51 protein-coding genes and 3 pseudogenes (2 of these 54 running past the window's edge) are annotated in these 56,701 nt (G+C 60.9%); 27 read left to right on the forward strand and 27 right to left on the reverse strand.

Annotated features, from left to right (window positions below; translation table 11 throughout):
• Positions 1-3,042 carry the 3' portion of a CheR family methyltransferase gene (locus ACIQUI_RS05125; protein WP_403195523.1) on the forward strand. It extends 1,068 nt beyond the left edge of the window, so the window shows 3,042 of its 4,110 coding nt (coding positions 1,069-4,110); its start codon lies off the left edge, out of view; the stop codon is at positions 3,040-3,042.
• A gap of 40 nt (positions 3,043-3,082) precedes the next feature.
• Here ACIQUI_RS05125 and ACIQUI_RS05130 read toward each other — a convergent pair whose 3' ends face one another.
• Positions 3,083-3,598, reverse strand: a complete 516-nt coding sequence (locus ACIQUI_RS05130) for an MgtC/SapB family protein (protein WP_403195526.1) — start codon at positions 3,596-3,598, stop codon at positions 3,083-3,085.
• A 188-nt stretch (positions 3,599-3,786) separates the two neighbouring features.
• Entirely contained in the window at positions 3,787-4,701 is a 915-nt protein-coding gene (locus tag ACIQUI_RS05135) for a LysR family transcriptional regulator (RefSeq protein WP_403195529.1), read from the reverse strand.
• 100 nt (positions 4,702-4,801) lie between these two features.
• Between ACIQUI_RS05135 and ACIQUI_RS05140 the strand changes: the two genes are divergently transcribed.
• The 10 genes and pseudogenes from ACIQUI_RS05140 (at position 4,802) to ACIQUI_RS05185 (ending at position 13,382) form a co-directional block, all read left to right on the forward strand.
• Entirely contained in the window at positions 4,802-5,767 is a 966-nt protein-coding gene (locus ACIQUI_RS05140; RefSeq protein ID WP_403195531.1) for an ABC transporter substrate-binding protein, read from the forward strand.
• Between the two features lie 75 nt (positions 5,768-5,842).
• Positions 5,843-6,694: a proline/glycine betaine ABC transporter permease gene (locus ACIQUI_RS05145; RefSeq protein WP_016714243.1), complete on the forward strand. Its 852-nt coding sequence runs from the start codon at positions 5,843-5,845 to the stop codon at positions 6,692-6,694.
• Entirely contained in the window at positions 6,691-7,524 is an 834-nt protein-coding gene (locus ACIQUI_RS05150; RefSeq protein WP_403195534.1) for a glycine betaine/L-proline ABC transporter ATP-binding protein, read from the forward strand. The genes ACIQUI_RS05145 and ACIQUI_RS05150 overlap by 4 nt, the downstream gene beginning before the upstream one ends.
• A 12-nt stretch (positions 7,525-7,536) precedes the next feature.
• Positions 7,537-9,060 (forward strand): histidine ammonia-lyase, encoded by a 1,524-nt coding sequence (hutH, locus tag ACIQUI_RS05155; protein ID WP_403195535.1) that lies wholly within the window; start codon positions 7,537-7,539, stop codon positions 9,058-9,060.
• 80 nt (positions 9,061-9,140) lie between these two features.
• Positions 9,141-9,632 (forward strand): DUF1543 domain-containing protein, encoded by a 492-nt coding sequence (locus ACIQUI_RS05160; RefSeq protein ID WP_403195538.1) that lies wholly within the window; start codon positions 9,141-9,143, stop codon positions 9,630-9,632.
• 87 nt (positions 9,633-9,719) lie between these two features.
• Positions 9,720-9,860: a DUF2256 domain-containing protein gene (locus ACIQUI_RS05165; protein ID WP_403195540.1), complete on the forward strand. Its 141-nt coding sequence runs from the start codon at positions 9,720-9,722 to the stop codon at positions 9,858-9,860.
• Positions 9,861-10,031: 171 nt separating this feature from the next.
• Complete coding sequence (nhaA, locus tag ACIQUI_RS05170) at positions 10,032-11,390, forward strand: Na+/H+ antiporter NhaA (RefSeq protein WP_403195543.1); 1,359 nt, start codon at positions 10,032-10,034, stop codon at positions 11,388-11,390.
• A gap of 233 nt (positions 11,391-11,623) precedes the next feature.
• A complete protein-coding gene (locus ACIQUI_RS05175) occupies positions 11,624-11,887 on the forward strand; it encodes a stress-induced protein (RefSeq protein ID WP_403195546.1) in 264 nt (87 codons plus the stop codon).
• A 79-nt stretch (positions 11,888-11,966) separates the two neighbouring features.
• Positions 11,967-12,243, forward strand: a pseudogene (locus ACIQUI_RS05180) (SDR family oxidoreductase); the annotation flags it as partial.
• A 131-nt stretch (positions 12,244-12,374) separates the two neighbouring features.
• On the forward strand, positions 12,375-13,382 hold the full coding sequence (locus tag ACIQUI_RS05185; RefSeq protein ID WP_403195549.1) for a zinc-binding alcohol dehydrogenase family protein: 1,008 nt from the start codon (positions 12,375-12,377) through the stop codon (positions 13,380-13,382).
• A 43-nt stretch (positions 13,383-13,425) separates the two neighbouring features.
• Here the strand turns inward: ACIQUI_RS05185 and ACIQUI_RS05190 are convergent, their stop codons facing one another.
• The gene (locus ACIQUI_RS05190; protein WP_403195550.1) at positions 13,426-14,295 is read right to left on the reverse strand and encodes a DMT family transporter; all 870 of its coding nucleotides are present in this window, start codon (positions 14,293-14,295) and stop codon (positions 13,426-13,428) included.
• Positions 14,296-14,417: 122 nt separating this feature from the next.
• On the opposite strand from ACIQUI_RS05190, the gene ACIQUI_RS05195 reads away from it, so the two are divergent.
• Complete coding sequence (locus tag ACIQUI_RS05195; protein WP_403195553.1) at positions 14,418-15,800, forward strand: PLP-dependent aminotransferase family protein; 1,383 nt, start codon at positions 14,418-14,420, stop codon at positions 15,798-15,800.
• A gap of 318 nt (positions 15,801-16,118) precedes the next feature.
• On the opposite strand, the gene ACIQUI_RS05200 is transcribed toward ACIQUI_RS05195, so the two are convergent.
• Positions 16,119-16,589: a GNAT family N-acetyltransferase gene (locus tag ACIQUI_RS05200; RefSeq protein ID WP_403195554.1), complete on the reverse strand. Its 471-nt coding sequence runs from the start codon at positions 16,587-16,589 to the stop codon at positions 16,119-16,121.
• Positions 16,590-16,918: 329 nt separating this feature from the next.
• Here ACIQUI_RS05200 and ACIQUI_RS05205 point away from each other — a divergent pair, with 329 nt between their 5' ends.
• Complete coding sequence (locus ACIQUI_RS05205; protein WP_226343021.1) at positions 16,919-17,227, forward strand: transposase; 309 nt, start codon at positions 16,919-16,921, stop codon at positions 17,225-17,227.
• Between the two features lie 8 nt (positions 17,228-17,235).
• Entirely contained in the window at positions 17,236-18,066 is an 831-nt protein-coding gene (locus ACIQUI_RS05210; protein ID WP_403195716.1) for an IS3 family transposase, read from the forward strand.
• A 653-nt stretch (positions 18,067-18,719) separates the two neighbouring features.
• On the opposite strand, the gene ACIQUI_RS05215 is transcribed toward ACIQUI_RS05210, so the two are convergent.
• The 3 genes from ACIQUI_RS05215 to ACIQUI_RS05225 all read right to left on the reverse strand — a co-directional run bounded on the left by ACIQUI_RS05215 (position 18,720) and on the right by ACIQUI_RS05225 (position 22,761).
• Entirely contained in the window at positions 18,720-21,209 is a 2,490-nt protein-coding gene (locus ACIQUI_RS05215) for a TonB-dependent siderophore receptor (protein WP_403195556.1), read from the reverse strand.
• A 95-nt stretch (positions 21,210-21,304) separates the two neighbouring features.
• Positions 21,305-22,237 (reverse strand): FecR domain-containing protein, encoded by a 933-nt coding sequence (locus ACIQUI_RS05220; RefSeq protein WP_403195559.1) that lies wholly within the window; start codon positions 22,235-22,237, stop codon positions 21,305-21,307.
• Positions 22,234-22,761 carry a sigma-70 family RNA polymerase sigma factor gene (locus tag ACIQUI_RS05225; protein ID WP_403195561.1) on the reverse strand — a complete coding sequence of 176 codons (528 nt, stop codon included), beginning with the start codon at positions 22,759-22,761 and terminating at the stop codon, positions 22,234-22,236. Before ACIQUI_RS05225 ends, ACIQUI_RS05220 begins: the two co-directional genes overlap by 4 nt.
• A 244-nt stretch (positions 22,762-23,005) precedes the next feature.
• Between ACIQUI_RS05225 and ACIQUI_RS05230 the strand changes: the two genes are divergently transcribed.
• The 3 genes from ACIQUI_RS05230 (at position 23,006) to ACIQUI_RS05240 (ending at position 25,828) form a co-directional block, all read left to right on the forward strand.
• Entirely contained in the window at positions 23,006-23,614 is a 609-nt protein-coding gene (locus tag ACIQUI_RS05230; protein ID WP_403195718.1) for a GNAT family N-acetyltransferase, read from the forward strand.
• On the forward strand, positions 23,611-23,970 hold the full coding sequence (locus tag ACIQUI_RS05235) for a cupin domain-containing protein (protein ID WP_403195563.1): 360 nt from the start codon (positions 23,611-23,613) through the stop codon (positions 23,968-23,970). Before ACIQUI_RS05230 ends, ACIQUI_RS05235 begins: the two co-directional genes overlap by 4 nt.
• A gap of 349 nt (positions 23,971-24,319) precedes the next feature.
• Complete coding sequence (locus ACIQUI_RS05240) at positions 24,320-25,828, forward strand: ABC transporter substrate-binding protein (protein WP_403195565.1); 1,509 nt, start codon at positions 24,320-24,322, stop codon at positions 25,826-25,828.
• A gap of 379 nt (positions 25,829-26,207) precedes the next feature.
• Here the strand turns inward: ACIQUI_RS05240 and ACIQUI_RS05245 are convergent.
• Both ACIQUI_RS05245 and ACIQUI_RS05250 read right to left on the reverse strand, forming a co-directional pair.
• A pseudogene (locus ACIQUI_RS05245) lies at positions 26,208-26,441 on the reverse strand (NIPSNAP family protein); the annotation flags it as partial.
• An 88-nt stretch (positions 26,442-26,529) separates the two neighbouring features.
• Positions 26,530-27,090 carry a hydrolase gene (locus tag ACIQUI_RS05250; RefSeq protein WP_403195568.1) on the reverse strand — a complete coding sequence of 187 codons (561 nt, stop codon included), beginning with the start codon at positions 27,088-27,090 and terminating at the stop codon, positions 26,530-26,532.
• 200 nt (positions 27,091-27,290) lie between these two features.
• On the opposite strand from ACIQUI_RS05250, the gene ACIQUI_RS05255 reads away from it, so the two are divergent.
• The 3 genes from ACIQUI_RS05255 to ACIQUI_RS05265 all read left to right on the forward strand — a co-directional run bounded on the left by ACIQUI_RS05255 (position 27,291) and on the right by ACIQUI_RS05265 (position 29,879).
• Complete coding sequence (locus ACIQUI_RS05255; protein ID WP_403195570.1) at positions 27,291-28,268, forward strand: threonine/serine dehydratase; 978 nt, start codon at positions 27,291-27,293, stop codon at positions 28,266-28,268.
• Positions 28,265-29,212 (forward strand): ornithine cyclodeaminase family protein, encoded by a 948-nt coding sequence (locus ACIQUI_RS05260; protein WP_403195573.1) that lies wholly within the window; start codon positions 28,265-28,267, stop codon positions 29,210-29,212. The genes ACIQUI_RS05255 and ACIQUI_RS05260 overlap by 4 nt, the downstream gene beginning before the upstream one ends.
• Positions 29,213-29,369: 157 nt before the next feature.
• On the forward strand, positions 29,370-29,879 hold the full coding sequence (locus ACIQUI_RS05265; protein WP_403195720.1) for a ProQ/FinO family protein: 510 nt from the start codon (positions 29,370-29,372) through the stop codon (positions 29,877-29,879).
• A gap of 104 nt (positions 29,880-29,983) precedes the next feature.
• Here the strand turns inward: ACIQUI_RS05265 and ACIQUI_RS05270 are convergent, their stop codons facing one another.
• Both ACIQUI_RS05270 and ACIQUI_RS05275 read right to left on the reverse strand, forming a co-directional pair.
• Positions 29,984-31,168 carry a M20 aminoacylase family protein gene (locus ACIQUI_RS05270; RefSeq protein ID WP_403195577.1) on the reverse strand — a complete coding sequence of 395 codons (1,185 nt, stop codon included), beginning with the start codon at positions 31,166-31,168 and terminating at the stop codon, positions 29,984-29,986.
• Position 31,169: 1 nt separating this feature from the next.
• A complete protein-coding gene (locus ACIQUI_RS05275) occupies positions 31,170-32,471 on the reverse strand; it encodes an MFS transporter (RefSeq protein WP_403195580.1) in 1,302 nt (433 codons plus the stop codon).
• Between the two features lie 374 nt (positions 32,472-32,845).
• Between ACIQUI_RS05275 and ACIQUI_RS05280 the strand changes: the two genes are divergently transcribed.
• Positions 32,846-33,976 carry a porin gene (locus ACIQUI_RS05280; RefSeq protein WP_403195582.1) on the forward strand — a complete coding sequence of 377 codons (1,131 nt, stop codon included), beginning with the start codon at positions 32,846-32,848 and terminating at the stop codon, positions 33,974-33,976.
• Here ACIQUI_RS05280 and ACIQUI_RS05285 read toward each other — a convergent pair.
• From ACIQUI_RS05285 to ACIQUI_RS05295, 3 genes are all read right to left on the reverse strand, one after another.
• Positions 33,953-34,891 (reverse strand): LysR family transcriptional regulator, encoded by a 939-nt coding sequence (locus ACIQUI_RS05285; protein WP_403195585.1) that lies wholly within the window; start codon positions 34,889-34,891, stop codon positions 33,953-33,955. The two genes, ACIQUI_RS05280 and ACIQUI_RS05285, sit on opposite strands and share 24 nt — an antisense overlap.
• A gap of 57 nt (positions 34,892-34,948) precedes the next feature.
• Entirely contained in the window at positions 34,949-35,449 is a 501-nt protein-coding gene (locus ACIQUI_RS05290) for a peroxiredoxin (protein WP_403195588.1), read from the reverse strand.
• 103 nt (positions 35,450-35,552) lie between these two features.
• Entirely contained in the window at positions 35,553-35,693 is a 141-nt protein-coding gene (locus ACIQUI_RS05295) for a hypothetical protein (protein WP_403195590.1), read from the reverse strand.
• Between the two features lie 417 nt (positions 35,694-36,110).
• Here ACIQUI_RS05295 and ACIQUI_RS05300 point away from each other — a divergent pair, with 417 nt between their 5' ends.
• Positions 36,111-37,040 carry a LysR family transcriptional regulator gene (locus ACIQUI_RS05300; protein ID WP_403195593.1) on the forward strand — a complete coding sequence of 310 codons (930 nt, stop codon included), beginning with the start codon at positions 36,111-36,113 and terminating at the stop codon, positions 37,038-37,040.
• A 426-nt stretch (positions 37,041-37,466) separates the two neighbouring features.
• Positions 37,467-37,946, forward strand: coding sequence for a hypothetical protein (locus ACIQUI_RS05305; RefSeq protein ID WP_403195596.1), 480 nt, complete (start codon positions 37,467-37,469; stop codon positions 37,944-37,946).
• Between the two features lie 145 nt (positions 37,947-38,091).
• Here ACIQUI_RS05305 and ACIQUI_RS05310 read toward each other — a convergent pair whose 3' ends face one another.
• The 8 genes from ACIQUI_RS05310 to pedF form a co-directional block, all read right to left on the reverse strand.
• Positions 38,092-38,499 (reverse strand): OsmC family protein, encoded by a 408-nt coding sequence (locus ACIQUI_RS05310; RefSeq protein ID WP_403195599.1) that lies wholly within the window; start codon positions 38,497-38,499, stop codon positions 38,092-38,094.
• Positions 38,500-38,861: 362 nt separating this feature from the next.
• Positions 38,862-40,538 carry a NahK/ErcS family hybrid sensor histidine kinase/response regulator gene (locus ACIQUI_RS05315; RefSeq protein WP_403195600.1) on the reverse strand — a complete coding sequence of 559 codons (1,677 nt, stop codon included), beginning with the start codon at positions 40,536-40,538 and terminating at the stop codon, positions 38,862-38,864.
• Positions 40,522-41,685 (reverse strand): alcohol dehydrogenase-like regulatory protein ErcA, encoded by a 1,164-nt coding sequence (gene ercA / locus ACIQUI_RS05320; protein ID WP_403195603.1) that lies wholly within the window; start codon positions 41,683-41,685, stop codon positions 40,522-40,524. The genes ACIQUI_RS05315 and ercA overlap by 17 nt, the downstream gene beginning before the upstream one ends.
• A gap of 143 nt (positions 41,686-41,828) precedes the next feature.
• Positions 41,829-41,900 (reverse strand): pyrroloquinoline quinone precursor peptide PqqA, encoded by a 72-nt coding sequence (pqqA, locus tag ACIQUI_RS05325; protein WP_010455123.1) that lies wholly within the window; start codon positions 41,898-41,900, stop codon positions 41,829-41,831.
• Positions 41,901-42,129: 229 nt separating this feature from the next.
• Complete coding sequence (locus ACIQUI_RS05330) at positions 42,130-43,650, reverse strand: aldehyde dehydrogenase family protein (protein ID WP_403195606.1); 1,521 nt, start codon at positions 43,648-43,650, stop codon at positions 42,130-42,132.
• Positions 43,651-43,752: 102 nt separating this feature from the next.
• Positions 43,753-44,718 (reverse strand): quinoprotein relay system zinc metallohydrolase 1, encoded by a 966-nt coding sequence (locus ACIQUI_RS05335; protein ID WP_403195609.1) that lies wholly within the window; start codon positions 44,716-44,718, stop codon positions 43,753-43,755.
• Between the two features lie 38 nt (positions 44,719-44,756).
• A complete protein-coding gene (locus tag ACIQUI_RS05340; RefSeq protein WP_403195611.1) occupies positions 44,757-45,518 on the reverse strand; it encodes a quinoprotein dehydrogenase-associated SoxYZ-like carrier in 762 nt (253 codons plus the stop codon).
• Positions 45,519-45,855: 337 nt separating this feature from the next.
• Complete coding sequence (gene pedF / locus ACIQUI_RS05345; protein ID WP_403195614.1) at positions 45,856-46,317, reverse strand: cytochrome c-550 PedF; 462 nt, start codon at positions 46,315-46,317, stop codon at positions 45,856-45,858.
• Between the two features lie 332 nt (positions 46,318-46,649).
• On the opposite strand from pedF, the gene exaA reads away from it, so the two are divergent.
• Together exaA and ACIQUI_RS05355 are read left to right on the forward strand one after the other, a co-directional pair.
• Positions 46,650-48,467, forward strand: coding sequence for a quinoprotein ethanol dehydrogenase (gene exaA, locus ACIQUI_RS05350; protein ID WP_403195722.1), 1,818 nt, complete (start codon positions 46,650-46,652; stop codon positions 48,465-48,467).
• A gap of 178 nt (positions 48,468-48,645) precedes the next feature.
• Entirely contained in the window at positions 48,646-49,305 is a 660-nt protein-coding gene (locus ACIQUI_RS05355) for a pentapeptide repeat-containing protein (protein ID WP_403195616.1), read from the forward strand.
• A gap of 145 nt (positions 49,306-49,450) precedes the next feature.
• Here the strand turns inward: ACIQUI_RS05355 and ACIQUI_RS05360 are convergent, their stop codons facing one another.
• Positions 49,451-50,089 carry a response regulator gene (locus ACIQUI_RS05360; protein WP_403195619.1) on the reverse strand — a complete coding sequence of 213 codons (639 nt, stop codon included), beginning with the start codon at positions 50,087-50,089 and terminating at the stop codon, positions 49,451-49,453.
• A pseudogene (locus ACIQUI_RS05365) lies at positions 50,089-50,790 on the reverse strand (sensor histidine kinase); the annotation flags it as partial. The gene ACIQUI_RS05360 and the pseudogene ACIQUI_RS05365, both read right to left, overlap by 1 nt.
• 285 nt (positions 50,791-51,075) lie before the next feature.
• On the opposite strand from ACIQUI_RS05365, the gene ACIQUI_RS05370 reads away from it, so the two are divergent.
• Complete coding sequence (locus tag ACIQUI_RS05370) at positions 51,076-51,636, forward strand: PQQ-dependent catabolism-associated CXXCW motif protein (RefSeq protein WP_403195621.1); 561 nt, start codon at positions 51,076-51,078, stop codon at positions 51,634-51,636.
• Positions 51,637-51,694: 58 nt separating this feature from the next.
• Positions 51,695-52,360 (forward strand): response regulator, encoded by a 666-nt coding sequence (locus ACIQUI_RS05375; RefSeq protein WP_403195623.1) that lies wholly within the window; start codon positions 51,695-51,697, stop codon positions 52,358-52,360.
• A gap of 106 nt (positions 52,361-52,466) precedes the next feature.
• On the opposite strand, the gene ACIQUI_RS05380 is transcribed toward ACIQUI_RS05375, so the two are convergent.
• The 3 genes from ACIQUI_RS05380 to ACIQUI_RS05390 form a co-directional block, all read right to left on the reverse strand.
• Entirely contained in the window at positions 52,467-54,404 is a 1,938-nt protein-coding gene (locus tag ACIQUI_RS05380) for a NahK/ErcS family hybrid sensor histidine kinase/response regulator (RefSeq protein ID WP_403195625.1), read from the reverse strand.
• The gene (gene nosP / locus ACIQUI_RS05385) at positions 54,334-55,497 is read right to left on the reverse strand and encodes a nitric oxide-sensing protein NosP (protein ID WP_403195627.1); all 1,164 of its coding nucleotides are present in this window, start codon (positions 55,495-55,497) and stop codon (positions 54,334-54,336) included. The genes ACIQUI_RS05380 and nosP overlap by 71 nt, the downstream gene beginning before the upstream one ends.
• A 254-nt stretch (positions 55,498-55,751) precedes the next feature.
• Positions 55,752-56,701, reverse strand: the 3' portion of a protein-coding gene (locus tag ACIQUI_RS05390) for a porin (RefSeq protein ID WP_403195630.1). Its footprint extends 238 nt past the window's final position; 950 of the gene's 1,188 nt are visible here — the last part of the coding sequence; the start codon falls outside the window, past its right edge; the stop codon is at positions 55,752-55,754.

The raw sequence follows: 56,701 nt of genomic DNA on the forward strand, positions 1-56,701 counted from the left end.
GCGACTGAACAATTGGCACTGGAGCAGCGCAGTGCCAAAGTCCAGGTGTTCGCTACCGATCTTGACGAGCGCGCGATCAATACCGGCCGGCTTGGCGTTTATCCCGATGCCATCGCCACCGATGTACCCACGGCCAGGTTGCGTCAGTTTTTCATCAAGGAGGACCAGCACTACCGGGTACGCAAGGACATCCGCGAAAAAGTCCTGTTCGCCCGGCACAACCTGCTGTCCGATCCACCGTTCTCTCAGCTGGACCTGGTGGTATGCCGTAACCTGCTCATCTACCTGGACCGGGAAGTACAACGGGAAATATTGCGCCTGTTCCACTTTGCCCTGCGCAAAGGGGGCTACTTGTTCCTGGGCAGTTCGGAATCGGCGGACGTGGCTACCGACCTGTTTATTGCCGTGGACAAGCGCCATCGCATCTTCCGCGCCAGGGAGGTGGAGCCGGCGCGCCGCCCGGGGCGGCTTCAGACGCCCGACACGCAAGCAGTACGCGCCAAAGCCAAGCCCCTGCGCAAGCTGTCCTATGCTGAAATCCATCACCGTGCTTTGTCCAGGCGCACACCGCCCAGCCTGATCGTCGATGCCGATGGCAACATCTTGCACATGAGCGATGGCGTCGGCCGCTTCCTGCGCCACGCCGGTGGCGAAGTCAGCCCCAGCCTGCTGAACCTGGTACTCGCGCCGCTGCGCCCTGCCCTGCGCAGTACCTTGTTGCAGGCCCAGAACACCGGCCAGCCGGTCAGCTCGGGCGCCGTGATCACCACGGTCGACGACCAGCGCGTTGAAGTGCAGGTGCAGGTGCAGCCCCACCAGGACGAACCCAGTGGCAGCGAATGCCTGCTGGTGGTTTTCCTGGTTCGCGAAGCTGATCCCCAAAGCCCGCCTGCTATCGAGCAAACCGAAGGCATGGTCTTGACTACCTTGGAGCGCGAACTGCAGCGTACCCGCCAGCAGTTGCAGGAAACCATCGAGCAGTCGGATATCTCCAGCCAGGAGCTGATGGCCTCGAACGAAGAAATGCAGGCGATCAACGAGGAGTTGCGCCTGGCCAGCGAAGAGCTGGAAACCAGCAAGGAAGAGCTGCAGTCCATCAACGAAGAATTGCTTACGGTCAACTACGAGCTCAAGACCAAGGTCGATGAAACCGACAAGATCAACGACTACCTGAGCAACCTGATCGCCTCCACCCAGATCGCCACCGTTTTCGTCGACCGCCAGTTGCACATTCGCTGGTTCACCCCCGGGGCCACCGCCATTTTCAGCATACTGCCGGTCGACACCGGCCGCTCGCTGCTCGACATCACCCATCGCCTGGAATATCCAGGGCTGGCGGACGATGCACGGGCGGTGATCGAGCGCGAAACCACGCTCGAGCGCGAAGTCATCGGCCAGGACCAGCATTGGTACCTGGCGCGCCTGCTACCTTATCGGGCCAGCGAGCAGAATGTCGACGGCACCGTGCTGACGTTCATCGACATCACCAAAAGCCGCGCAGCCGAAGAGCGCCTGCGCCAGGGTGAGGAGCGCATGCGCCTGGTCGCGGAGAGCACCCATGACTTCGCCATCATCCTGCTTGACGAACAAGGCCTGATCATCGACTGGAACACTGGCGCTGCGCTGATATTCGGCTACGCCAAGGATGAAGTGCTGGGCCAGCACTATGGGCTGATTTTCACCGAGCAGGACCGCGAGGAAGGCGAACCGGAACGGGAACTGCGCGTCGCTCGCCTGAATGGCCGCGGCCAGGACGAACGCTGGCATGTGCGCAAGGACGGCAGCCGGTTCTATTGCAGTGGCGAAGTCTCGCGCCTCAAGGGCAGCAGTTTGCGCGGTTACGTGAAGATCGCCCGTGACCTGACCGGCCACAAGCGCCTGCAGGACGAACAAAGCAAGCGCCTGGCCGAGTCGCAAAGCTCCAGCCATATGAAGGACGAGTTCTTCGCGGTGATGTCCCACGAGCTCAAGCACCCGCTGAACCTGATCCAGCTCAATGCCGATATCTTGCGGCGCATTCCGTCGGTCACCAGCACCGGCATGGCGAGCAAGGCAGTCAACGTCATTCGCGAAGCGGTCACCAGCCAGGCGCGGATCATCGACGACTTGCTAGATGTGGCGCGCATCCGCACGGGCAAGCTCAAGCTCAAGACCCAGCCTGTCGACTTGTCTGGCGTGCTGCAAGGTATCTGCTCTGTAGCCAGCAATGAGCAGCGCGGCCGCAGTGTTCGACTGACGCTGCCGGCCGATGGGCTGCCGGTCTATGTTGAGGCCGACAGCACACGTGTCGAGCAGATCATCTGGAACCTGTTGAACAACGCACTGAAGTTCAGCCCTGCCGATGGCGAAATCCAGTTGAAACTTGCTCGGCAGGATGAGCAGGCACGAGTTGAAGTCATCGACCAGGGCATAGGCCTCGCCGAAAGCTCCCTGGAAGATATTTTTGAGCTGTTCAACCAGGCTGCCCCAACCGGGCATGGCCGTGAGGGGCTGGGTATTGGCCTTTCCCTGGTCCGCCAACTGGTAGAAGCCCATGGCGGAACGGTCAGCGTAGAGTCTCCCGGAATAGGCCTGGGTTGTACGTTCATCATCACATTGCCGTTGTGCGTGTACACCCAGCAACCCCAGGTTCAGGGCGAAGCGCAGCCATCAGAAGGCCGGCTGAAAGGGGTTCGCATACTGTTGGTGGATGACTCACTGGATGTGCTGGAAGTGATGGAGCAGTTGCTGTTGATGGAGGATGCCGAAGTCGACGCCTACAGTGACCCTAAACTGGCGCTGCAATCGGCGGCAGATGCGCGTTACGACGTGATCATCTCCGACATCGGCATGCCTGGCATGGATGGCCATGCACTGATCCGGGCGCTGCGTGGCCTGGAGCATCTGCGCTACATCCCTGCCATCGCCTTGACTGGCTACGGGGCAAGCGCTGACCAATACAAGTCTCGCCAGTCCGGTTTTGACCGCCACTTGAACAAGCCCGTGGGTTATGACGACCTGATTGACGCGATCGAGCGCCTGAATGGCTCGACGTCGGTCTGACCAGGAGCCGACAGGCTGACCGGGGGGCGAGCCACGCCCCTCAGTGCTTCCTGCCCTCCTCTTTCTGCTTCTCTTCATCCTGCCCTTCGACCTTGTCCACCAGCAAGGGCATGGTACCCAGTACCAACAGCGCCAGCACCGTGCTGACCAGCGCCGTGGCTTCGCGCCCCATCCCCGCCGCCGTACCGATAGCCGCCGTCATCCATAGCCCAGCGGCGGTGGTGAGGCCTTTGACATGGCTGGTGTCCTGGCCATTGCCTTTGAGTATGGTGCCCGCACCCAGAAAGCCGATACCGGCAACGATGCCCTGAATCACCCGGCTGAGCGCCTGCGCATCGGCGCCTGCCATGCTCGGTGCCAGCACGAACAGCGCCGCCCCCAGCGAAACCAGCATGTGCGTGCGCACCCCGGCGGATTTGCCCTTGTGCTCGCGCTCGAAACCCAGCACCGCGCCCAGTACGGCCGCCATCACCAGGCGTACCAGTATTCGCACGATCTCGCGCTCATCGCCGATATCGGCGAATTCGGCCTGGATGGTTTGCCAGATCATGTCCATTGGCAGGTTCCGGCCTGATCACGTTCCCTGCCTGTGCGGCGCGCGTCACAGGCTCGCGTTTGTTCGATCTCGATGGGCATGGCAGCGTTTTCCGTGGGCGGTTAAAACCTAGGACTGCAAGCGCTGCAAGGTTGCTGCATCGAACTGCCAGGTGGGCTCGTGCAAGCCCCCATCGCCCTACCCGCTGTTCATTCGGATGCAAACGACGGTCGTTCCGCAAACCATGCCACCGCCAACTCCTTGAACGCCTCAGCCGAAGGCGTCAGCGGATAGCGCTGATCATGCGCCAGTACGATGCTATGCGTTGGCAATTTCTCCTGAGTCGGCCGACAGACCAGCGCTTGGCCATCATAACTACGATCACCAAACGGCCGGGTGTAGATCAGCGCCACGCCAAAGCCATTGGCGACGAGGCTGCGCTGCAACTCGAAGGTGCGAACCCGGTGCACCACGGCGGGTGAAAGGTCGTAAAAGCTGAACAGATCCAGCACGTGCTGCCAACTTTGCGCCTGATCGGTAACGACCAGGGTGTAGTCGGCCAGTGCCTTGAGACTGACACGCGGTTCACTGGCCAGCGGGTGATCGGCCGCCAGCAGTACCTGAGCGGTCAGTTGGCACAGCGGAGTGGTTTGCGTGTTCGGTGGCAAACCCAGGTCATAGGTGATCGCCAACTCGATCGCCCCTTCACTCAGCCGCTTGCCAACAAAATCGAAGCTGCCATCGCGCATGTCGACCGTGACCCTTGGGCAGGACTCCTGCATCCGTCGCACGATTTGCGGCAGGCAATAGGGCGCAAGGTCTTCAAAGCAGCCGACCACCAGTTCTCCGACACACTCGCCGGCAGTGGCATTGATCTCGGCAAAGGTCTGAGCCTCTGCCAGTACACGACGTGCCTGGACCATGACGGTTCGACCGAATGGGGTCAACGAGATGCCGAGGCCCCGTTGGCGTATGAAGATGGACTGACCCAGCACTTCCTCGAGTTCCGTGATGGCCGCCGAGATGGAGGGTTGCGAAACATGAAGCTCCATGGCGGCCGTCGTCAGGTTTCCGTGCTTGGCCGCTGCGAGCGCGTAGCGCAATTGCCGCAGTGTGAACTTCATAGGTTTTTCCGTTGTGATGCATCAGCACTTATTATTTCTTCCTTTTTTGAGGTTGTGAAATATTTCTCCCGTGCACATGTTCTTGTTCGGGAGCGTCACAATGACAATTACAAAAGCTCTGCTTGCCACAACGTTTTCTTTCGGGCTGCTGGCATCCGCTGGCGCCAGCCAGGCCGCCGGTTGGTGCGAGTCGGGCAAACCGGTGAAGTTCGCCGGTTTGAACTGGGAAAGCGGGATGCTGCTCACTGACGTGATGCAGTTTGTGCTGAAAAATGGCTATGGCTGTGATACCGACAGCCTGCCGGGTAACTCCATCTCCATGGAAAACGCTCTGAGCAGCAACGACATTCAGGTGTTTGCCGAAGAATGGGTGGGGCGCAGCGAGGTCTGGAACAAGGCTGCGGCTGCCGGCAAGGTCGTTGGCATCGGTTCGCCGGTCGTTGGTGCGGTCGAAGGCTGGTATGTGCCGCGTTATGTGATCGAGGGCGATGCCAAGCGCAAACTCGAAGCCAAGGCACCTAACCTCAAGAGCATCGCCGACCTGGGGCAATACGCCCAGGTATTCAAGGACCCTGAAGAACCAGACAAGGGGCGCTTCTACAATTGCCCGGCCGGCTGGACCTGCGAGCTGGACAACAGCGAGATGCTCAAGCGCTACGGCCTGGAAAGCAGCTATACCAACTTCCGCCCGGGCACCGGCCCGGCACTGGATGCCGCCGTACTGTCGAGCTACAAGCGTGGCGAGCCGATCCTGTTCTACTACTGGTCGCCGACGCCGCTGATGGGCCAGGCCGACCTGGTCAAGCTGGACGAACCAGGCGTGGATAAATCGGTGACCATTCAGGTGGGTGTGTCGAAGGCCTTCCACGAACAGGCGCCGGAGCTGGTGGCGGTGCTGGAAAAGGTCAATCTGCCGATCGATCTGCTGAACCAGAACCTGGGGCGTATGAGCAAGGAGCGTATCGAGTCGCCTGAGTTGGCCAAGCTGTTCCTCAAGGAACACCCCGAAGTCTGGCACCGCTGGGTCAGCGAAGACGCAGCCAAAAAGGTAGACGCGGCACTCTGAGGGTGTGAGCGGGTCCGGCGCCTGTCGGGCACGCCATGCAGCAGTCCGCTTCATGCACTTGCTTGAGAGAATTCCATGTTTCCCAAAAACTTCACGTTTTCCATTGCCGACTGGGTCAATGGCTGGGTCGATGCGCTGGTAACCAACTACGGTGATGTGTTCCGGCACATCTCCGACACCCTGCTGTGGGCCATTGTCAACCTCGAAGGCCTGCTGCGGGCAACACCCTGGTGGCTGATGCTGGCCATCGTCGCGGGGATTGCCTGGCACGCCACGCGCAAGGTTGTGCCCACTGCCGTGATCGTCGGCTTGCTGTTTCTGGTCGGTGCGGTCGGGCTCTGGGACAAGCTGATGCAGACCTTGGCGCTGATGCTGGTAGCAACGCTGATATCGGTGTTGGTGGGCATTCCGCTGGGTATCCTGTCGGCGCGCAACGATCGCCTGCGGGCGGTGTTGATGCCGCTGCTCGATATCATGCAAACCATGCCCAGCTTCGTGTACCTGATTCCGGTACTGATGCTGTTCGGCCTGGGCAAAGTGCCGGCCATCTTTGCCACCGTCATCTATGCCGCCCCGCCGCTGATCCGCCTTACCGACCTGGGCATCCGCCAGGTGGATGGCGAAGTCATGGAGGCGATCAATGCATTCGGTGCCAATCGCATGCAACAACTGTTCGGCGTGCAGCTGCCACTGGCGTTGCCGAGCATCATGGCCGGTATCAACCAGACCACCATGATGGCCCTGTCGATGGTGGTCATTGCATCGATGATCGGTGCCCGTGGCCTGGGTGAAGACGTGCTGGTGGGCATCCAGACCCTGAATGTGGGCCGTGGCCTTGAAGCGGGTCTGGCCATTGTGATTCTGGCGGTTGTGATCGACCGCATTACCCAGGCCTATGGCCGGCCACGGCATGGGGTGGGCAAATGAGCGCCAAGCAAGCGATGAACAAGATCGAAGTCAAACATGTGTTCAAGATTTTCGGTGCTCGCGCCGAAGAAGCCCTGAAACTGATCCGCCAGAACAAAGGCAAAGATCAGGTCCTGGCCGAAACGGGCTGCGTGGTCGGGGTCAACGACCTGTCGTTGTCCATCGGCAGCGGTGAAATCTTTGTGATCATGGGGCTGTCCGGCTCGGGCAAGTCGACCCTGGTGCGTCACTTCAACCGCCTGATCGACCCAACCAGCGGTGAGATCCTGGTGGATGGCGAAGACATTCTGCAATACGACATGCAAGCCCTGCGCGAATTTCGCCGCCACAAGATCAGCATGGTGTTCCAGAGCTTCGGCCTGTTGCCACACCGCACCGTGCTGGACAACGTTGCCTACGGCCTGAAAGTCCGTGGTGAGAGCAAGGCCCTGTGCGCCGAGCGTGCCCTGCACTGGATCAACACCGTGGGCCTCAAGGGTTACGAAAAATCCTACCCGCACCAGTTATCAGGCGGCATGCGTCAGCGCGTCGGCCTGGCCCGGGCCTTGGCCGCCGATACCGACATCATCCTGATGGACGAGGCCTTCAGTGCGCTCGACCCGCTCATTCGCGCCGAAATGCAGGACCAGTTGCTGGAACTGCAAAAGACCCTGCACAAGACCATTGTCTTCATCACCCACGACCTGGACGAAGCGGTGCGTATCGGCAACCGGATTGCCATTCTCAAGGACGGTCGCCTGATCCAGGTCGGCACACCGAAGGAAATCCTCTACCAGCCTGCGGACGAGTACGTAGATCGTTTCGTGCAGCGCCGTGTTGCTTCGCTTTAAGGAACCACGTGAATGTCAGTTGCCGAAAAGATCATCATCGACGAGGCGCCCGTTCGCTGGCAGGACGTGGTGGCAGTGGCCCGACACGGGGCGAAGCTCGAGCTGGCCGCGTCGGCCTGGGCGCGGATCGAGAACGCCCAGGCGATCGTCCAGCGCATCGTTGCCAGCGGGGAGCGCGCCTATGGCGTCAACACCGGGCTTGGCGCCTTGTGCAATGTCTCGTTGCAGGACGAACAACTCAGCCAGCTGTCGCATAACACCCTGCTCAGCCATGCCTGTGGCGTAGGTTCTGCGCTGTCGGACGAACAGACCCGGGCGATCATGTGCGCGGCGATCATCAACTTCAGCCAGGGCCGCTCCGGCCTGCAGCGCAAGGTGGTCGAGGCGCTGCTGAGCCTGCTCAACCAGCACATCACCCCGCAGGTGCCGAAACAGGGGTCTGTGGGGTATCTGACCCACATGGCACATATCAGCATCAGCTTGCTGGGCGTCGGCCAGGTCAGCTATCGCGGCCAGATCGTGCCGGCGCAGCAGGCCTTGGCCGAGATCGGCCTGGCGCCGGTCAAACTGGGCGCAAAGGATGGCCTGTGCCTGGTCAACGGTACCCCCTGCATGACCGGCCTGAGTTGCCTGTCGCTGGACGACGCCACGCGTTTGTGCCAATGGGCAGACGTTATCGGCGCCATGAGCTTCGAGGCCCTGCGCGGTCAACTCGACGCCTTCGACCCTGAAATCATCGCGCTGAAACCGCACCCCGGCATGCAACGTGTGGGCAGTAACTTGCGGCGCCTGCTCGACGGCAGCGAGGTCATTGCCAATAGCCATGGCATCCGCACTCAGGACGCCTTGAGCATTCGCTCGATACCGCAGGTGCATGGCGCCGCGCGCGATCAGCTGGCTCACGCGGCGCGACAGATCGAAACCGAACTCAACTCCACCACTGACAACCCGATGCTGCTGGGTACACCTGAGTCATATCGGGTGGTTTCCCAGGCGAATCCGCACGGCCAGTCGGTAGCCATGGCGGCCGACCTGCTGGCCATCGCGGTGGCCGAGATCGGGGCGATTGCCGAGCGCCGGCTCGATCGGCTGATCAACCCGTTGGTCAGCGGTTTGCCGGCCTTTCTGGTCAGCCAGCCAGGTGTGAATTCGGGCATGATGATTGTGCAGTACGTCGCCGCTTCACTGTGTGCAGAAAACCGTCAGCTGGCGCAGCCGGCAGTCATCGACAACTACGTCACCTCTGGTATGCAGGAGGATCACCTGAGCATGGGTACCAATGCCGGGTTGAAGCTGCACCGCGCGCTGGAGAACTGTACGCAGATCCTTGCCATCGAATACCTGCTGGCGGCCCAGGCGTTCGAGTTTCTCAAGGAGCAGCGCTTTGGCGCCGGTACCCGCGTTGCCTGGCAGTTGTTGCGAGAACAGGTGCCGGCCTATTCCCAGGACCGTTGGCTGGCCCCGGACATCGCCAACAGTGCAGCGATCCTGAAAGACCCCGGCCTGCCTGGCGCTGCCTTTGCCTGGCTGCTATGACCGCGGTTGGCGCCTGGCGACCCTCATGCTGGTACTATTTGCACCAATAGTGTTTTTGGGCTGCTGGTCAAGGATTCATCATGCTCTACATCGTCATGCTCGGCGGCCGCCACCCTCGAGCCCGCATCGAAGTCCACGATGTGGTCTTCGCCCAGGCCGACAGCCTGGAACAACTTTACCCCCAGCTACGCGAAGCCTGGTTCGGCAGCGCCCAAGGGCTGCACATCGATTCCTGGCTGGAAGTGGCCGGGGTCGATGGCTACCGTGTCGAACTGAGCCAGGTGGCCCCCGGCCCCGGCGCCATGCGCTTGTTTTTCCTGAACCTGGGCGGTTATGAACGGCAGGTGTTCGGCGAAGCGCATCGGTACCTGCTGGTGGCGGCGGTCGACAAGGCCGAGGCAAAGCGCCTGGGCAAACAACGCATGGCGGCAGACTGGCTGAAGCCGCACACCGACGCCGTGCTCGATGTCGACGATTGCCTGCCGGTAGACCTGGTGGCAGGGCGCTATGTGCATCTGGTCGAAGGCGAGCATGCGGGTGTCCGCCAGTTCAGCGACTACATCCTGCTCTGAAGCCCGTCGACCGGGGTTGAGGCACGCCATGCGCTTGAAACGGTTGACAGAAACCTGCCAGCAACTGCGTATGGGACACTTCACCCCATGAAGAAGCCGTTCCTACCCAGCAAGATCTGCGCCGCGTGCGGTTTGCCGTTTAGCTGGCGCAAGCGGTGGGCCAAGTGCTGGGAACACGTACGCTACTGTTCCGAACGCTGCCGCCGCGCACACCATAAACCTCACTAGTCAGCCCTGCGCCCGCCCCGGCGATGCTGCAGCGCAAAAGCAGCGGCACAATCCCTCTGCGCAAAACTGCGTTCGGATGATAGACTTGCCCCCGGGTGCTAACTGCATAACGCAGTGACGCAGGTTAAATATCAGCGCAGGTCGGGCCGCCTTGCGGGGTTACTTGCGCCTATGCAAAAAATTCGAATCCCCCTTGCCCAGCAACTTGCCCGTCGTGCGCTCGCCACGCTAGAGCGCTTCCTGCATGTCGAGGCCGTGAGTGGTGTGGTGTTGCTCATCGCCGCCCTGGCTGCACTCGCCTGGGCTAACTCTTCACTCGCTGATAGCTACGATTCGCTCTGGCACACACCGCTCACGTTCGGTGTGGGGTCGATGGTTTTTTCGCAATCCCTGCACTTCTGGGTCAATGATGGCCTGATGACCATCTTCTTCCTGGTGGTCGGCATGGAGATCCGCCGAGAAATCCACGAAGGCGCGCTGGCGAGCCTGCGCCAGGCTACCTTGCCCATGGCAGCAGCCATGGGCGGCGTGGTTGTACCGGCGCTGATCTACCTGGCGTTCGCGCATGCACCGCAAGAACAGAACGGCTGGGCTGTGCCCACGGCCACCGACATCGCCTTCGCCGTCGGCGTGCTCGCCCTGCTTGGCAAATCGATCCCGTCCAACGTGCGAATCTTCTTGCTGGCGCTGGCGATCATCGACGACATCATCGCGGTGCTGATCATTGCCATCTTCTATTCCGGCGGCCTGGACTACACAGGCTTTGGCGTTGCCATCGTTGGCATCCTGCTGGTTGTCGGGTTGCAGAAGATCGGCGTTGGTTCGGCCTATGCGTACGTTATTCCCGGCGCGATTACCTGGCTTGGCGTACTGATGACCGGTGCCCACCCCACCTTGGCTGGCGTGGTGCTCGGGCTCATGACACCCGTGCGCTCAGCCCCCATGGGTGAGCGCCCTGTGGACGCCGTCAAGCGGTTTTCCAACGATCTGCTTGGCAGTGTAAAAGCACCACAGCAGGACAGCAGCAACTTGATCCAGCCGCTGAAACGCCTGCGGCTTGCCCAGCGTGACCTGGTACCGCCTGTGGTGCGGGTGCAGAGTGCGCTGCACCCTTGGGTAGCCTTCGTGATAATGCCGCTGTTCGCGCTGGCCAATGCCGGGGTCGGGCTTTCCGGGGTGGACTTGTCCTCCGAAGGGCCATACCACGTGATGCTCGCTGTCAGCCTGGCACTTGTACTGGGCAAACCCTTGGGCATCGTCTCCGTCAGCTGGCTAATGGTGCGCCTGGGTTGGTGTGCACTGCCCAAGGGTGTGACCTGGAGTGGCATTACCTTGATCGGCTTGCTGGCAGGCATTGGTTTCACCATGTCGATCTTTATCGCCAACCTCGCCTTTGGCGACCCAGGTTCACTGGGTGCAGCCAAGCTCGGCATCCTCACCGGGTCGCTCGTTGCTGCCTCCATCGGGCTGTTGTGGGGCGCGGTAAGCGTTAGAAAAGCCGCCAACGCCAAGCCATTGAACGCCGCCTAGTCTCCAAGGCACCGCTCGCGGGCCGCAAAGGGCTGCCCGCACGGTGCGTGAATTATCCATTGAGTGCGCAAACCCCTGCGCCAGCCTGCAAGCTTTTACGACACAACTGATTGAGGGATGGGTATTTTCGCGCACCTCGTCTGCTAGCCTGAAAGTTGTCTGAGCAACCGCAGCCAGCTGGCCCTCACACGTAAACACAGCTTTTTCTGTGTGAACATGCGAGGTTCAAGATCATGGCTAACGAACAAGACAAAACCGGTCAGCAACGCGGTCAGATGTCTGGCGGCAAACCTCAAGAGCATCAACAGGGCGGCCAAGGGGCCTGGCAGGACAAGCAGGGCCAGGATCCCGGGCGGGCGAGCGGTGCCAATCAGCAAGGTGCAAAAGGCGGCCACTCCCCGGACAAGAAATCAGACAACGCCCGCCACGGCAACATGGATGATGCCTCACAAGCCGATAAAGACCAGGACGGCGGGATGACAGACAAGAACCGTTAACCTCTGCAAGCCTTGGCGACGGATCGCCTTGGCATCTCCTCTACCCCGCCTCAACGTTACCGCCCTCACCCGCCTCACCTATGCCGGCGTTCAAGTGCAGGCAGTGATGCCCCGTGCTACCGCCACCGAGTTTTTGGCAGACAGGCGGTTTGCCGCTCGAAAACCTCGACCCCGCCATCGTGATGTCGGCCCAGGATCTGGTTGACGGTGCCCCGCAGGACTTCGACAGCGGCGTGCTGATCTCCCTGCCGTCGATACACGATCTGCAAGCCTTCGACCATTACGAAGCCAGCCGACAGGCATTGTTCGGCCAGCTTTCCAGCAGCCAGCTGGCGCCGCGCTACAGCGCCAAGTGATCAGCAATGGCCCGAGCCTCACACCATTTTCATCACAGGCGAGAAAGTCTTACTGCATTCAGGCTATTTTTTGAGTGAATCGAAAGGAATAGCCTGCTCTCACTTTTTCATAACCCTTGGAGGTAGCGCCAATGAAGGCCGTCGTTTACACCCAGCCCGGTTTGCCGATTCACGACCCGCAAGCACTGTATGACGCAGAACTGCCCACGCCAAAACCCGGCCCCCGCGACCTCTTGGTCGAAGTCAGGGCCATTGCCGTCAACCCGGTGGATACCAAGATCCGCGCAAGCCGCGGCGGTGAGCAACCACAAATCCTGGGTTGGGATGCAGTCGGCGTGGTCCGCGAAGTGGGGCCGGAAGTCACGTTGTTCCAGGCAGGCGATGAGGTGTACTACGCCGGGGCGATTGACCGCCCGGGCAGTTATAGCGAGGTACACGTAGTGGATGAGCGCATCGTCGGGCACAAGCCCCGCAGCCTGGATAACGCCAGTGCCGCCGCCTTGCCGCTCACCTCCATTACTGCCTGGGAGCTGCTGTTCGACCGCCTGGGCATTGAAGAAAACGGTGGCAAAGGCCAGCGCCTGCTGGTGATCGGTGCCGCCGGAGGGGTGGGTTCGATCCTGGTCCAGCTCGCCAGCAAGCTCACCCAGCTGACGGTAATCGGCACCGCATCAAGGCCCGAAACCCAGGCCTGGGTCGAGGCGCTGGGCGCTCACCATGTTATCGATCACAGCGCGTCGATCCCGTTGCAGTTGGAAGAACTCAAGCTGAACCAGGTCGACTACGTGATCAGCCTCACGCACACCGACAGTTACCTTGCGCAACTGGTGGAAGTGCTACGCCCGCAAGGCAAGCTGGCGCTGATCGACGACCCGGCACAGCTGGATGTGATGCCGCTCAAGCGCAAGTCGCTTTCACTGCATTGGGAGCTGATGTTCACGCGTTCCCTGTACAAGACCGAGGACATGATCAAGCAGCATCAACTGCTCGGCCGCGTGGCCCGGCTGGTCGATGATGGCGTACTCAAGACAACCCTCGGCGAGCACTACGGCACCATCAACGCCGAGCACCTCAAGCGTGCGCACGCCATGATCGAAAGTGGAAAAGCACGCGGCAAGATTGTGCTGGAAGGGTTCTGAATGCTTGCTGGCAGTGGTAGGCCTGGTTACCGCCACTGCCGGTTCAACGTGCGTATTTCTTGGCCCCGGCCACACAGATGACAGCCCCCAGCGTGACCACAAGCATCATCCAGCTGACGTGCTCGTGCAGCAGCAACGCGGCTAGGCCAAGCCCCATGAACGGCTGGAAAAGTTGCAATTGGCCCACAGCCGCAATCCCGCCCTGGACCAGCCCCCGGTACCAGAACACAAAGCCAATCAGCATGCTGAACAGTGAAACGTAGCCAAAGCTGAACCATGCAGGGGCGCTTACCTTGGCAAAGGTATCAGGCGCTGGAAAATTAGCGACCGTCAGCAGCAGCATGAACGGCAACGCCACAAGCAACGCCCAGCTGATCACCTGCCAACCACCCAATGTCCGCGACAGTCGCGCCCCTTCCGCATACCCCAACCCACACACAACGACCGCAGCCATCATCAGCAGGTCGCCCACCACCGAGCCGTCACCACCATTCATCAACGCATAACCTGCGACCAGGCCAGCACCGATCATCGAGAACAACCAGAACAGCGGCTGGGGGCGCTCACCACCCCGCAGCACGGCAAAGCCTGCGGTACACAGGGGCAACAGCCCGACAAAAACAATGGAATGAGCTGAGGTGACATGCTGCAGGGCCAGTGCCGTCAACAGCGGAAAACCGATGACAACGCCAAGCGCTGTTATCGCCAATGACCACAAATCACTCCGTTTCGGCCGAGGCTGGCGCAACACGATCAAGAAGAGCGCACCCAGCAAGGCGGCAATGGTTGCCCTGGCACAGGTCAGAAACGTCGGTTCGAAATCCGCCACTGCCACACGGGTTGCCGGCAACGAGCCCGCAAAAATTGCGACGCCTATAAAGCCGTTAATCCATCCGCTTGTTGTTTTTTCCATTCGGTAAGTCCTCGATAATCCTGTGTTCAGTACACCACTGACGGGTTTATCAAGGCCATGTACAATCCAATACAGTTGAACCGAACTGTTATGCATATGAAACCAGCACAGTTGAGCGCGCGATGAAACGCAGCGGAACGCGAATTCAAACGGTCATGGGCGAAATCCAGTCCAGGATCGCCTCCCGAACCTACACACCCGGCACAAGAATTCCCTCCGTGCGGGCCATGGCCCAAGCCATGCAGGTCTCGGTGTCTACCGTCCTTGAGGCCTATGAGCGGCTGATGGCAGAGGGCGTGCTCAGCGCTCGCCCAGGCTCCGGCTTTTACGTGGCGGGGCCAGTGGCGCCCTTGGCACTGACCGAACTTGGCCCCAGGTTCGATCGTGTGGTCGACCCGCTGTGGATTTCGCGACAGTCGCTTGAAACCTCCATCGATGCGTTGAAACCCGGCTGCGGGTGGCTACCGCCTTCATGGATGTACGAAGCCGGCATGCGTAAGGCGCTTAGAACCGTTGCCCGGTCTGACGCGGCAAAACTGACCGAGTACGCTTCACCGCTTGGGTACGCTCCGCTCAGGCAGTTTTTGTCGCGACGCCTGGCAGGCATGGGGATCGAAGCCGCTCCGGAACAGATCATGCTGACGGAATCCGGCACTCACGCCATCGACCTTATTTGCCGTTTTCTGCTGGAACCGGGCGACACAGTACTGGTAGACGACCCCTGCTATTTCAACTTCCACGCGCTGCTCAAAGCACACAGGGTGAACGTGGTCGGCGTGCCCTACACGCCGACGGGCCCGGACATCGATGCGTTCGGCGCTGCCCTGCTCGCGCACTCGCCGCGGTTGTACATCACGAATTCCGGCATCCACAACCCGACCGGGGCCACCCTCTCACCGGTCACGGCGCACAAGTTGCTGAAGCTGGCCGACACCTCCAGCCTGGTGATTGTCGAGGACGACATCTTTGGCGACTTCGAGCATACGCCCGCGCCACGGCTGTCGGCCTTCGACGGCCTTGCTCGTGTCATCCAGATAGGCAGCTTCTCCAAAACCATCTCAGCCTCGGTTCGGTGCGGCTACATTGCTGCTCGCGGGGAATGGATCGAAAGCCTGGTCGACCTCAAGATTGCGACCACATTCGGCGGTGGGCGCCTGGCCGCAGACCTCATCCATCACGCGATTACTGATAGCGGGTACCGAAAACACATGGAGAGTGTTCGCCTTCGGTTGGCCGAGCACATGGACAAAACGGTAGCGAGGCTTCAGGCCATAGGTATCAAGCCCTGGATCATCCCCCAGGCTGGCATGTATGCCTGGTGCCAACTGCCTCACGGCAAGGATGCCGCAACACTGGCCAGGGCGTGTTTGCCGGAAGGTGTGGTGCTGGCACCCGGAAATGCCTTCAGCCAGTCGATGATGGCGGGGGATTTTCTGCGTTTCAACGTTGCTCAATCGGGTGACGCCAGAATCTACGAAGTGTTGAAACGGGCTCTGGGTGCGTAGGCACGGGGCCTGTCCACGTCACATAGATGTCGCTGGGGAGCTTTTTCGCTGTGAGTCGAAAGCGGTCATTCACGATCAGCCGCGTTCGACCCAAAGCTGCCACTGAAATAAGCTGCTTCGTGAGCGCTACGCGCACTCTGTGGGAGCGGGCTCGCCCGCGAACACCGGGGCAGCCGGTGCCAGGCTCCGCGGTGGATTCTTCGCGGCGGTTCGACGCCTCGACGCGCCCGCTCCCACAAAGATTGCTGTTCGGCTCACCGGCCGCTTCAAGTCGAAACCCGTCGGAGCAAAACGCTGTTTCGCCTTCCCCTACCCTGTTCATCCGATCAATCGCTTGCGCATGGGTGTGCATGCCAGTTCAAGCCCCGAAGGCGAGGTATAGATGCCGCTTTCCTCCCCGAGGTAGCCACACCGGTGGTAGAACGCAGTAGCATTCGGGGTCGCGTCCAGATGTATTTCGGCAAGCCCGGCCTCAAGCGCCAGCCGCTCCAGGTGGTGGATCATGGCCTTGCCAATTCCCTGCCCCATGAACCCGGGCAGGACAAATACAGCACCCAGCTCACCAGACTGGAAATCAACAAACCCCGTGGCAACCGCTACTTCGCCCCGCCATGCAATGTGGTAATGGCGCTCGACACTGGCCCGGTACCGCTCCGTCAACGGGACCTGCGTCCAGGCCTGAACCTGTTCTGGCGTGTAGACGGTAATACACTGGTGCCTTATAGCCTGAAGCCGGATATCGAAAGCGACCTCGGCGTCACTGTACTTGGCTGGGCGGATCTCCAACATGCTCATACTCCTTATGATGGGTGTTCATGATCGGAGCATGAAAAAGCCCCGACCATTGTGGGCGGGGCTTAGGGGATGCGTGGAATTTACGCGCGCAACGCCCTATGGCCCGCCGACCGCGTTGGATTCTTCGCGGCGGTTCATCACCTCGACGCGCCCGCTCTCACAAAGATTGCTGTTCGGCTCACGGGCTGCAATTCGACCCATAGCTGCCACCGATGAATACCACCCGCAAGCTATCCACGACTTCTGTGGGAGCGGCTTTGAACTGGCTTAATGATCCCGGACACCTCTTAAGGGCGATATGATTCGCCCAATCAGGAGGTTCCATGCAAGAGCGAAAGACCTATACCCGCGAGTTCAAGCAACGTGCCGCCAGCATGGTTCTTGATGACAACGGCTCGATTCCAGACGTCTGTGCGTCGATGGAGGTCGGCCCTACGGCGCTGCGCCGCTGGGTTGATCAGGTTCGAAAAGAGCGTCAGAAGGGCCAGCCAGTAGCAGGTACCAAGGCAATCAGCGACGAACAGCGAGAACTCCAGGAGCTGCGGGCCAAGGTTAAGCGCTTGGAGACCGAGGCCGAAATCTTAAAAAAGGCTACAGCTCTCTTGATGTCGGATCCCGATCGTTTTTCCTGATCGAGGAACTGAGAGAGTCAGGCCTGTATCCGACCAGCCTGCTTTGCAGTGCGTTGAGCGTTTCCCGCAGCGCGTTTTATGACTGGCTTCGCCGCCGTTCGGCACTGAATACCAAGCGTAACGGGCTCAGAGAAAAAGTCGTTCAATTGCATGTCGAAAGCCGGGGAAGTGCGGGCGCGAGGATGATCTCTCAGTGCCTGAAAGCCCAACAGCTTAAGGTGGGGCGTTACCTGGCCCGAAAGCTCATGGAGGAGGCGAACCTGGCCAGTAGGCAGCGCCGCCGGCATCAGTATCGCTCCAAGGGTGTCGAGGCATATGTGGCCAAGAATCTGCTCGAACGTAACTTTGAGCCAACAGCCATCAACCAAGTCTGGTGCGGCGACGTTACCAGCTTGATGGTCGGGAAACGCTGGTATCACCTGGCAGTAGTCATTGATTTGTTCGCCCGCCGGATCGTTGGTTGGGCGTTTTCGCTAATCAACGACGCCAATCTGGTTAGCAAGGCACTGAGGATGGCGGTGGGCGTTCGAGGTAAACATGCCGGCTTGATGTTTCACTCGGATCAAGGCTGCCAATACACCAGTCAGCGCTTCCAATCCGAGCTGCTAGAGCACGGGATAACACAAAGCATGAGCCGCAGAGGGCAATGCTGGGACAACGCACCAACAGAACGCTTCTTTGGGACGCTCAAGTCAGAGTGGGTACCCAGCAAAGGTTACAAGGAAATTGATGAAGCTAGACAGGATATGACCAGCTTCTTCATGCGATACAACCGAATCAGGCTCCACAGCCACAACAACTACCTGTCGCCGATAGCTATGGAGCAGCAGGCGGCATGATCACCGTAATCGGTGTCCGGCAGAACTTGACCAGAACACTTTAGCCGCGAAGCAGGCGACGCGTTGGCTGGCACCGGCTTTGCCGGTGTTCGCGGCTAAAGCCGCTCCCACAGTGTGCGCGATTCGCCCGCGAACTCAGTTTGTCAGCACCTGCCTTGGGTCGACAGCTGCCGGGTGCGAATGACCGTTTTCGACCTACAGCGAACAAATCATCGATATTGGTCGCCCCCCAGCACAGGGAGTTGCTGGGAACTCAGGCCGGGCGGCGCATAGCGAGCACTGTGCTTGCATGGCTGCGAATAGTGCCACACCTGCCTTCAATCCTATGGTCTTTCCTGATTGCACGATGTCCGCTTCGGGCCGGTGTAAATGACCGCTATCGACCCGAAGCAGCCAGTGAGCCGAACAGCAATGTTTGTGGGAGCGGGCACGTCGAGGCGTCGAACCGCCGCGAAGAATCCACCGCGGAGCCTGGCACCGGCTCCGCCGGTGTTCGCGGGCGCGCCCGCTCCCACAGAGTGCGCGTAGCGCTCACGAAGCGGCTTTTTCAGCGGCTGCTTCGGGTCGAAAGCGGTCATTCACAACCGACAGCTATCGACCCGAAGCACACTTCTGAATACCGGGGCCGCGGCCCCCACAAGTCCAGCAGCCTTTCAATACTCCCAACGCAATGTGGCGGTCACGCTACGGGGCTCCCCGTAAAGATCACTGTAAACACTGGTGCTGGCGTAGTATTTCCTGTCGAACAGGTTGTTGACATTGACGGTACCGGTGAAGTGGTCGTCGAACCGGTAGCGTGCCAGCAGGTCAACCAAGGCATAGCTGCCTTGACTGGCCTTCAGGGTAGTACCCGGAATCACTTCGGTGTTGCCGTAACTGGTTGCGCTTTCCCAGCGAATGCCGCCGCCCAGGGTCAAGCGATTGAGGTCACCGGTCAGGTCATAGGTGGTGAACAGTTTGAAGGCGTTTTTTGGAAAGCCGACGTTGACGTCCACACCGTCAGGATAATACGTGTTGACGTGGCTGTAAGACGCTTGCATCTGCCAACCCGGCAGCACCTCCCCCGCTACTTCCAACTCAAGCCCTTTGATTTTCACATCCGCCGGCTGCACCAGGGTGGCGAACGAGTTGGGGTCGGTCAGGCCTGAGTCAACAGGGTAATTACTGATCTTTGACTCGAACAGCGCGGCAGTCAGGTTGAGCCTGCCGTCGTAGTATTCACCTTTCGCACCCACCTCATAGCTGTCGCCTTCGGTAGGGTCCATGAAGGTTCCCTGGACGGTCTTGCTCGATTGTGGCTTGAAGATGCTGGTGTAGCTGGCGTAGATCGAGTGATGCTCGTTCAGGTCATAGACGATGCCGGCGTAGGGCGTAAGCTCACCATTTTCTCGTTTCTTGCCATCACCCGGCGCATAGTCGATGGGGTCACCGTAGTAGATCATCGACTGATCCAGCTTGAAGTAGCTCAGGCGCGTGCCGAGGATTACCGACAGAGCATCGGTGGGTTTCAGGCGCACAGTACTGTAGGCGGCGTATTGGCGTTGGCTGTACTTGACGTCGCCCTGGCGGTCGAGTGGCGGTTTGTCGATATCGCCACGCCATTCGAACACATTGGGGATCGCCGGGTCCCAGCCACTCCCGCTGCGGTCATACCACAACGGATAGGCGCCGGTGTTGCTGCGGTAGCGCATGGCACTGACCCCGACCACCAATTCGTGCTCACGCCCCAACAGGTTGAAGGGGCCGGTGATATAGGCGTCCAGCGAGTTCTGCTCGGGCTTGCTCGGCCACTTTGCCATGAACAGCCCGGTACCGGCACCGGTCTGTTGGTTGGGGTAGCCGAAGCTGCTGAACCAGCCGTACTCGATATCATTGTCGTCACGCACATTGGTCACCGCGACCTTGGCTAGCCAGTTATTGTCGAAGCGGTGCTCGTAGGTGCCAAAGATCGAGGTGCGCTGGCGGTCGGCATGGCTCCAGTCCGCGGCGGAGTTGAACGAGCGCTTGAAGTCGGTGCGTTGGCCATTGCTGTAGAACGCCGGGAAGCCGAAGTACCCGCAGGCGTCACAATTGCGCACCTGGTAGTCGATACCGAAGCTCACGGTATCGCGCTCGCTCAGGTCCGCCTCGATGATGCCGTAGGCCACCTGCCGCTCGGTGCTGAGGCGGTCGGTGAAGGAGTTGGCGGTCTGGTAGGCACCGACCAGGCGCCCACGCACGGTACCGTTTTCCACCAGCGGGCCTGAAACATCGACCTCGGTGCGGTAATTGTCCCAAGAGCCGACACTGCCCTGGACCGAGGCAGCGAACTCGCGTGTTGGCCGCTTGCGCACCATGTTGATGGTGGCTGAAGGTTGGCCGGTACCGCTGAGCAGCCCGGTGGAGCCGCGCACGATCTCGACCCGGTCATAGACCGCCATGTCGTTCGACTGGCTGCTCATGGAGGGCTCGAATACCGTGGGAATGCCGTCCACCTGGAACGTTTCGACCTTCATGCCACGCGAGAAGATACCGACTTCATCGTCCGAAGCATTGCTCTTTTTCTTGTAGAGCACGCCAGGCGCCTGGGCCAGCACGTCTTCCAGGCTCACCAAGTCCTGATCACGCATACGCTGGCTGGTCATCACACTGACCGCCTGAGGTGTTTCGCGGATCGACAGCGGCAGTTTGGTTGCGGTCCGGGCACCCCCCGTGGTGTAGGAGCCAGTGCCTTGCGTGGTATCACCCAGGCCGCTGGCATTGACGTTGGTGGCGCCCAGTTGCAACGCAGTACTGCCTGCTGTTTTTTCCGTCAGCAGATAGTTGTCTCCGGTTCTGAGCGCCTCCAGCCCGGTACCTTGAAGCAGCACTGCGAACCCCTGGTCCACGCTGTAGCGGCCCTGCAAACCGGGGGTTTGACGACCATCGGTCAATGCGGTTTCGAACGAAAGTACGACCCCTGCATCGCGTGCAAACTGGTTCAATGCCGCGCCGAGCGGGCCAGGCGCAATCCGGTAAGCCTGAAGTGTTTGTTCTGCACAGGCCTGGCTGGCCTTGTTGGTCAGCGGCTGGATAAAACCGACCTGGATGACGACTGCTGCACCCAATAAAAGCCTGGGCAATGTGCGTGGTGAGGTACTGGCGGGTGGGGTGAGGCGTGGCATGTCTGCTCCTTCAATTGCCATTGGCAGGCTGTTTGAAGGGAAAGCACGGACGAGTTTTAAAAATCGACAATGGCAGCGAAACTTTTTTTCAGGTTTTACGAGAAGCGAACCCAGTAACGGGTACGTGTTTCCATTTTCAGCTTCAGCGCCTGACCGATGACAAGCAACGTGCGCTCCATATCGTCCAAAGGGAATACACCGGAAACGCGCACCCCGGCCACTGCATCGCTGCATCGTATGAAACCTGTCCGATAGCGCTCCAGTTCACGCAAGGTTCGGTCAAGTCGCCAGCCGTCCACTACCAGAAGGCCATGGCTCCATTCGCTTTCACTCAGGTCAGCGGGCTGTGGTGCAAGCAGTTGCGTGTTGTCAAAGTCCAGGCGCATGCCAGCCTGGACGATGGTTGCCTGGTTGCGGCTGTCGTTACGCACAGCCACCGCATGCTCCAGTACTGTCAGCCGAGTGCGGTCGCCAAATAGCCGGACATTGAAGCGGGTCCCCAAGGCTCGCATGTCACCGTGCGAACTGCGCACATGCAAAGGGCGGGAATCGGCTGCGGTTTCCACGAGGATTTCACCCGCGTGCAACACAATGAGCCGATTTTCGGCGTCGTAGCGAATATCTGCGGCAGAGGCCGTATTGAGATGAAGCCGAGTACCGTCGGCAAGGGTGAGACTACGACGCTCACCCACGCGGGTGCGCAGGTCTGCAAACCACTCCGGCGCCTGCATGTAACCACCGCCAATGATGGTTGCCGTCCCCAAGCCAAGCATCAGCCCCTTCAGCAGCGCACGCCGCCCCATGGTGCTCGCGTCCTGGCTCAGCGTTTGCCGAGCCAGTGCTGCCGGGACGCCTTGCAAGCGGCACTGTAAACGCTCTACCCGTGACCACGCCCACTGGTGCATAGGGTCAAGCCGAAGCCAGTCTTCCTGTTGACGACGTGTGACCAGGCAGTCTGGCAATTCACCTAATCTGGCATGCCATTGTGCTGCGGCGCGCAAGGCCAAGTGCCGATCGGACAAGCTCATGCTTCTGAGTCCAGTTCGAAAAACAGGCAGCGTTCAGTTGCCTTGGCAATGTACTTGGTGACGGAGCTGACCGAAACATTCAAGCGTTCAGCGACCTCTCTGTAGCTGAGGCCGTCCAGTTGAACGAAGAAAAATGCTTGCCGTACCTTGCTGCCCAGGCCATCGAGCATTGTGTCCAATTGCATCAATGTTTCAAGAACGATCAGACGGTGTTCGGGCGAACACCCCTGTGATGCCGGCTCATTGGCCAGGTACTCAAGGTACGTTTGCTCCAGCTGGCGGCGACGGAGTTGATCGATCATCAGCCGCTTGGCTACGGTTGCAAGATAACTCCGAGGCTCTTGAGGAATGCGGGTCAACGCACCGCTGATCAACCGTACGAAGGTGTCGTGAGTGAGGTCTGCTGCACGCTCGTTGTCACCCAGGCGCCTGCGTATCCATCCCGTCAGCCACTGGCTGTGATCACGGTAAAGGCTGTGAATGTCGTCGCCAATCGAGGCAGGCGGTTGCGGCCCGTTCGACATCCTTGGCTCCTCGCGATCATCAATGCAGATAAGAATTGATCGCGATTGTAATCAGCCAATGAAATTTTGGAAACAACTAATCCAGGTGGGAGCCCGGCTCGTACGGCGCATTGCGGCCGGGGCATGCGTGGGCCAGCGTCGCACGTCGTGCGTAGGGTGTCGTCCTGAGCATGATGGCAACCGTTCAACCCGCCTACCCTGCCCTGTCAAAGGCGTGATCCTTGAAAGCCAGCCACCCGATCCCATGGAAGCACCTTGCATGTCTATCAACTTCAGACCCGCTCAAGCCTCGGACGCGCACGATATTGCGCGCTTCTTCCAACTGACATCGGAAGGCATGGCCGATTACATATGGAGCAAGCTTGCCGCACCTGGCGAAGCATTGCTGAGCGTCGGTGCGTCCCGCTATGCCAGGGAACAGGGCGACTTTTCCTACAAGAACTGCCTGATGGCCACGTTCGACGGGCGTGTCATCGGCATGATGCATAGCTATGCCTTGCGCGAAACCGCTGACAGGCCTGTCGAAACAGACCCGGTCCTCGCGCCTTATTCCGACATGGAGATACCCGACACCTTGTACATATCCAGCCTGGCCCTGGATGAGGCCTGGCGCAGCCAGGGGCTGGGCGCCCAGTTTCTTCGCCACGCCCAGCAGCGCGCCGAGGACGCTGGCCTGGATGGGCTATGCCTGATCGATTATGCAGAAAACCACGGTGCACGCCGTTTCTACGAACGTCACGGTTTTCAAATTGTTAAAACCTGCCAGATCGTTGCGCACCCGATGCTGGGCGTAACCGGTGAAGCCTATTTGATGTATCGCCCTACCCACCATCTGCTCGAGAAAAAACCATGAACAAGAAACTGACCGTGTTCCGCGAACTGGACATCCAACCGGTGCGCGACCTCCCCTTTTTTGAAGAAATCCTGGAAGGCACCCCGCATACGCTGACATCCAGGTTCTATCACGATGAACAGCAAGGCCGCATTTCCGGTGAATGGGAAGCCAGCGTCGGCGCGTGGCGCATCGACTACAAAGTCTGGGAGTTCTGCCATGTGCTGAGTGGACGCTGCATCATCGAGCTTGAAGGGAGTGCCCCTGTCACACTGGCCGCTGGCGACACGTTCATCATCGAACCAGGCGCCAAGGGCAAATGGACCGTGTTGGAAGACATGAAAAAGAATTTCGTGATCCTCTTGCCCGTGAACTAGCCACGGGTTCGCGTTTCATCGAGCGCAACGCGAGGGCAGTTTGCAGGTATGTCACTGCCTGATGAGGCTGGGGTCACGGGCTATTGCGAACGCTGCTGAACACCGCCATGGCACGTGATTGCTGGCACCGCATCAGTAATGCCACAATGCCGCGCCAAGCCTTGCACGCCAAACGATAAGCGCGATTCACGGACCCTCCACTATGCCCAGCCTCCGTAGCTGCTCCAATACACCAGGTCAGCCGCGCAGACATCTACTGGGTCGGCTGCGTGGGCTACTGTGTTTTGTGCTGTTCTCGGCTCAGGCTGCATGGGCGAGCCCGGGCACCCAGCAGAATGGCCCGCTACAGGTGGTTGATGTACAGCTGCGCTGGAAACACCAGTTTCAGTTCGCGGGCTATTACGCCGCCATCGCACAGGGCTATTACCGCGAAGAAGGCCTGGAGGTGCGCTTACACGAGGGTGGCCCCAATGTCACCCCGGTGGAAGAAGTGCTTTCCGGGCGCGCCCAATATGGCGAAGCCAACAGCGAACTGCTTTTCGCACGCCTGCATGGCAAGCCCTTGGTCGCGCTTGCGGTGATTTTTCAGCATTCCCCCTCTGTGCTGCTGGCTCGCACCGACGAAGGGGTACACACCGCGCACGACCTGATCGACAAGCCGGTGATGCTGATGGATGCACAGACCGATGCCGATTTTCTGGCGATGTTCCGCAGCGAGGGTATACCCCTCGAAAAACTGCAACTGCTGCCCAGCAGTTTTCAGGTTGAGGACCTGGCCAATGGCAAAGTGACGGCCTTCAACTCGTACTCGACCAACGAGCCCTTCTACCTGCAACAGCGCGGTGTAGGGTACAACGTCATCTCACCCGTCACCTACGGGATCGACTTCTACAGCGACATCCTGTTCACCACGCAAGCCGAAATCGATGAGCATCCACAACGGGTCGAGGCTTTGCGCCGCGCCACGCTGCGTGGCTGGCGCTACGCGATGGACAACCCCGAGGAAATCATCAATCTGCTGCTCGATGAGTATTCGGTGGAGAAAAACCGTGCGCACCTGGAGTTCGAAGCTCAAGCCATGCGCCCACTGGTGCAATCCGACTTGATCGAGATCGGGCATATGAACCCGGGGCGCTGGCAACGTATGGCCGAAACGTTCCTCGATCTGGGCATGGTCGACAGCATCGACGGCCTGGAAAACTTCATCTACGACGCCAACCCGCCACAGCTTGTCGAGCGGCTGCGCAAGACGATTGTGCTGATCAGTATTGGCGGCGTGCTTGTGCTGATGTTCACACTGGTGCTGTTGAACACCCAGCGCCATCTGCGCAACGAGATCAAGTTACGCAAACGCGCTGAAGAGGAAGTCCGCAAGCTGGCCTTCCATGACAGCCTGACCGGCTTGCCCAACCGCAACAGTTTCATTCCCTTCGTCGGCCAGAAGCTGCTTGGCGCCAAGCGCCGTGGAGAGCATCTGGCCCTGTGCTATATCGACTTGAACAACTTCAAGCAGATCAATGATTGTTTTGGCCACCAGGCGGGCGATGCCGTGCTGGTTCATGTAGCCTCGGCCATCAAATCCCATATTCGCGAGTTTGAAATCGCCGCGCGCATGGGCGGCGATGAATTTGTCCTGCTCCTTGATGGCGCACATCACAAACACGATATCCAGCGCATCACCCAGGAAATCTGCAAGGCTGTCGAGCTGCCCATGCCTTGGAAAGGCAAGCAGATCAAGGTCAGCGCCAGCCTGGGTGTGGCCTGGTACCCGGAAGATGGCGAACACCTCGACGAACTGATGTTCAAGGCCGATACCGCCATGTTCCAAAGCAAAGCCAGTAACGCTGCGCAGGCCTGAACTGTTTTACGAACAGCGCCTCGGAAAAGACACTTATGGCGATTGAATGGATCGGCTGTGGGAGCGGCTTTAGCCGCGAAGCAGGCGACGCGGTGGCTGGCACCGGCTTTGCCGGTGTTCGCGGCTAAAGCCGCTCCCACAGGCATAGTGTTAACTCGAAGCCAGCACAGTTCCTGTGGGAGCGGGCGCGCCCGCGAAGAATCCAACGCGGGGCCTGGCACCGGCTGCGCCGGTGTTCGCGGGCGCGCCCGCTCCCACAGAGTGCGCGTAGCGCTCACGAAGCGGCTTATTTCAGCGGCAGCTATGTGTCGAAAGCAGTCACTCCTGAACGCAAACTCCCGCCCCTTTGTCCGGATTAGTTGATACACCCCGGTTTGTCTCACTCCAACACAGGCCGAAGAAAGCTCCGCTCGTAACTGACAATAAACTTCAACTCGCAAGCTTCCGCCACCAGACGCTGACCTTCAGCATCCTGCGCAGCCTCCAGGCGATAGCGCTCGTAATCGCAAAGGCTGGCGAAACTGAACAGGCAGTAAGCGACGTTCTTGGCCCCTTCCGCCGGCAGGAAATACCCGTGATAGTGCCCGCGCTTGGTCAAGCGCGACTGATTCCGAATGCTCCAGATCCCAGCCCGCCATGTCCAGATGGCCTTGCAGGTTTGCCGCAAGCACGGCGTGGCGACATGTGCGCCAGGTAAACAGCTAAGGCTGCTCGCCCGCCAGGAAGGCTTTGCTGATTTCCCGGAACTGTTCGTGGCTGGCGCTACGCAGCAGTTCGAACACGACCATTTCCCGAGTGACTACCTGAACACCCAACGCCGCCATACGCTGGAGCGCCGCGAGGTGGTTTTGCGCCGTGCGGCTCGACGTGGCGTCGGCGACCACGAACACCTGCTTGCCGCTGGCCACCAGGTCGAGCGCGGTCTGCAGCACGCACACATGGCATTCGATACCGCAGAGAACGACCTGCCCGCGCTGCATCAGCGATGGCGGCAGGCAGTCGGCGGGTACGCAGGAAAAATGCAACTTTTCCACCACCGGCGCCGAGGCGCAGGCCTCTTTCAACCGTGACAGGGTCGGGCCAAGGCCCTTCGGGTACTGCTCGGAAAACACCACCGGCAGCGCCAGCCGTGCGCAAGCGGCCACCAGCCACTCGACCCGTGCGGTCAGGCGCTCGGCCTCATGCATGGCGCCAATCAGTTTTTCCTGGACATCGATAACCAGCAACGTCGCCTGGCTTGCATCAATCAAAGCAGCGCTCATAAAGCACCTATCCTTTTGTTGTTTTCAGTACCGGTCACAGCACCGCGCTGTTGGCCTTCAGCTTCGCATTCTGCCCTGCAGTGTAACCCGCCGCCTGCTCAAACTCGGCCAGGAGAAAAACACTCGGGATTGAAGGTGCTTGCCGCAAATAGATCAATAGTCTACGGTAGATAACTATTCCACAAAAGGATTCTGCAAAAATGTCTGTCGACGCCAGTTATCTATTGTCCCTTTACCAGGCGATTAGCGAAGCTCACCAGGCACTGCGCCCGCAAGTGAGCGTTACCCCGCTAACCCACAGTGCTCGGCTGTCCGCAATGACCGGGTGCACAGTCTTGCTCAAATGCGAGCACCTTCAGCACACGGGTTCCTTCAAGTTCCGCGGAGCCAGCAACAAACTCCGGCTGCTGCCGCAAGCCCAGCGCAAGCTGGGTGTGATCACCGCTTCGTCCGGGAACCACGGGCAAGGCTTGGCGCTTGCCGGGAAAATGCTCGGCGTACCGGTCACGGTCTACACCACCACTTCTGCATCCTCGTACAAGCTGGATGCCATCCGGGCCCTCGGCGCCGCCATCGTCGGCCTGGATACGGATCCGCTGAGCGTCGAGCTGGAAGCTGCCCGGCAGGCTCAGGCCCAACGCATTCCTTTTGTGTCGCCGTACAACGACCCCGAAGTCATCGCAGGCCAAGGTACGATCGGCATCGAGCTGTTTGAGCAGGCACCGGACCTTGACGCGGTATTCGTCGCCGTTGGCGGTGGCGGGATGATTTCAGGCATTGGTGCAGCGCTGCGTGCCCTGAACCCGAACATCGACATCATCGGTTGCTGGCCAGCCAACGCCCCAACCCTGCAGAAATCGCTCGAAGCCGGCGAGATCATAGAAATGCAGGAGGATGACACGCTGTCGGATGGCACTGCGGGTGGCGTCGAACCTGGCAGTATCACGTTCCCCCTCTGCCAGAGCCTCATCACCCGAACCGTGCTGGTCAGCGAGCAAGCAATCAAGGCAGCCATGCGCGATGTCGCCAGCGCTGAGCGCTGGATCATCGAAGGCGCAGCGGCCGTTGCCGTAGCCGGCATGCAAAAGCTGGCGGGTGAATACCAGGGCAAGCGCGTCGCGGTGGTCATTTGCGGCCGTAACATTGTGCTGGAAAAGTTCCTGGGGGCCGTTCAATGAATGTCTACAGCAAAGCGCAAATCATCGCTCGGCTTGACCTGGAGCTCGCCGTACGGCGCCTTGAAGAAGGCTTTATCGCCTTCTCGGCGGGCAAGGCCCAGGTGCCCCCGGTTCAAGCATTTGCGTTCACCGAGGCGAATGGCGACTGCTGCGTGAAGTCGGCTTATCTGGAAGGTAGCGACACCTTTACCGTGAAAGTGTCGACCGGCTTCTATGACAACCCGTCAAAAGGCCTGGAAAGCAACGATGGCTTGATGTTGGTGCTGTCTGCCACAACCGGGCAGCCGCTTGCACTGATGCAGGATGAAGGTTGGCTGACGGGTATCCGCACCGCCTTGGCCGGCCGTATTGCTGCACGCTTGCTGGCCCCCAGCAACGTGACCGCCATCGGCATTCTTGGCACGGGCATGCAGGCACGCCTGCAGCTTGAGCAACTGGGCGCCGTTACGCCTTGCAGGAACGTGGTCGTCTGGGGCCGTGATGAGCCCGCCCTCGATGCCTACAAGGCCTTCGCCAAGGGGTTGGGGTATCAGGTGCAAACTACCCGGAACGCGGCGGATGTAGCCCGCGCAGCTAACCTGATCGTCAGCGCAACGCCCTCTCGTGAGCCACTGCTGATGCGCGAATGGGTACAGCCTGGTACGCATATCACAGCGGTTGGCGCCGACGCTGCGGGGAAACAGGAACTCGACGCAGCGCTCGTCGCCCGGGCAGACCGCATCATCGTCGACTCGCTTCGCCAGTGCAGCCAATACGGCGAAGTTTCACACGCGCTCAAGGCCGGCTTGATCAGCGACAGCCAACTGGCGGAACTGGGTGCGCTGCTTGCCGGGCAAGTGCGCGGGCGTGACAACGACCATCAGATCACCTTGGCCGATCTTACCGGCGTGGCCGTCCAGGATGCCCAGATTTCGCGCTGTGCATTGGCCTGCATGGAAGGCTGACAAACACCGACGTCACCTGCGTTACCACCTATGCAGCCTTCATCAGACTGCTTGGTATCCCCATGAAAAATGGGTATTCATCCTGTTTATGCTGATCTGTAGCGCTATATGGAATATCCTTGCACACGCAATCAACTTCCAAGCAGTGAATCGAACGATGGGTTTTGAACAACTAGCCGAGCTACGTGACCGCCTGCGGGCAGAAAAGGTGCAGGAAAAGGCCGATACCGCGAAACAGCCGAAGCGCAAGCCCGCCCCGAAGGCCAAGCCTCGTGAGCAGGACCCGGCGGTGGCAGCGATCTGGCCGTTGCAGAAGCACTTTCCGCTGGCCTTCCCAGTGAATCCGGCGCCCAAAGTGCCGCTCAAGGAAGGTATTTTCAAGGATGCCGAGCAACATCTGGAACTGCTTGGGTTAACCCCTGAACAGCTTAAGCTGGGCATCTCCACCTGGTGCCGGGGCAGCCGATACTGGGCAAGCATGGTGGAAAATGCGCCGCGCCTGGACCTTAATGGCCAACCCGCTGGCACTGTGACCGCCTCTCAGGCGATGTATGCCAAGCAGCAAGCATCGCGCCAGCGCAGCCAGGACCGCCGTAACCGTGAAAAGGCCAAAGCACGTGCTGCGGCACCGGCCGCCGATAGCGTAGTGGAGCAGGCTACGGACTAAACCAGGTCGCAAGCGTCCTGGCCTTTTTTCCGCCTCCTGAACGGCGACGGCAGCTTTGAGTGCAAAACTGCCGCCAGCCGACTCCATGTTTCACGGAACTTGTATCACCGCAGGTAATCCTCAACCCACTTTACCCAACACTCGGCCCCAATCTTCACCAACGCATCGTTGAAGTCGTAGTGAGGGTTGTGCACCGAGCACCCATGAAACTCGCCCGTGCCGTTGCCCAGCATGAAGTAGCAGCCAGGCCGTGCCTGCAACATGTAGGCGAAGTCTTCGGTACCCATCACCTTCTTCGGCATCTTGTCCAGCAGCGCGCCATCGGCGAACAGCGGCCTCAGGCTTTCGCGCAGCAACGCGCTCTCGTGATCGCTGTTGCACAATGCGGGTGCCAGCTGGGTGAACTGCGCCTCGATCTTCACGCCAAAACTTTCGGCGTGCCCCTTCACCAGGGCGTCAATGCGGCTGTTGATCTTCTGCTGGGTCTCGGCCGTGTCGGTGCGCACGCTCAGCAGCATGCAAGCTTCGTCGGGGATGATGTTGTAGACGGTACCGGCCTGGATCATGCCGATGCTGATCACGGCATATTCCTCCACGCTCAGGTTGCGCGACTTGATGGTCTGGATGCCGCCGATCAGGCTGTTCAATGCCATCACCGGGTCCACCGACAGCTCGGGCATCGCACCGTGCCCACCTTTGCCGGTGATACGAATGCTGACGCGCTCGGAGGACGCCATGGTCGGCCCCGCCTGTACCACACAGGTACCCACCGGCATGCCGGGCATGTTGTGCAGCGCATACACCGAGTCACACGGGAAGCGCTCGAACAGGCCATCGTCGATCATCGCCTTGGCCCCGGCCAGGCCTTCCTCGTCCGGCTGGAAGATCACGTTCAGCGTGCCGTTGAAGTTGCGCGTGGCCGCCAGTTGCGCAGCGGCTGCCAGCAGGATGGCGGTATGCCCGTCATGGCCACAGGCATGCATACGGCCAGGAATTTTGCTGGCATGTTCGAAGGGGTTCTTTTCGCTCATGGGCAAGGCGTCCAGGTCGGCACGCAAGCCAATGCTGCGCGGGCTATCCCCTACTTTCAACACCCCGACCACGCCATGCCCGCCTACGTTACGATGCACTTCATAGCCTGCTGCCTGGAGCTTTGCGGCCACCAGCGACGCCGTGTCGGGGGTGTCGCCGCCAAGTTCTGGCGCGGCGTGGATCTGCCGACGGATCCTGACGAACTCATCCAGCTCTGCTGGCGAGCGCCGTGGTTCATTGCTCTGGAACGTGCCCATGTCACTCGCATCCTTTGTTTTCAGGGAAGTATTTGAGGCAGGCCAGGCTGACAGCGCCCCCGGCCAGCAGGAAGTAGGCCGGGGCCAGAGGTGTGCCCAGCGCGGCAATCAGCCAGGTCGCCACCAGCGGCGAGAAGCCGCCGAAAATCGTGACCCCCAGGCTGTAGCTGACCGAGGTGCCGAAAGAGCGCCGTGCTTTCGGGAAACCCTCCATGATCAGCGCAAAGAACGCACCGGCACCGATGCAGGTCGGCAGGGTCAGCACCGCCACGCACATCATGGCCAGGCCCATGTGCTGCACCTGCCCAAGCAGGTAGAACACCGGCAGCGTCAGTACCACCGGGGCAGCAACCGTCCACCCAAGCAGGCGCTTCCTGAGTTGATGCTTGTCGGCGAACTTGCCGGCCAACGGGCAGATGATCGCCATGCAGCCGCTGCTGATACAGGCGATTGCCATCGCGCTGCCCGCCGGGTAATGCAAGGCGGTGGTCAGGTAGGTGGGCATGTAGAACACGAACAGGTACATGCCGATGGTCGAGCTGGCCATCAGGCCAATGCCTTGGGCGATACGCTTGAGCAATTCGGCGTCCAGCCGCTGTTCGGCCTTGTGCGCAGGCGCGGCCTCATGGGTTTCAGGTAAACGCGTGCGGATGTACCAACCGACCGGGCCGATCAGCAGGCCGAAAATGAACGGGATCCGCCACCCCCAGCTTTCCAGCGCAGCAGGGTCGAGCACCTGGCTGAGGGCAAAGCCCAAGCCGGCCCCGACCAATGCCGCATACCCTTGGCTGGCGGCCTGCCAGCTGACGTTCTGGCAGCGGTTGCCGACCGCACTGGACTCCATCAGGAATACCGACGCGGTACCCACCTCCCCGCCCGCCGACATGCCCTGGATCAGCCGCCCGGCCACCAGCAGCAGCGTTGCGCAGATACCGATCTGCGAATAGGTCGGCGCAAAGGCGATCATTGCAGTACCCAAGGTCATCAGGCCGATGGTCAGGCTCAATGCCGCTTTGCGCCCGCGCCGGTCGGCGTAGCGGCCGATGACCATCGCCCCGACCGGGCGCATCAGGAAACCGACGCCAAAGGTGGCCAGTGACATCAGCAACGACGCCATCGCCGAGTCAGAAGGGAAAAAATGCTTGCCGATCAACACAGCGAAGAAGCTGTAGATCGTGAAGTCGTACATTTCCAGCGCGTTGCCCAGCGAGCAGGCAATCAAGGTCTTGCGTGAGGACGATGCCTGCGCGGCTGAGGGCGCGCCCGTCTGCATGCGGGTCGGTGCGGGTAGCGGTGTAGTCATTGTTATCTCCGATGGCAAATCGCGGCATGCAGCGAATATCAGCCAATCGGGGGCTCAACACACTTGCAGTTTGGGCATGTGGCTAACCAATGGTTAATTGACCGGGCCGCTGGTTGACCAATTTGCCCTGAGACGGCGCACAGATTGCCTTGCCCGGGCGCGGTGCCCCGATAACGCTCAGCCAGCAGGCCTTGGCGCATGGCCTTGCGCCGTGGCCGAAGCCGGTCTGGAACAGCCCTTCCCGCCAACCTGAAAGGCCCCGCCAGGCCTTGATTAACCAATCGGCATGACATGGCCGAATAAGCAATCACACTGCAACGTGGTGTTCACCGACGCTACAGCCACCACATCACTGTGCTGGCCTGGAGTCATGAATGAACACTCGCATTACGTCGTTGCTGTTGATGATCCAAGGGGCATGCCTTACCACGCAGGCGCAGGCCGAGGGCTTTCCCACGCTCGGCCGGATTGCACCGGGTTTCGGTTACTACGGGGTGGATAGCGGTTTCGATGACAAGCTCAAGGTCTACGGAACGCTGGATGCATTCGCCAGCTATCACGACTCGCAACACCATTCAGGCTATCGCCTGGCGGGCGGCGGCGCATGGACCAACAAGCTCGGGCTGTACGCCCGCAAGGGGCTGACCCCCGACACCGTGCTGGAACTCGACGTAGAGGAAGGCTTCAATATCAATGGCAAGGCCCTGGAGGGCACCTGGGACACCATTGGCAGCCTGCGCCTGGCAACCGTTGCCCTGCGCTCGCGCACGCTGGGCAAGCTTGAATTCGGCAAGACCTACAACATGGGCACGCCCACCTACGCCGACCCGTTCCTGGCCACTTATGGTTCGCCCTACACCTACCTGGCCCTGCCTGCTGCCGGCAAAGGCGCTTATTACCTGGACATGCGCCCCAAGCACACCTTGGCCTACACCAGCCCGAACATGAACGGCTTCACCGTCGGCACCGCGCTCAGTTTCGGCTTCGACGATGCGGCAAGCGCCGGGCGCACCGTGCGCGGTGGCGGTACCAGGCTGCAATACCGCAACAGCAAGGTGATGCTCATGGCCTCCTATAACCTTTACTACAGCGACCCATGGGACGACGCTGGCACCTCGCGCCAGACGGCCAACCACTTCAAGAGCCTGTCGGCGTTCTACGATTTCGGCCCGCTGGCCACCAGCCTGACCTGGCAACGCCAGGACGTGGACCAGGCCGGCACGCCTGACACCACGTTGTACACCTTCGGCGTGATGGCGCCAGTGGGCAAACTGGATGTGCTGCGCCTGGCCGTCATGCAACGCCAGGTCACGGCCCGCGACAAGGACGCAACCGGGGTGATGATCGGCTATGACCACTTCATCAACCCACGCTGGGCCGTGTACGGGCGCCTCGGCATGATCGCCAACCAGCGTGCGTCATCGGTGACCTACGCCGGCACCCCGCTGGATCAGGTTGGCGACAACCCAAGCAACATCTCGCTAGGCATGTACTATCACTTCTGACGCCACTGCACGGGTTTGCCTGAGCACCTGCCCGCGCAAGCTGTGGAACAGCTCCTGGGCAGGTGCCGTAAGGCTGTGGCGGTCGATGCAGACCAGGTTGATCGGGTAATCCGGAATCAGCTCCTGCACCGCCATGGCCACGTACTCGCAATCCACGCCAAAGGTGAACCCCTGGTCCACGGCCAACTCGCTGATGGTCATCAACGACTCGGTGTTCTTCAGCAGCTTGAGGGCCATCATCACCGAAGTGCATTCCACGGTGTTCTGGGGCACCCGAAGGCCGTTGGCCTCGAACAGCTGGTTAAATTGCGAAGCCTGGTCGGATAGCTCGTCCAGGCTGATCCAGTGGGCGTACTGCAAGGTGCGCAGTGACCTGGAAAACTTTTGCTGGTTCGACGCGTGGCAGATCACCCTGCCCTTGATGCTGCCCAACGCCTCCCAGTCCAGGTTCAGCCGGCTCAGCGGTTGCTGGGAGGTAATGGCAAAGTCCAGGCTGCCATCGCGCAGTCGTTGCAGGATCTGGCTGGGCCGCAGGTCGGTGATGGTAATCTTCACCCGCGGATACTTGCGCCGGAAGGCCAGAATGCTTTCATCGACCCCATCCAGCATTGCCGTCAGCGATGTGACCCCGATAGACACCGCACCCAGCGCGGCATCCTGAATGCTAGCCGCCTCGATCTGCAGGCGCCGGATGCTCTCTACCACCAGGTTGGCATGGCGGATGACGCGCTTGCCTTCCTCGGTAAGGGCCATGCCTTTGTGCGACCGCTGCAACAGGGTAAAACCGACCTCCCGCTCCAGTTCCTTGATCGAACGGCTCAGCGCAGGCTGGGTAATGTGCATGAGCTTGGAGGCTTCAAGGATGCTGCCTGCGTTATGGATGGCGACCAGCGCCCTGAGTTGGTGAAGTTTCAACCGTCTGTACCTTGTTGTTATCGGATCGGTCTGAACTGCTGGGCTTGCCGGATGGAATCAGCGCAACGCAGCCAGCATGCTCGCGGCATCACTGACCTCGAACTTGCCGGGCGCCTCGACTGCAACATGTGTGACTACCAGGTTGTCCACCACCATGGCATAACGCAGCGAACGGCGCCCCATGCCGCGAGCCGACAGGTCCTGGATCAGCCCCAGTGCGTCGCTGAATTCACCGTTGCCGTCGCCGATCATCTTCACCGCCTCGCCTACTTGCAGGCTGCTGCCCCAGGCGTTCATGACAAAGGCATCGTTCACCGAAACGCAAAGGATCTCGTCAATGCCGGCTGCGAACAACGCAGGTGCTGTAGCCACATAACCCGGCACGTGTCGTTCCGAACAGGTAGGCGTGAACGCCCCCGGCAAGCCGAAGATCACTACTTTTTTATGCTTGCAGCGCTCATGCACTGAAAAGGCATGTGGGCCGATTGCGCAGGTGCCTGCGTCGTTGTTGTATGCGTGAAGCGTGACGTCGGGCAGTTGCTCACCGGTCTTGATCATCGTGGTCTCCTGGGTGCGTTGAAGGCTGGGCGCGATATGATGCCGCAGTCCACCAAGCCAGGTACACCGTGCTTGCAGCATTGCCTCCCGGTTACGTCGCAGCTCAAGGGACCAATATCGCCTGCGCATGGTCAATGGCGGGAATCGGCACCTGGCCCCGTTGAGTGGACAGCCATTCGCGCATGCGCCTGGTATCGAAGATCTGGCCTTCTTCCATCATTACCAGGATGAGCGCTTGGGACATTCGGTAACAACCGCATTGGGCACAATGGCGCTCTTCCCATCCTTGGGTGCACTCGACGGACTGCGCCTGTCCTGCGCAGATCAGACAACTCATGTAAGCCCCCTGTTGTTCTTGTTGCATGGAGGGTGGTAGCAATGCCAGCAGAATAGTCACTGGCGCCGAATTGACATGAGATTTTCGTGCCAACTCCAGAATCCTTACCGGCCTGTTCGCAGCACAAGACTGCTACTACTGCGTTTCGTCATGGTCTTCAACGTTGCGCGGTGCCCGCGAAGAGCCCAGTGCAGGCGATGCATCATGAACGCCACTAAAAAAACGGTGAATTATCTTCAATACCGTTCATGCAATGGCGCTGTCTAGAATGCCCCCCTATCACCGCGCGGCCGCACCTTTTTCGAGTGACCCAGATTTTTGCCCATGATCGATCTACGCCACCTGCGAACCCTCCACGCGCTGCGTGAAACCGACAGCCTGCACGAGGCCGCCGAGCGCCTGCACCTGACCCAGTCAGCGCTGTCGCACCAGTTTCGCGACATGGAAGAGCGCATCGGCATGCCACTGTTCGTGCGCAAATCCAGGCCTGTGCGGTTCACCAGTGCCGGGCTGCGGCTTTTGCAGTTGGCGGATCAGGTGCTGCCGCAGATCCGCAATACCGAACGGGACCTGGGCAAACTGGCCGGGGGGTCGGCCGGGCGGCTGCACATCGCCATCGAATGCCACAGCTGCTACCAGTGGCTGATGCCTTCAGTGGATGAGTTCCGCGGCGCCTGGCCAGAGGTGGAGCTGGACCTCGCTTCCGGTTTTTCCTTCGCGCCACTGCCAGCGTTGGAGCGCGGCGACCTGGACCTGGTGGTCACCTCCGATCCGGTGACACTGGCGGGTATCAGCTACGTGCCATTGTTCGGTTACGAGGCACTGCTGGCGATCGACAACCATCACAGCTTGCGCCACAAGCCTTACCTGGAACCTGCGGACATCGCCAGCCAGACACTGATCACCTACCCGATCGAACACGACCGGCTGGATATCTTCACCCGCTTCCTCGACCCGGCCAATGTCGAACCGGCGCAGGTACGGACTTCGGAACTGACCGTGATGATGATGCAACTGGTGGCATCCGGGCGCGGCGTCTGCTGCCTGCCGAACTGGGCAGTGCACGAGTACAGTTCGCGTGGCTATGTTACCGCCAAGCGCCTTGGCGAACAGGGCCTGCAGGCGAACCTGTACGCGGCGTTGCGCAGCGACATGCTGGAAGTGCCGTACGTGCGTGATTTCCTGCTGACGGCCAAGGACATATCCTTTACCACGCTGGCAGGTGTGAGCGTGGCTTCGGATTCGGTTCGCTAGCGCCGGCGCCATCCACCGCGTCGACTGTTTCGCGGGCACGCCCGCTCCCACAGGATCACCACAGTCTCGGGACGTGCACAATACCTGTGGGAGCGGGCGCATCGAGGCGTCGAACCGCCGCGAAGAATCCAACGCGGTGCATGGCACCGGCTGCGGCATCACCGAGGTGCTCGAGGATGTCGCTGATCCACATCGCCAAAGCCAGGCTCTGTATGAAACGCCTTGATACTTGGTCATGCTGTGTTAAAACGCTGCCTATTGCCCGATCAAGGCAACGGATATTAAGTTTCCCCGACGAATACCTGACATTTTTGTCAGTTGCGTGCCTCAGATGAACGGACCAACAATACCAGGAGAAATTGACCTCCTACAGGAAAATATTAGCCCTTTGGAGATTCAAAAAAATGTCCGCCAAGGAGATGAGTCATGAATATCCGTATCAACCCTGAGACCTCAAACACCTTTGAATCACTAAGAACGGGAAAAGATACGTTCCGCTATATCATATGCAAGCTCGAAGAAAATGAAGTTGTTGCCGTGCGTGCAGTCAATCAGACAGAACTCGGCACCGCCAATGACTACAATGACAATAGCAAAAGTGCCTGGGAGCATTTCGTCGCGAATCTTAAGTCCCTAACTCAATCTTTCAAGGAATGCAGATATGCTGCGTTTCGCTTCCAATTTATGTCTAACCGTGGGGGCGCCGAACTTTCAAAAATGGACAAAATTTTATTTATTAACCTTTGTCCGGATGATGCACCTGCTAAAATGAGAAAGATATACACCTCAAACGCCAAGGCAGTTCAAGAAGCGCTGGGTGGGAACTCGGTCTTAGCCCTACAGGTCACGGATGAGTCTGAGCTTGAGCATGGCGCAATTCTTTCCACATTAGTCTCCCGACTTTGAGACACCCGCTCAGGTAAGGAAAAAACAGCCGAGGATGCGGAACTAACAGGAGTGGATGAACATCCCTAGGCTGTTTTAAACGCAGCATGATCAAGTATGAAAACAGACGCCGCTCAGTCGGCACCATCACACTCAGAGTGTATGCTCATTCAACCAGCTTGCTGGCGATGATAATTTCGCCGCTCAACACCTTGTGAATGGGGCATGCGTTGGCAACCTCCAGCAAACGCGCACGCTGCTCGTCGCTCAGCGCCCCTCGCAGGCGGATCTCGCGCGCAATCTGAATCCTGGGTTCACGCCCCAGCTGCTCCTGCTCGATGGTGATGTCTACATCGATGGCTTCCAGCGGCATTTCCTTGCGCTGTGCGTACATGGCAACGGTGATGGACGTACAGGCCCCAAGGGATGAGAGCAACAATTCATGGGGCGACGGCCCGACATCCTTGCCCCCTGCCTGTACGGCGACATCACTGGACCACTGATGCAGGCCATTGGTGATATTCACCTGGTAGGCCACGCCTTCGAATGATGCGCGGATTGCTCGCTCTGCCATGGAAGCTCCTGATTTTAGGTTGTCCTGAAACAGCCCTGCTGTTTGGGCTGCGAGGGTTGAATGATAGAAGTACCAGGCAGTTGGCAGTAGGCGACGGATTTGCACCACAGCGTTCTGTGTGGTGAACGCAGGCTTCAGGCTTACGCAGTCCCTGTGGGAGCGGCTTTAGCCGCGAACACCGGCAACGCGGGTGCCATGCACTGCGTTGGATTCTTCGCGGGTGAACCCGCTCCCACATGTACTGTGCAAACCTTGAAGGCTGTGGTGACCGCTGTGGGAGCGGGCAAGCCCGCGAAGAATTTGCGAAAAGATAGGCCGCCTTAGGCTCAGCGGCGTGTTCCATGTGCGCGAAGCGTCAGCTCTTATCGTACAGAACCTACGAGCAACTGGCTCAACACTGCCCGCAACTTCCCAGGTTTGACCGGTTTGTTCAGCAGCGGTGCTCCCAACTTCTGCAAGCCCCGCCGGCACTGATCGCTGCGATCTGCGGTGATGATCACCGCCGGTATGGCAACCGCAAAATGCTCACGCAAATACCTGACAACCTCGCAGCCAACCACGCCATGGTCCAGGTGGTAGTCGGCCAGGATCAATTCCGGCGCCTGCCCCTGCAAAGCCAGCAAGGCCCCAGCCTGATCAGTTGCGGTGACCACCTCACAGCCCCACTGCCCCAGCAGCGCCCCCATGCTCTCAAGGATGCTCACTTCATTATCCAGCACCAGCAAGCGGCGGCCCGGTAGCGGGTTGCCGACGCTTGGCAGCGGCGCAGCCTGGTGAACGGCCAATGGCATGGCTGTGCCAATTGGTACCTCAATACTGAACACCGAACCACGCCCCGGCCACGAACGCACCTCGATCCGGTAGCCGAGAATCTTGGCAATCCGCTCGACGATGGCCAAGCCCAGCCCCACGCCCTTGCGATCCGCTGCGCGGCCGACATCCAGCTGGTTGAACTCTAGGAAGATTGCCTGCAACCGGTCCTGGGCAATGCCCCGCCCGGTATCCCACACCTCCAGCCGCAAATGGCCACCCCGGCGCCTGGCTCCCAGCAAAATCCTGCCTTCATCGGTGTAACGGCAAGCGTTGCTGAGGAAGTTGCGCAGGATGCGCGTCATCAGCCGCAGGTCAGTGCTGATGGCATAGTCCGGGATGCGTGCATGCAGTTTGTGGCCTTGCGCGTCGGCTACCGTGCGGAACTCCGAGACCAGTGGCCCGAACAGCTCGTCCAGGCGGTACACGGCCACGTCCGGTTTGACCGCTGCCTGGTCGAGCCGGGAAATATCCAGCAGGTCGGTCAGCAGGTCCTCGGCACCCTCCAGGGCCTGGTGGGTACGCTCCACCAACACGTGCTCGGCCTCTGGCAATGGCCGCTCGCGCAAGGTCGAGATGAGCAGGCGAGCGGCATTCAGTGGCTGCAACAGGTCATGGCTGGCGGCAGCGAGGTATTTGTCCTTGCTGCGGTTGGCGGCCTCTGCAGCATCACGGGCCTCCAGCAATTCATCGGTACGTGCAGCAACCCGTTGCTCCAGTTCGTCATTGAGCTGTTGCAAACGCTGCTGGGCCTGCTTGCGCTCGGTGATGTCGGCGACAAAACCCTCCACCAACCCCTCTTGCCCGGGCTTGAGCAGCAGGTTCATCAGCACATCGAGGTGGCTGCCGTCCTTGCGGCGCAGGCGGGTTTCGTAGCCGTGCAGGCTGCGCTCACGGGCGAGAATCGCGGTAATGGCCTGCAACTCCTCGGCACCGCCATCGAACAGGTGTGTGGCCAGGTCTGTCAGGGAAAACAGTACTGCTTGCGGGTCGTCATAGCCAAGCATGCGCGCCAGCGCCGGGTTGGCGGCACGCATGCCGTCTTGCAGGCTGGCCTGGAAGATCCCATGCACGGCGTTTTCGAACAGCCATTTATAGCGGTTGCGTTCGGCTTCCAGTTCATCCAGGCGGGCAGAAAGCTCCGGGTAATGGCTTTTGCGTGCCGAGTGGTCGCCCAGCCCCAGCAACCCGGCCAGCGCCCGCTGCTGCTCATCAGAGGGCCTCGCCATAGACCACCTCGACATCACGCTGGCTCGACGCACGGGGGTTGGTAAGGATGCACGGGTCACCCATCGCATGTTGCGAGAGGAACGGAATATCGGAGGTTCGCACGCCGTGCAGGCCCAGGGTTTCATGGAAGCCGATGGCGTGCTTCAACGCGATCAGGTGCTCCACCAGGCGCCCGCAAATCTGCCGATGGTTGAGGCCACGGCAATCAATACCGAACACTTCGGCAATCACCTTGAAGCGCTCCGGCGCCGAGCTGTAGTTGAACGCCACCACGTGCTCCACAAGCACCGCGTTGCACAAGCCATGGGGCAGGTCGAGAAAGCCGCCAAGGCTGTGGGACATGGCGTGAACCGCACCCAGGATCGCGTTGGAGAACGCCAGCCCCGCCTGCATGCTGCCCAGCATGATCTTCTCGCGCAGGCCGATATCGGCGGGGTTGGCGATCATCTCCACCAGGTTGCCATTGATCAGGCGCATGGCCTCCAGGGCATGGGGGTCGGTCAGCGGGCCGTGGCCGGTAGACACAAAGGCTTCGATGGCATGCACCAGCGCATCGATACCGGTACAGGCCGACAGGAACGGGTCCATGCTCAGGGTGGTTTGCGGGTCGATCAGCGACACATCCGGCACCACCGCCTTGCTGACGATGGAGAACTTCATGCGTTCCTGCTGGTTGGAAATGATCACGAACTGCGACACGTCCGCCGAGGTGCCAGCGGTGGTCGGGATCAGGATCAGTGGCGGGCTGGGCACGCGGATCATGTCCACGCCTTCGAATTCGAGGATGCTGCGCCCGTGGGCGACCACGATGCCGATGGCCTTGCCGCAATCCATGGGGCTGCCGCCGCCAACGGCGACGATCACGTCACAGTGGTTTTGCCGGTAGATCTCGGCACCGAGCATCACCTCTTCGACCCGCGGGTTGGGTGATACGGCCGTGTACAGGCAGTAGTCGATGCCCTGCGCCTGCAAGCTGGCCTCCACATCGGCCACCCAGCCGGCGGCGATCACGCCGGGGTCGCTGACCACCAGCACCTTGCGTGCGCCGAAGGTCTTTGCGTAATTGGCAACGTTGTGCCGGCAACCGGCACCGAAGATGATTTCAGGCGAGACAAACTTGCGAAGCGGGCTGAAACTCTGGCTCATCGTGAAGCCTGTTCTTATTGTTCTGGGAGGTAACTGCCAGCGTAAAGCATCCCGCAGCGAAAGCAACCAGACCAAAGGGTGGCACTGGCTCAACCACAGGTAATCAGGGGGACCGGCCACCATGGCGATGGCCGGGCGGTGCATCAGCGATTGGCGAAATACATCGTCACTTCAAAGCCGATGCGCAGGTCGGTAAAGGCAGGTTTATTCCACATGGGCAGTCCTCTTCTTGTGCCGGAGGGTTCCGGTAGATGCATTAATGCACGGGGGGCGTTTGGGCCGAATGCTACTTTGGAAGGAAATTGCGGGGTGCGTTGGTAGGGGTGCGCCGTAACCTGTGCCGGCCTCTTCGCGGGCTTGCCCGCTCCCACAGGGATTGCACAACATCCAAACCATGTGCAGAACCTGTGGGAGCGGGCGAGCCCGCGAAGGCCGCGACGCGGTTTAGAAGAAGCCCAGCGGGTTGATGTCGTAGCTCACCAGCAGGTTCTTGGTCTGCTGATAGTGATCGAGCATCATCTTGTGCGTCTCACGCCCTACCCCCGACTTCTTGTACCCGCCAAACGCCGCATGCGCCGGGTACAGGTGGTAGCAGTTGGTCCACACGCGGCCAGCCTTGATCCCGCGGCCCATGCGATAGGCACGGTTGATATCGCGGGTCCACACGCCGGCTCCCAGGCCGAACTCGGTGTCGTTGGCGATCGCCAGGGCTTCGGCCTCGTCCTTGAAGGTGGTGACGCCCACCACCGGCCCGAAGATTTCCTCCTGGAACACACGCATCGTGTTGTTGCCTTTGAGCAGGGTCGGCTGAATGTAGTAACCGCTGCCCAAGTCGCCCTGCAACCGCTCGGCCGCCCCGCCGGTCAGCAGCTGCGCACCCTCCTCCCGGGCTACCTGCAGATAGGAAAGGATCTTGTCATATTGCTGCTCCGAGGCCTGGGCGCCCACCATGGTCTCGGTGTCCAGCGGGTTACCGCGAGTGATACTGGCGATCTTTTTCATCACCTCGGCCATGAACGGCTCGTAGATCGACTCTTGGATCAGCGCCCGCGACGGGCAGGTGCAGACCTCACCCTGGTTGAAGAACGCCAGCACCAGGCCTTCGGCGGCCTTCTCGATGAACGCAGGCTCGGCCTGCATGATGTCTTCGAAGAAAATGTTCGGCGACTTGCCGCCCAGCTCCACGGTAGACGGGATGATGTTCTCGGCCGCGCACTTCATGATATGCGAGCCCACCGGGGTGGAGCCGGTGAAGGCGATCTTGGCGATGCGCTTGCTGGTGGCCAACGCTTCGCCGGCCTCACGGCCGAAGCCCTGGACGATGTTCAGCACACCCGCTGGCAGCAGGTCGGCGATCAACTCGGCAAGAATGGTGATCGACAGTGGCGTCTGCTCCGCTGGTTTGAGTACCACGCAGTTGCCAGCGGCCAGGGCCGGGGCGAGTTTCCAGGCCGCCATCAGCAATGGGAAGTTCCACGGGATGATCTGCCCGACCACGCCCAACGGTTCATGGATGTGATAGGCCACGGTGCCTTCGTTGATCTCGGCCGCGCCGCCCTCCTGGGCACGGATGCAGCCGGCAAAATAACGAAAGTGGTCCGCCGCCAGCGGCACGTCGGCATTGAGCGTTTCACGCACTGCCTTGCCGTTGTCCCAGCTTTCGGTAACGGCCAATACCTCCAGGTTCTGCTCGATACGGTCGGCGATCTTCAGCAACACCAGCGCGCGGTCCTGCACCGAGGTCTTGCCCCAGGCATCGGCGGCAGCATGCGCAGCGTCCAGTGCCCGGTCGATGTCCTGGGCAGTGGAACGCGGGAACTCGGCAATCGGCTGGCCATTGACCGGCGAGCTGTTGGTGAAGTACTGGCCAGCCAGCGGCGCCACGAACTCGCCGTTGATGAAGTTGCCGTAACGTGGCTTGAAGGACACGACGGCGCCTGGGGTTCCGGGTTTTGCGTAGATCATGCGGGGCCTCTGTGGGTCGATGCCTGTCCAGCGACAGGCGATGCTGCGATGGTAAAAAGCCCCCCCTGCCAGGCGAATGCATCGTTGGCAGCGGGGCTCTCGTCATTTGGTAGTAAGTGGCAGGGCCGGGCTGGAGGACGATGCGCTATCAACGCGCTGCAAGCGCTGACGCTCATAACGCGGATACAAGTGGCTGACACTGCGAATCAACTCGTAACGGGTCAGGCTGATACCGGCAAACCGCTCGGGGATGGGGCTGCGGATCATCTCGGCCATGTCATCACCACGTGCCGCACCGTCGCGCATCAGGCCGTCCAGCCAGCCCAGGTAGTCGCGCATCTGCGCAAAGGGCCGGTCATCGCTGGCGACTGGACCGTGCCCAGCCACCACCTGCTTCCAGGGCAGTGCCTGCAAGGTGTCCAGATCCTTGAGCCACACATCCAGCCCTGGGCTGTTGGGCGTGGTCAGGGCACGTTCGTAGAACACCAGGTCCCCGGCGAACAGTACGCCAGTGTTCTCATCCAGGATCGCCAGGTCAGCACCGGTATGGCCGCTCAATGCTAGCAGACGCAACCGGTGCCCGCCGACCTCGTGGATACCTGCCTCCAGCACCCGGGTTGGCAGCACCACCTCGGTACCACGCATCCAGTCACCGACAAGGCGGTACATGTTCTCGGCCATGGCATCGCCTTGCTGACGCAGCAATTCTGTAGTGCCGGCCAAGGCCCCGATCGGCACATCGGGAAAGGCCTGGTTGCCCAGCACATGGTCCGGGTGATGATGGGTCAGCAGCACCTCCAGCACCGGCTTGTCGGTAACGGCTGCAATGGCCTGGCGCAGCGCCTCGCCGTAGCGTTTCGAGGGCCCGCTGTCGATGACCACCACGCCACTGTCAGTGACGATGAACGCTGTATTGACGATGTTGCCGCCGTTGTCCCTGGCGAAATTGTCGGTGCTGCCTTCCAGCAACCAGGTACCCTCCGCGATTTGCCGGGGGGCAAGCCGATAGTCCAGGTCTGCCCAGGCCGGCAGGCCCAGGCACAGCAGTAACAACGGTATCCAACGCATGCAGGCGCCTCTGCTTAGGGGTAAGTCGGGCAATGCGCTCAGGGCAGCGCCGCCTCGAACTGGTTGCCGCTGTTGTCCTGCAACAGCAACCGGGTTGGCCCGGGGCCCTGGATGTTGAAGCCAAGGTTGGGGTTCTCGCTCACCGCCGGGTACAGTTCAAGGCTGGCCAGGCGCTGGCCGTTCATGTCTTGCAGCTCGGCATGGTTGAGAAAAAACTCGGGTATGCCGCTGACCAGGCCGTTGTCCATCGGGTGGGCGACCTGCACGCGCAAGCGGCTGGCATCGCCGCGAGGGTAGCGCCCGCCCAGTACTTCACCCAGGTGCTCTTCCCAACCGGGCTGCGTACGCACCACACTGGGCGCGGTGCAGCCACCACCGGCGGCGTCAATCAGGGTTGAGCCGACATGCCACAGGCCGTCGCGCGTCTGCACAGCAGCGCGCAGCGGCGTGGCCTGTTCGATGCGGATGCGGACCGACAACCAGGGCAGCACGCGCTCGCCGGGCTGGAAGTCGACAATGCGCGGCAGCGGGTTGAGCTCTGCCCAGGCGATGATGCGTACTACCTCCCCGGCGAACGCCCGGGCATCGATTTCCAACGGCACCTGGCGGGCATCTTCGGCAAACGGCGGCGCCAGCAGCTTGACCCGGTCATCGAAGACGAACGCCGCCTGGCCTAGTAGCTGCTTGTGATAGAAGTCCCACATTACCGAGGGTACCGGGTCGGTTCCGGTGGCTTGTGCGTCAGCCTGGGCTGCCCAAGGGATCCAGCAGGCCAGCAGGAACGTTGCTCTCAGGTTCATGATCCGCTCCGAGGGATCAACAGATGTTTTTCAGGCTTGCCAGCTCCATGTGGGAGCGGCTTCAGCCGCGAACACCGGCAAAGCCGGTGCCATCCATCGCGTCGCTTGCTTCGCGGCTAAAGCCGCTCCCACAGATACCGCGTTAACTCAAAGCTTGCGCAGTCCCTGTGGGAGCGGGCATGCCCGCGAAACAGGCGACGCGGTGGATGGCACCGGCTTTGCCGGTGTTCGCGGCGGTTCGACGCCTCGACGCGCCCGCTCCCACAGGGATTGCGCAAGCTTTCATATCTTGAACGCCTTTGCGAGCCCACAGGGCTGGCCTTTGGCCCCATGGCTGTCACTCCTCGACGTGTACGCTGTCCAGATAAGTACGTACCGCCCACAGAGCTTCCTGGCTGAGGTAGTCGGCCATCTTCGGCATGTACACCCGGCCATCGCGAACGGCGCCGTGGCGAACCCGCTCGACAAACCATTCATCCCCGGCGTCACCGGCATCGAGCATGCGCAGGTCTGGAGCAATGCCACCGGACTTGGCCTCCAGGCCATGGCAGGCAGCGCAGTTCTGGTTGTAGGCAGAGGCGCCGATTTCCACGGCCTTGTCGTGCTCTGGGGAGGAGCGATACGGGTTGACCGCCGCCCAGCCGTCGCCGTCCAGGCTCACGCCAGCGTCCTTGATGGGGGTCAGGCCTTTGGTTTCCACCGCCTGCGGTACCACGTTGCCATGGGCCCAGGCGGTACCGGTCAGCACTGCCCCGGCCAGCAGGCCTGCAGCAAGCAACACATTGCGTTTTGTTGTCATTGTTATGCCCTCACCATTGCACGCAAAGCCTCAACCACAGAGGCTGTGCCGCCATCTTAGAAACACCCCGCAGGCAGCCGAATGCTGCTTTGGTGGCCGGGCCTTAGTCCGTTGGTAGTAGGGCTTGTGGCGAAGGGCCAAATGATGTGCCGGCCGGGAACTTTTCCCGGCAAGGGCGGGACTTTTTCCGTATCCCACAGCCGCCGCTGCGCCCCACCCTGTGCAGGCCAAAACCTCCACTGGGAACTGCAACCATGACAATAAGATCGCTACCCGCCCTTTCCCCTCTGGCCCTGAGCGTGCGCGTGCTGCTGATGGCCGGTAGCCTGGCCATGGGCACTGTGGCAACAGCGGCCACCACCCCTGCGGCACCTGCCACCAAGAATGTCACCTGGGAAGACATCGCCAACGACCACCTCACCACCAAGGACGTGCTGCAATATGGCATGGGCACCAATGCCCAGCGCTGGAGCCCCTTGGCGCAGGTCAATGACAAGAACGTGTTCAAGCTCACCCCGGCCTGGTCGTATTCGTTCGGCGACGAAAAGCAGCGCGGCCAGGAGTCCCAGGCCATCGTCAGCGACGGCGTGGTCTACGTCACCGGCTCGTATTCGCGGGTGTTTGCCCTCGACGCCAAGACCGGCAAACGCCTGTGGACCTACAACCATCGCCTGCCCGATAACATTCGCCCGTGCTGCGACGTGGTCAACCGCGGGGCGGCGATCTACGGCGACAAGATCTACTTCGGTACCCTCGACGCGCGGCTCATTGCCCTGGACAAGCACACCGGCAAGGTGGTGTGGAACAAGAAGTTCGGTGACCACAGCGCCGGCTACACCATGACCGGCGCCCCGGTGCTGATCAAGGACAAGACCAGCGGCAAGGTGCTGCTGATCCATGGCAGTTCCGGCGATGAGTTCGGCGTGGTCGGCCAGCTGTTCGCCCGCGACCCGGAAACGGGTGAAGAAGTGTGGATGCGGCCCTTCGTCGAGGGCCACATGGGCCGCCTGAACGGTAAGGACAGCACCCCGACCGGTGATGTGAAAGCGCCGTCGTGGCCCGACGACCCCACCACCGAAACCGGCAAGGTCGAAGCCTGGAGCCACGGTGGTGGCGCCCCTTGGCAGAGCGCCAGCTTCGACGCCGAAACCAACACCATCATCGTCGGCGCCGGCAACCCCGGCCCCTGGAACACCTGGGCGCGCACCTCCAAGGACGGCAACCCCCACGACTACGACAGCCTTTACACCTCGGGCCAGGTCGGTGTCGACCCCAGCACTGGCGAGGTCAAGTGGTTCTACCAGCACACGCCAAACGATGCCTGGGACTTCTCTGGCAACAACGAGCTGGTGCTGTTCGACTACAAAGGCAAGGACGGCAAGGTGGTCAAGGCCACCGGGCACGCCGACCGCAACGGCTTCTTCTACGTCGTCGACCGCAACAACGGCAAGCTGCAGAACGCCTTCCCGTTCGTGGACAACATCACCTGGGCCAGCCATATCGACCTGAAGACCGGCCGCCCGGTCGAAAACCCCGGCCAGCGCCCGGCCAAGCCGCTGCCGGGTGAAACCAAGGGCAAACCGGTGGAAGTCTCGCCGCCGTTCCTGGGCGGCAAAAACTGGAACCCCATGGCCTACAGCCAGGACACCGGCCTGTTCTATATCCCCGGCAACCAGTGGAAAGAGGAATACTGGACCGAGGAAGTGAACTACAAGAAGGGCTCGGCGTACCTGGGCATGGGCTTCCGTATCAAGCGCATGTACGACGACCATGTCGGCACCCTGCGGGCCATGGACCCGACCACTGGCAAACTGGTGTGGGAACACAAGGAGCACCTGCCGCTGTGGGCTGGCGTGCTGGCGACCAAGGGCAACCTGGTGTTCACCGGCACCGGCGACGGTTTCTTCAAGGCCTTCGACGCCAAGACGGGCAAGGAGCTGTGGAAGTTCCAGACCGGCAGCGGCATCGTCTCGCCGCCGATCACCTGGGAGCAGGACGGCGAGCAGTACATCGGCGTGACCGTGGGTTACGGCGGCGCGGTGCCGCTGTGGGGCGGTGACATGGCCGAGCTGACCAAGCCGGTGGCCCAGGGTGGTTCGTTCTGGGTGTTCAAGATCCCGAGCTGGGACAACAAGACCGCGCAACGTTGACCGCCTGAGGTGAATCATCACTGGGGCTGCGCTGCAGCCCATCGCCGGCAAGCCAGCTCCCACAGGTACAGCGCAGGTCTCAATGACAGTGCAGACCCTGTGGGAGCTGGCTTGCCGGCGATGGGCCGCAAAGCGGCCCCATAGCACCTGTCTCCTATTCCGACGAGAGCCTTTTGCCATGAACTACCTGCCATTTGCCTTGCTGTTGGTACTGTCCCCTGCCATGGCGGTGAGTGCCGACGACGATGGCAACGATGCCCCGTTGACCATCAACGGCTGCGTGATCGCCGAAGCCAGCCAGTGCCCGGGCGCCAACCTGCGCGGCGCCAACCTGGCCAACCAGGACCTGCGCAAGATGAACCTGGCCGGCGCCGACCTGCGTGATGCCGACCTGCGCCACGCCCGGCTGGACCTGGCCAACCTGGAAAAGGCCCGCCTGCAAGGCGCCAACCTGACCCGCGCCAGCTTGCAACAAAGCAATCTGCGCCTGGCTGACCTGAGTAATAGCAAGTTGGTCGCCATCCAAGGCTGGGGCATGTTCGCCCAAGGCGCGCAGTTCGACAAAGCCGACCTCGGCGCGGCCTACTTGCAGTTCGCCCGGCTGTCAGGTGCAAAGATGCACCAGGCCAACCTGCGGGCGGCAGACCTGGAGATGGCCTGGCTGAGCAAGACGGATCTGCAGGACGCCGACCTGGGGGATGCCAACCTGCAGGAGGCCAAATTTGGCCAGAGCAATTTGGCACGCGCCGATCTGCGCGGGGCACGGCAGCATTACGGGAATTTCCAGGAGGCCAACATGGAGGGGTGCAAGGGGTGCCCTGAGACCTGGGACAATTGATGCAGCTTCACGGTCAGCTGTGGGAGCGGGCATGCCCGCGAAGCAGCCAACGCGATCTATGGCACCGGCTTTGCCGGTGTTCGCGGCGGTTCGACGCATCGACGCGCCCGCTCCCACAGGGGCCACTCTCTGGCGATAAAAAATCTTACCCCGCCACCCGCACCACGCCCAGGTCGATCCCCAGGTGCACCAGCTCGGCATGCGAGCTGACCTGCAACTTGCTCTTGAGCAAGGTCAGATGATTGGACACGGTCTTGCCGCTGATGCACAGCTGCTCGGCAATCACCCGCGCTGGCGTGCCCTTGGCCAGCATGGTGAAAATCTCCAGCTCGCGCTGGGTCATGCGCTGCAAACGCGGGTCACTGGCGCTGTGTTGTGAAGTGCAAGCCAGCTGGGTAGCCAACGGCTGTTCGATATAAGCATGCCCGGCCAACACCCGCTGCACCGCCTCGATCAACACCTCGGGCGCCGAAGTCTTGGTCAGGTAGCCCGACGCCCCCGCTTCCAGCGCCTGGCGTACCAGCGGCAGCTCATCGTGCATACTGAAAAACAGCACCCGCAACTGGGGTAGCCGCTGGCGCAGGCGGCGGGTGGTTTCAAGGCCGCTAATGCCAGGCAGGCCAAAATCCATGAGCACCAGATTAGGCACTTGCTCCTGAACACGGACCAAAGCCTCTTCACCACTGGCAGCCTCACGTACTTCCATCGTGGGCAACACAGCCCGCAACAGGCTGGCATAGCCTTGGCGGACCACGGCATGGTCATCGACCAATACAATATTCATCACACCTCCAGGGGAATATTCAGGGCCAGCGCCCAGCCAGCGCCGGGGCGGCTGAGAATGCGCAGCTCACCCCCCAGGCTGCGCGCACGTTCGGCCATCGAGTGCAGGCCTACCCCCGGGCGCTGGGGTTGTTGCGCACCGCAGCCGTTGTCACGTATGAACAGGCGCAGGCCCTTGACGCTGCGTTGCAGGCGCACCCGCACCTGGCTGGCGCCGGCATGCCGGGCGACGTTGGTCAGCGCTTCCTGCAGCAAGCGATACAAGTGCATCCTGCTCGGCCCGGGCAACACTGGCAGATGCCCGCCAACCCGTAGCCGGCACTCGATGCCCTGGCTGGCTTGCCACTGGCTCACCAACAGGCCGAAGGCGTCGGCCAGCGGCATATGCTGTGAAGCCACCGGGTACAGGTTGTGCACCAAGGCACGAAAGCCTAGCTGCAGGCCTTCGCAACTGGTTTCAAGGGCACGCGCCGTTTGCGTCACCAGTGCAGGTTGCTCGGCCACCCTGCGCAGCAGGCAGAGTTGGGCACGGATACCCGCCAGGTACTGCCCCAGGTCATCGTGGAGGGTTTGCGCCAACCGGGTGCGCTCTTGCTCCTGTGCCGCCAGCAGGGCCTGGGTCAGCTGGGCATTGTCGGCCTGCGCCTGCTCCAGCGCCGCGGCCATGCGGTTGCAATGTTCCGCCAGTTGACGTGCTTGCGGCTGGGCAAAGCGGCCGGTGATCCAAGGGTTGATGCGCCACAGGGCAGACAGATTGATGCGACGCATAGGTGGTTCTCCTCAAGGCGCTGGCACCATCGTAAAACCGGGTCGCACACGGTGAATTACTACCTTGGTACCGGCCAGGCGCTACTTTCCGGGGGTTGCGAGCGCATCCCGAAGCCTGCGGCGATCTACTACTTTGGTACTGCATTTACTGTCTATCGTCGCATTCACAAAGCACCGCCACTGGCATGTAATGGGCCTATAACAAAAAGGAAAAAAACCATGCCACGTGCCCTGCCCTGGCTGCCACGCCCCATACTGGCGGCACTTTCGCTAAGCCTGACGCTGGGCATCGCCCAGGCCGACAGCACCCCGCTGTTTTCCGCCGAAGGCTACCGCACCACCCTCTACCGCAGCCCGACCCCGCAACAGGTCGAAGGCGGCCAGGTCATCGACACAGCCACGCTGCAACACCTGCTGGCACAACCCTCAAAACCGGTACTGATCGACGTTTATCGCCGGCAATGGCTGCAAGGCCAGTTCATCGAAGATGAACCCCATGCCAACCTTCCGGGCAGCCTGTGGCTGGCCAACACCGGCGATGGCGACCTGAGCCCGGCCTGGCAGGAATACCTGGTGCGCAACCTGCAAAAGGCCACTGCAGGGCACCCGCAGCAACCGCTAGTGTTTTACTGTCGTTCCGATTGCTGGTTAAGCTGGAACGCGGTAAAACGCGCAAAAGCCCTGGGCTACAAGAATGTGTATTGGTACCGCGACGGCCTGGACGCCTGGCAGCAGGCCAACCTGCCGCTGCAGCCCGCGCAACCCGTGCCCTTTCCGTGAATTGCGTGACCCACAACGCGTGCCCCGCCCCCTCCAATAAAAACAAGGTGAAAAGGCCATGTACAAAATTCTGATTGCCGACGATCACCCCCTGTTTCGCGAAGCCATCCACAACGTGATCAGCGATGGTTTCCAGGGCAGCGAAGTCATGGAAACTGCCGACCTGGACAGCGCCCTGGCATTGACGCAGGCGCATGATGACCTTGACCTGATCCTGCTCGACCTGAACATGCCCGGCATGCATGGCCTCAATGGCTTGATCACCCTGCGTAACGAGGCCCCGACCACGCCGGTGGTGATCGTTTCGGCCGAGCAGGAAAAGCAGATCGTGCTGCAGGCCATCACCTACGGCGCTGTGGGTTTCATCACCAAGTCCTCGCCTCGTTCGCAGATGATCGAAGCGATCGAGCAGATCCTCAACGGCAATGTCTATCTGCCGCCTGACATCATCCGGGCGCAGAAAAGCAGCACCAGCCGGCGCCACAACGATACCCCGAACTTCCCACCGGAAATGCTTCAGGCCCTGACCCGCAAGCAGCTGCTGGTGCTCGAGCGCATGACCAAGGGGGAATCGAACAAACAGATTGCCTACACGCTGGATATTGCTGAAACCACGGTCAAGGCCCATGTCTCGGCGATCTTGCGCAAGCTCAATGTGCATAACCGGGTGCAGGCCATCCTGAGTGCGGGCGATATCGATTTCGCTGATTACCTGCGGCGTTAGCCTGTTCTGGCCTCTTCGCGGGCAAGCCCGCTCCCACAGGATTTCTACAGGCTTCAAAGCTGCACGATACCTGTGGGAGCGGGCTTGCCCGCGAAGAGGCCAACCGCTAAGCCTGGCTGTTTACCAACAAATGGCTCATCGCCGTCTTGAGTTTCATTGGCCGCACCGGCTTGTGCATCAGGGTGTGGCCCAGCTCGCGGATTTGTTGCTTGAGCTCATTGCTGTAGTTGGCGGTGATCATCAGTGCCGGTAAGGGCCGGGCGCGACGGGCATTGATCCGCGCCACGGCGTCGACACCATTGCAGTCGTTGTCCAGGTGGTAGTCGGCGATCAGCAGGTCGGCCTCGGCGTGGTAGTTGTCCACCTGGCGCGCCAGGTCTTCTTCCGACAACGCCGTGACCACCCGGCACCCCCAGCCCTCCAGCAAGGTGCGCATGCCGGCGCAGATCGCCGCATCGTTATCCAGCACCCACACCCGCGCCCCGCGCAGGCGGTCGAGCATCGGCTCGCAAATCAGCGGGCCTGGCTGGGCTTTGGGCGTGAGGGTGCTCAGCGGCACCTCGACAGCAAATACCGACCCCTTGCCAAGCCATGAGCGCACCCGGACCCTGTGGCCGAGGATGCCGGCGATCTTTTCCACGATCGCCAGCCCCAGGCCCAACCCGCGATCCTGGTCCGGCCGCTGCACATTCCCGCGCTTGAACTCCTGGAACATGTCTTCAAGGTGCTCTTCGGCAATGCCGATGCCGCTGTCCCACACTTCGATCCGCAGGCCACCGCGCTGGCGCCGACAACCCAGCACCACGCGCCCGTTGCGGGTGTAGCGGATGGCATTGCTGAGCAAATTGCGCAGGATCCGCGCCAGCAGCTGGATGTCACTGCGCACCACCGCGCGGCTGCCCACGAAATGCAATTCAAGGCCCTCGCTGCGCGCTACCTGGGCGTACTCGGCGGCGAGGTTGTCCATCAACTCGCGCAGGGCGAAAGGCGCGACATCGGCCTTGATCACCCCGGCATCCAGCTTGGAAATATCCACCAACGTGCCGAGCAGGTTCTCCACATCTTCCAACGCGTTGCTGACATTGCGTACCAGCTGGGTACTGCCTTGCGACTCGGGGCGCTCCAGCAGCGCACTGGTGAACAGCCGCGCCGCGTTCAGCGGCTGCAACAGGTCGTGGCTGACCGCCGCAAGGAACTTGGTTTTCGACAAGTTGGCCTGCTCGGCCTCGCGCTTGGCCTCGCGCAGGCGCGCTTCGGCCTGGCTGCGTTCCTCGATTTCACGCAGCAACTGGTCGTTCAGGCTGGTCAGTTCGGCGGTACGTTCACGCACCCGTTGCTCCAGGTGCTGATAGGCCTGGTGCAGTGCCTGGGCGGTATTGCGGCGCTCGGTAATGTCGCGGATCAACACGAAAATGCCCACTACCTCGCCGCTCGCCAGGCGGTTGGGCACGTACGAGCGGAGCATGTAGCGTTCCTGGCCATTGATGTTGGTTTCGGCAAATTCGAACGTAACGCTCTCCCCCGCCAGCGCTCGTGCCACATAGGCTTCCAGGCGCAGGTAATGCTGCTCGCTGTGGGCCTCGCGCAAGCTCTGCCCGAGCATCACGCCATGCGGCCAGCAGTACCACTCTTCATACACCTTATTGGTGAACTCGTAGACAAGATCGGCATTCAAGTAGGCGATCAGCGCAGGGACATTGTCGGTAATCAGGCGAATCTGGTGCTGATGGGCGGTCTCGGCCCGCTGCCGGGCCTCGCTGAGCAGGCGGTTGACAGCCTTGAGCTCGGCCATGGCCTGGTTCAGCGCATCGGTGCGCTCGCGCACCTGCTCGGCCAGCACCACAGAATGCTGGAACGCGGCATAGGGGTCGTTACCCCGTGTTGCCCCAGACTCGATGCGCTCGATCAATGCGCCGTTGATTCGCTGCAATTTGTGGTTTTCGTGCTCTAGCCGATTCACCTCGGCCAGCAGTTCAGCGGCCGACGGGAGGCCGGTTGCGGGCAATGGCAACCCCGGTGAAGGTCTGGTTGATGTGCATGCCATTGAACTGTTCTCCGTAGGTATTGAAACCAATCACCCGCTGCTCGCGCAAAAACGCACCGATTGGCTCCAGACCCTGCTGGGCTTCCAGTTCCAGGCGCCGCAGAAAGCAGTCGCAACCAATGGTCAGCAGCGGTGGGCCAAGGCGCTGGTGCAGACCGTGAAACAGCTGGTGCAGGTTCGGCAGCAGAGGGCCTGGGGTCATGGCGGTGAGCACGATGCCGTTCTCCACCGCGCAGTAGAAGCTCAGGCTCAGGTCCGCATGCACTTGCTGGATCGCCCGTACGTAGTACTGGTCGTGAATACGCACGGCCAGCGGGTGAGCGGCGAATACCCGGTGATCCAGCGCAGCAACGGGCACGCCGATGTGCCGGGCGTACTCCTCTGCGGCGGGTTCGGCATTCAGTTCGTAAACCCGACGCAGGGCGCTGTCGGCGCCGGTTACCACCAGCTTTTCCTGGCGTGGCAGGATGTGGTGCGTGGTGAACACTTCAAAGTCGAGCCAGGTGTTGACCAGTACCACCACTGCCGCACCGTTGTGAAAAGCGCCGCCGTAATACACGTGGGTGCGGGTGAGGTAGTTATCGTCGCCGGCCGAACCACCAAAGTGCGGGATGTCTCCCAGTGCCGCACTCAGGGCAGCGAGCACCATCTCCTCACGGCTGGACAGGCCGTCGAGCAGGGTCAGGGCAAAGCTGTGGCCCTTGATGGGTGCCAGGGTATTGCTGCGGCAGGTGCCGACCAGCCGTTCAACCATCTGCTGCGCGTCGATCAGGCTGAAGCGTTCCATTTCATCGATCAACGCGGTGGCGATGGAGAAGTGCCGGTAATCGAAGCCCACCGCCGTGACGCAATTGCGGCCATAGCCCAGCGGGGTGATTTCGCCGGCGCTGGTGCAGCCCACCAGGCGAATGCCGCCAAAGTCCTGCTCCAGCGCTTCACCCAGGGCTTGAAGGTTATATTCGGCGGAGCAGAAGAACAGCACCAAGCCCAGGTGCGGGTGCAGCAACTGCCGGGCCAGGTCTTGTGCGGCCAGCCGGGCGTCGGTGGCCTGGGACATGGCGCTGACCACACCGTCGTTATGAGCCTGTTGCATCGTGGTCTCCGGCGCGGGGTGGCTGAGTGGCAAGTGTACGAAGGTGGGTACAGGGGACGAATGCTACTTGGGTAGCGGGTGGGCGGTTCCATGGGAGTAATGTGGTTGCCTGTAACTGCCGGGGCCGCTGCGCAGCCCTTTCGCGACACAAGGCCGCTCCCACATAGATCGCGTCAACCCAATGTATACGGTGTACGCGGACATTGTGGGAGCGGCCTTGTGTCGCGAAAGGGCTGCGCAGCGGCCCCGGCAATTCACCAGGTCAACACCGCACCCACCGCAAAGGTATCGGTGTCTTCGTTCTGCGCACTGGTGTCATGCCCGTCGATGGAGAACTGGTTGTACTCGGCCACCAGCTTGAGGTTGTCGTTTACATCGTGGAACAGCGCCACGCCACGGGTCTCGTAGTCCGCGCCACTGCCCACCGCACCGTTGCCATCGTCCTTGGTCTTGCCGTAGGACAGTGCAATGCGGTTCTTGCCAACCTTGTACGAACCCTGCAGCAGGTAGCCGTCACTGTCGACGTTGCGCAAAACCGGCTCACCCGCGTTGTTGGTGAAGAAAGGGTTGATGCCTTTGGCCTGGAACCCCGAGCCGGTCAGCGACAGCCCGCCCATCTTTGCCTGCACACCGTAACCCACACCCTTGGAAGTGACCGTTTCTACCGTCGAGTCGGTGTTGTCGGAGCTCTGGTAGCTGCCGTTGACCCAGCTGTAGATCTGCGCCCCACCCAGGTCGAACTGGTAGGTAATCTCGCTCTCGGTGCGGGGGTTTTCCTGGTAGGCCTTGCCGGTCGGGCTGCTGTCGTTGGTGTCCACCGGGTCCATGATGCCTACCGCCACCCGCAGGCCATCGATCACCGGCGTGCGGTAGGTGATCTGCGAAGTGGGGAACGGGTACGGGTAGCCGCTGCCGATGTTGCCGAACGACACTCCACCGCCGTCCACCAGCCCCAGGGTGTCACTGACCTGGCCGTAACCTGCCAGCAGTTCATCGAGCAGGATGTTGGAGCGGGCGAACAACCCGAAGTCCTTGCCGATAAGCACCTCACCCCACTCGGGGTTGGCCACGGTGCCGTAGAACTGGCGTACGTCGATGGCGGTGTCGGTGCCGTTGGTTTCACTGTCGTTGATGGTGACCCAGAACGAGGCACGTGCGCCGAGCTTCAGGTCATCGACCTGTTTACCCATGTTGAAGCCCAGGT

Origin of the sequence: Pseudomonas sp. NPDC090592 (assembly GCF_044769185.1) — a bacterium.
In the GTDB taxonomy this organism is placed as follows: Bacteria; Pseudomonadota; Gammaproteobacteria; order Pseudomonadales; family Pseudomonadaceae; genus Aquipseudomonas.

Bases quoted from the DNA above. Each gene is read 5' to 3' on its own strand.
- ACIQUI_RS05190 (WP_403195550.1), bottom strand. From the start codon at position 14,295: ATGGAAAAAACAACAAGCGGATGGATTAACGGCTTTATAGGCGTCGCA.
- ACIQUI_RS05335 (WP_403195609.1), bottom strand. From the start codon at position 44,718: ATGCGTTGGATACCGTTGTTACTGCTGTGCCTGGGCCTGCCGGCCTGG.
- ACIQUI_RS05230 (WP_403195718.1), top strand. From the start codon at position 23,006: ATGGAAGCACCTTGCATGTCTATCAACTTCAGACCCGCTCAAGCCTCG.
- ACIQUI_RS05255 (WP_403195570.1), top strand. From the start codon at position 27,291: ATGTCTGTCGACGCCAGTTATCTATTGTCCCTTTACCAGGCGATTAGC.
- ACIQUI_RS05280 (WP_403195582.1), top strand. From the start codon at position 32,846: ATGAACACTCGCATTACGTCGTTGCTGTTGATGATCCAAGGGGCATGC.
- ACIQUI_RS05380 (WP_403195625.1), bottom strand. From the start codon at position 54,404: ATGGCATGCACATCAACCAGACCTTCACCGGGGTTGCCATTGCCCGCA.
- ACIQUI_RS05220 (WP_403195559.1), bottom strand. From the start codon at position 22,237: ATGAGCTTGTCCGATCGGCACTTGGCCTTGCGCGCCGCAGCACAATGG.
- ACIQUI_RS05340 (WP_403195611.1), bottom strand. From the start codon at position 45,518: ATGAACCTGAGAGCAACGTTCCTGCTGGCCTGCTGGATCCCTTGGGCA.
- ACIQUI_RS05270 (WP_403195577.1), bottom strand. From the start codon at position 31,168: ATGGGCACGTTCCAGAGCAATGAACCACGGCGCTCGCCAGCAGAGCTG.
- ACIQUI_RS05305 (WP_403195596.1), top strand. From the start codon at position 37,467: ATGAATATCCGTATCAACCCTGAGACCTCAAACACCTTTGAATCACTA.
- ACIQUI_RS05130 (WP_403195526.1), bottom strand. From the start codon at position 3,598: ATGGACATGATCTGGCAAACCATCCAGGCCGAATTCGCCGATATCGGC.
- ACIQUI_RS05135 (WP_403195529.1), bottom strand. From the start codon at position 4,701: ATGAAGTTCACACTGCGGCAATTGCGCTACGCGCTCGCAGCGGCCAAG.
- ACIQUI_RS05355 (WP_403195616.1), top strand. From the start codon at position 48,646: ATGAACTACCTGCCATTTGCCTTGCTGTTGGTACTGTCCCCTGCCATG.
- ACIQUI_RS05175 (WP_403195546.1), top strand. From the start codon at position 11,624: ATGGCTAACGAACAAGACAAAACCGGTCAGCAACGCGGTCAGATGTCT.
- ACIQUI_RS05265 (WP_403195720.1), top strand. From the start codon at position 29,370: ATGGGTTTTGAACAACTAGCCGAGCTACGTGACCGCCTGCGGGCAGAA.
- ACIQUI_RS05370 (WP_403195621.1), top strand. From the start codon at position 51,076: ATGCCACGTGCCCTGCCCTGGCTGCCACGCCCCATACTGGCGGCACTT.
- ACIQUI_RS05315 (WP_403195600.1), bottom strand. From the start codon at position 40,538: ATGGCGAGGCCCTCTGATGAGCAGCAGCGGGCGCTGGCCGGGTTGCTG.
- exaA (WP_403195722.1), top strand. From the start codon at position 46,650: ATGGGCACTGTGGCAACAGCGGCCACCACCCCTGCGGCACCTGCCACC.
- ACIQUI_RS05150 (WP_403195534.1), top strand. From the start codon at position 6,691: ATGAGCGCCAAGCAAGCGATGAACAAGATCGAAGTCAAACATGTGTTC.
- ACIQUI_RS05310 (WP_403195599.1), bottom strand. From the start codon at position 38,499: ATGGCAGAGCGAGCAATCCGCGCATCATTCGAAGGCGTGGCCTACCAG.
- ACIQUI_RS05205 (WP_226343021.1), top strand. From the start codon at position 16,919: ATGCAAGAGCGAAAGACCTATACCCGCGAGTTCAAGCAACGTGCCGCC.
- ACIQUI_RS05360 (WP_403195619.1), bottom strand. From the start codon at position 50,089: ATGAATATTGTATTGGTCGATGACCATGCCGTGGTCCGCCAAGGCTAT.
- nosP (WP_403195627.1), bottom strand. From the start codon at position 55,497: ATGCAACAGGCTCATAACGACGGTGTGGTCAGCGCCATGTCCCAGGCC.
- ACIQUI_RS05290 (WP_403195588.1), bottom strand. From the start codon at position 35,449: ATGATCAAGACCGGTGAGCAACTGCCCGACGTCACGCTTCACGCATAC.
- ACIQUI_RS05145 (WP_016714243.1), top strand. From the start codon at position 5,843: ATGTTTCCCAAAAACTTCACGTTTTCCATTGCCGACTGGGTCAATGGC.
- ercA (WP_403195603.1), bottom strand. From the start codon at position 41,685: ATGAGCCAGAGTTTCAGCCCGCTTCGCAAGTTTGTCTCGCCTGAAATC.
- hutH (WP_403195535.1), top strand. From the start codon at position 7,537: ATGTCAGTTGCCGAAAAGATCATCATCGACGAGGCGCCCGTTCGCTGG.
- ACIQUI_RS05215 (WP_403195556.1), bottom strand. From the start codon at position 21,209: ATGCCACGCCTCACCCCACCCGCCAGTACCTCACCACGCACATTGCCC.
- ACIQUI_RS05140 (WP_403195531.1), top strand. From the start codon at position 4,802: ATGACAATTACAAAAGCTCTGCTTGCCACAACGTTTTCTTTCGGGCTG.
- pedF (WP_403195614.1), bottom strand. From the start codon at position 46,317: ATGACAACAAAACGCAATGTGTTGCTTGCTGCAGGCCTGCTGGCCGGG.
- ACIQUI_RS05330 (WP_403195606.1), bottom strand. From the start codon at position 43,650: ATGATCTACGCAAAACCCGGAACCCCAGGCGCCGTCGTGTCCTTCAAG.
- ACIQUI_RS05160 (WP_403195538.1), top strand. From the start codon at position 9,141: ATGCTCTACATCGTCATGCTCGGCGGCCGCCACCCTCGAGCCCGCATC.
- ACIQUI_RS05225 (WP_403195561.1), bottom strand. From the start codon at position 22,761: ATGTCGAACGGGCCGCAACCGCCTGCCTCGATTGGCGACGACATTCAC.
- ACIQUI_RS05200 (WP_403195554.1), bottom strand. From the start codon at position 16,589: ATGTTGGAGATCCGCCCAGCCAAGTACAGTGACGCCGAGGTCGCTTTC.
- ACIQUI_RS05375 (WP_403195623.1), top strand. From the start codon at position 51,695: ATGTACAAAATTCTGATTGCCGACGATCACCCCCTGTTTCGCGAAGCC.
- ACIQUI_RS05275 (WP_403195580.1), bottom strand. From the start codon at position 32,471: ATGACTACACCGCTACCCGCACCGACCCGCATGCAGACGGGCGCGCCC.
- ACIQUI_RS05260 (WP_403195573.1), top strand. From the start codon at position 28,265: ATGAATGTCTACAGCAAAGCGCAAATCATCGCTCGGCTTGACCTGGAG.
- ACIQUI_RS05195 (WP_403195553.1), top strand. From the start codon at position 14,418: ATGAAACGCAGCGGAACGCGAATTCAAACGGTCATGGGCGAAATCCAG.
- ACIQUI_RS05250 (WP_403195568.1), bottom strand. From the start codon at position 27,090: ATGAGCGCTGCTTTGATTGATGCAAGCCAGGCGACGTTGCTGGTTATC.
- ACIQUI_RS05185 (WP_403195549.1), top strand. From the start codon at position 12,375: ATGAAGGCCGTCGTTTACACCCAGCCCGGTTTGCCGATTCACGACCCG.
- nhaA (WP_403195543.1), top strand. From the start codon at position 10,032: ATGCAAAAAATTCGAATCCCCCTTGCCCAGCAACTTGCCCGTCGTGCG.
- ACIQUI_RS05295 (WP_403195590.1), bottom strand. From the start codon at position 35,693: ATGTCCCAAGCGCTCATCCTGGTAATGATGGAAGAAGGCCAGATCTTC.
- ACIQUI_RS05235 (WP_403195563.1), top strand. From the start codon at position 23,611: ATGAACAAGAAACTGACCGTGTTCCGCGAACTGGACATCCAACCGGTG.
- ACIQUI_RS05300 (WP_403195593.1), top strand. From the start codon at position 36,111: ATGATCGATCTACGCCACCTGCGAACCCTCCACGCGCTGCGTGAAACC.
- ACIQUI_RS05165 (WP_403195540.1), top strand. From the start codon at position 9,720: ATGAAGAAGCCGTTCCTACCCAGCAAGATCTGCGCCGCGTGCGGTTTG.